The organism is Sphaerospermopsis aphanizomenoides BCCUSP55, assembly GCF_001586785.1.
Taxonomy (GTDB): Bacteria; Cyanobacteriota; Cyanobacteriia; order Cyanobacteriales; family Nostocaceae; genus Sphaerospermopsis_A; species Sphaerospermopsis_A aphanizomenoides_A.
In genome coordinates this window covers 1-47,419 of sequence record NZ_LUFH02000043.1, presented here as the reverse complement: position 1 = coordinate 47,419, position 47,419 = coordinate 1, and the positions used below count along the sequence as shown (strand labels likewise).

At 37.6% G+C, this 47,419-nt stretch carries 41 protein-coding genes, 3 pseudogenes and 2 riboswitches; of the genes and pseudogenes, 21 read left to right on the top strand and 23 right to left on the bottom strand.

Annotated features, from left to right (window positions below):
* Positions 1-16: 16 nt before the first annotated feature.
* On the bottom strand, positions 17-2,545 hold the full coding sequence (locus A0J48_RS12850; RefSeq protein WP_200323599.1) for a mannose-1-phosphate guanyltransferase: 2,529 nt from the start codon (positions 2,543-2,545) through the stop codon (positions 17-19).
* Between the two features lie 808 nt (positions 2,546-3,353).
* Between A0J48_RS12850 and A0J48_RS12845 the strand changes: the two genes are divergently transcribed.
* From A0J48_RS12845 to A0J48_RS12835, 3 genes and pseudogenes are all read left to right on the top strand, one after another.
* Positions 3,354-3,542 (top strand): hypothetical protein, encoded by a 189-nt coding sequence (locus A0J48_RS12845; protein ID WP_200323597.1) that lies wholly within the window; start codon positions 3,354-3,356, stop codon positions 3,540-3,542.
* 252 nt (positions 3,543-3,794) lie between these two features.
* Complete coding sequence (locus A0J48_RS12840; RefSeq protein WP_234300891.1) at positions 3,795-4,124, top strand: DMT family transporter; 330 nt, start codon at positions 3,795-3,797, stop codon at positions 4,122-4,124.
* Positions 4,125-4,557: 433 nt separating this feature from the next.
* Positions 4,558-5,870: pseudogene (locus A0J48_RS12835) on the top strand (RNA-guided endonuclease InsQ/TnpB family protein).
* Here the strand turns inward: A0J48_RS12835 and A0J48_RS12830 are convergent.
* The gene (locus A0J48_RS12830) at positions 5,842-7,779 is read right to left on the bottom strand and encodes an FAD-dependent oxidoreductase (protein WP_200323595.1); all 1,938 of its coding nucleotides are present in this window, start codon (positions 7,777-7,779) and stop codon (positions 5,842-5,844) included. The pseudogene A0J48_RS12835 and the gene A0J48_RS12830 overlap by 29 nt on opposite strands.
* A 318-nt stretch (positions 7,780-8,097) precedes the next feature.
* Between A0J48_RS12830 and A0J48_RS12825 the strand changes: the two genes are divergently transcribed.
* The 5 genes from A0J48_RS12825 (at position 8,098) to A0J48_RS12805 (ending at position 14,624) form a co-directional block, all read left to right on the top strand.
* Complete coding sequence (locus A0J48_RS12825; protein ID WP_200323593.1) at positions 8,098-8,871, top strand: ABC transporter permease; 774 nt, start codon at positions 8,098-8,100, stop codon at positions 8,869-8,871.
* Between the two features lie 108 nt (positions 8,872-8,979).
* The gene (locus A0J48_RS12820; protein WP_200323592.1) at positions 8,980-9,879 is read left to right on the top strand and encodes an ABC transporter ATP-binding protein; all 900 of its coding nucleotides are present in this window, start codon (positions 8,980-8,982) and stop codon (positions 9,877-9,879) included.
* A gap of 110 nt (positions 9,880-9,989) precedes the next feature.
* Positions 9,990-10,379 carry a DUF2358 domain-containing protein gene (locus A0J48_RS12815; protein ID WP_200323590.1) on the top strand — a complete coding sequence of 130 codons (390 nt, stop codon included), beginning with the start codon at positions 9,990-9,992 and terminating at the stop codon, positions 10,377-10,379.
* Between the two features lie 43 nt (positions 10,380-10,422).
* Positions 10,423-11,595, top strand: coding sequence for a TRC40/GET3/ArsA family transport-energizing ATPase (locus tag A0J48_RS12810; RefSeq protein ID WP_200323588.1), 1,173 nt, complete (start codon positions 10,423-10,425; stop codon positions 11,593-11,595).
* Between the two features lie 269 nt (positions 11,596-11,864).
* Positions 11,865-14,624, top strand: coding sequence for a GAF domain-containing protein (locus A0J48_RS12805; protein ID WP_234300890.1), 2,760 nt, complete (start codon positions 11,865-11,867; stop codon positions 14,622-14,624).
* A gap of 97 nt (positions 14,625-14,721) precedes the next feature.
* Here A0J48_RS12805 and dnaN read toward each other — a convergent pair whose 3' ends face one another.
* Together dnaN and A0J48_RS12795 are read right to left on the bottom strand one after the other, a co-directional pair.
* Positions 14,722-15,870, bottom strand: a complete 1,149-nt coding sequence (gene dnaN, locus A0J48_RS12800; protein ID WP_200323586.1) for a DNA polymerase III subunit beta — start codon at positions 15,868-15,870, stop codon at positions 14,722-14,724.
* A gap of 546 nt (positions 15,871-16,416) precedes the next feature.
* A complete protein-coding gene (locus tag A0J48_RS12795) occupies positions 16,417-19,446 on the bottom strand; it encodes an MFS transporter (protein WP_200323584.1) in 3,030 nt (1,009 codons plus the stop codon).
* Positions 19,447-19,958: 512 nt separating this feature from the next.
* On the opposite strand from A0J48_RS12795, the gene A0J48_RS12790 reads away from it, so the two are divergent.
* Complete coding sequence (locus A0J48_RS12790; RefSeq protein ID WP_200323582.1) at positions 19,959-20,162, top strand: chlorophyll a/b-binding protein; 204 nt, start codon at positions 19,959-19,961, stop codon at positions 20,160-20,162.
* 271 nt (positions 20,163-20,433) lie between these two features.
* Here the strand turns inward: A0J48_RS12790 and A0J48_RS12785 are convergent, their stop codons facing one another.
* From A0J48_RS12785 to A0J48_RS27435, 7 genes and pseudogenes are all read right to left on the bottom strand, one after another.
* Positions 20,434-21,771, bottom strand: coding sequence for an SLC13 family permease (locus A0J48_RS12785; RefSeq protein WP_200323580.1), 1,338 nt, complete (start codon positions 21,769-21,771; stop codon positions 20,434-20,436).
* 133 nt (positions 21,772-21,904) lie between these two features.
* The gene (locus A0J48_RS12780) at positions 21,905-22,540 is read right to left on the bottom strand and encodes a universal stress protein (RefSeq protein WP_200323578.1); all 636 of its coding nucleotides are present in this window, start codon (positions 22,538-22,540) and stop codon (positions 21,905-21,907) included.
* 256 nt (positions 22,541-22,796) lie between these two features.
* Positions 22,797-22,913: riboswitch (cyclic di-AMP (ydaO/yuaA leader) on the bottom strand.
* A 139-nt stretch (positions 22,914-23,052) separates the two neighbouring features.
* Positions 23,053-23,889 (bottom strand): ABC transporter ATP-binding protein, encoded by an 837-nt coding sequence (locus A0J48_RS12775; RefSeq protein ID WP_200323612.1) that lies wholly within the window; start codon positions 23,887-23,889, stop codon positions 23,053-23,055.
* Between the two features lie 41 nt (positions 23,890-23,930).
* Positions 23,931-25,373 (bottom strand): ABC transporter substrate-binding protein, encoded by a 1,443-nt coding sequence (locus tag A0J48_RS12770; protein ID WP_200323576.1) that lies wholly within the window; start codon positions 25,371-25,373, stop codon positions 23,931-23,933.
* A 200-nt stretch (positions 25,374-25,573) separates the two neighbouring features.
* The gene (gene ntrB, locus A0J48_RS12765; protein WP_200323574.1) at positions 25,574-26,425 is read right to left on the bottom strand and encodes a nitrate ABC transporter permease; all 852 of its coding nucleotides are present in this window, start codon (positions 26,423-26,425) and stop codon (positions 25,574-25,576) included.
* A 98-nt stretch (positions 26,426-26,523) separates the two neighbouring features.
* A riboswitch (cyclic di-AMP (ydaO/yuaA leader) is annotated at positions 26,524-26,720 on the bottom strand.
* A gap of 193 nt (positions 26,721-26,913) precedes the next feature.
* Positions 26,914-27,654, bottom strand: a complete 741-nt coding sequence (rnc, locus tag A0J48_RS26975) for a ribonuclease III (protein WP_234300894.1) — start codon at positions 27,652-27,654, stop codon at positions 26,914-26,916.
* 60 nt (positions 27,655-27,714) lie between these two features.
* A pseudogene (locus A0J48_RS27435) lies at positions 27,715-28,077 on the bottom strand (Swt1 family HEPN domain-containing protein); the annotation flags it as partial.
* A 457-nt stretch (positions 28,078-28,534) separates the two neighbouring features.
* On the opposite strand from A0J48_RS27435, the gene A0J48_RS12755 reads away from it, so the two are divergent.
* Positions 28,535-28,699 carry an element excision factor XisH family protein gene (locus tag A0J48_RS12755; protein ID WP_325078788.1) on the top strand — a complete coding sequence of 55 codons (165 nt, stop codon included), beginning with the start codon at positions 28,535-28,537 and terminating at the stop codon, positions 28,697-28,699.
* The gene (locus tag A0J48_RS12750) at positions 28,687-29,022 is read left to right on the top strand and encodes a XisI protein (protein WP_200323572.1); all 336 of its coding nucleotides are present in this window, start codon (positions 28,687-28,689) and stop codon (positions 29,020-29,022) included. The genes A0J48_RS12755 and A0J48_RS12750 overlap by 13 nt, the downstream gene beginning before the upstream one ends.
* A gap of 60 nt (positions 29,023-29,082) precedes the next feature.
* Here A0J48_RS12750 and A0J48_RS12745 read toward each other — a convergent pair whose 3' ends face one another.
* Together A0J48_RS12745 and A0J48_RS12740 are read right to left on the bottom strand one after the other, a co-directional pair.
* Positions 29,083-29,736: a Uma2 family endonuclease gene (locus A0J48_RS12745; RefSeq protein WP_200323571.1), complete on the bottom strand. Its 654-nt coding sequence runs from the start codon at positions 29,734-29,736 to the stop codon at positions 29,083-29,085.
* Positions 29,737-29,856: 120 nt separating this feature from the next.
* Positions 29,857-30,282 (bottom strand): hypothetical protein, encoded by a 426-nt coding sequence (locus A0J48_RS12740; RefSeq protein WP_200323570.1) that lies wholly within the window; start codon positions 30,280-30,282, stop codon positions 29,857-29,859.
* A 209-nt stretch (positions 30,283-30,491) separates the two neighbouring features.
* Here A0J48_RS12740 and bchD point away from each other — a divergent pair, with 209 nt between their 5' ends.
* A complete protein-coding gene (gene bchD / locus A0J48_RS12735) occupies positions 30,492-32,513 on the top strand; it encodes a magnesium chelatase ATPase subunit D (protein ID WP_200323569.1) in 2,022 nt (673 codons plus the stop codon).
* Positions 32,514-32,734: 221 nt separating this feature from the next.
* Here bchD and A0J48_RS12730 read toward each other — a convergent pair.
* Positions 32,735-33,127, bottom strand: a pseudogene (locus A0J48_RS12730) (Uma2 family endonuclease); the annotation flags it as partial.
* 34 nt (positions 33,128-33,161) lie between these two features.
* Between A0J48_RS12730 and A0J48_RS12725 the strand changes: the two are divergent.
* The 4 genes from A0J48_RS12725 to A0J48_RS12710 all read left to right on the top strand — a co-directional run bounded on the left by A0J48_RS12725 (position 33,162) and on the right by A0J48_RS12710 (position 34,646).
* The gene (locus A0J48_RS12725) at positions 33,162-33,476 is read left to right on the top strand and encodes a hypothetical protein (RefSeq protein ID WP_200323567.1); all 315 of its coding nucleotides are present in this window, start codon (positions 33,162-33,164) and stop codon (positions 33,474-33,476) included.
* 5 nt (positions 33,477-33,481) lie between these two features.
* Positions 33,482-33,904, top strand: coding sequence for an HNH endonuclease (locus tag A0J48_RS12720; protein ID WP_200323565.1), 423 nt, complete (start codon positions 33,482-33,484; stop codon positions 33,902-33,904).
* Between the two features lie 92 nt (positions 33,905-33,996).
* Positions 33,997-34,236 (top strand): hypothetical protein, encoded by a 240-nt coding sequence (locus A0J48_RS12715; protein WP_200323564.1) that lies wholly within the window; start codon positions 33,997-33,999, stop codon positions 34,234-34,236.
* Entirely contained in the window at positions 34,233-34,646 is a 414-nt protein-coding gene (locus tag A0J48_RS12710) for a putative toxin-antitoxin system toxin component, PIN family (protein ID WP_200323563.1), read from the top strand. The genes A0J48_RS12715 and A0J48_RS12710 overlap by 4 nt, the downstream gene beginning before the upstream one ends.
* A 29-nt stretch (positions 34,647-34,675) precedes the next feature.
* Here the strand turns inward: A0J48_RS12710 and A0J48_RS12705 are convergent, their stop codons facing one another.
* From A0J48_RS12705 to A0J48_RS26960, 5 genes are all read right to left on the bottom strand, one after another.
* Complete coding sequence (locus tag A0J48_RS12705; RefSeq protein ID WP_200323605.1) at positions 34,676-35,005, bottom strand: XisI protein; 330 nt, start codon at positions 35,003-35,005, stop codon at positions 34,676-34,678.
* 167 nt (positions 35,006-35,172) lie between these two features.
* Positions 35,173-35,340, bottom strand: coding sequence for a hypothetical protein (locus A0J48_RS12700; protein ID WP_234300889.1), 168 nt, complete (start codon positions 35,338-35,340; stop codon positions 35,173-35,175).
* Positions 35,341-35,352: 12 nt separating this feature from the next.
* Positions 35,353-35,574 (bottom strand): type II toxin-antitoxin system HicB family antitoxin, encoded by a 222-nt coding sequence (locus A0J48_RS26965; RefSeq protein ID WP_234300888.1) that lies wholly within the window; start codon positions 35,572-35,574, stop codon positions 35,353-35,355.
* Positions 35,575-35,615: 41 nt separating this feature from the next.
* Positions 35,616-35,828, bottom strand: a complete 213-nt coding sequence (locus tag A0J48_RS12695; protein WP_200323562.1) for a type II toxin-antitoxin system HicA family toxin — start codon at positions 35,826-35,828, stop codon at positions 35,616-35,618.
* A gap of 171 nt (positions 35,829-35,999) precedes the next feature.
* Positions 36,000-36,146: an element excision factor XisH family protein gene (locus A0J48_RS26960; protein WP_325078796.1), complete on the bottom strand. Its 147-nt coding sequence runs from the start codon at positions 36,144-36,146 to the stop codon at positions 36,000-36,002.
* 101 nt (positions 36,147-36,247) lie between these two features.
* On the opposite strand from A0J48_RS26960, the gene A0J48_RS12685 reads away from it, so the two are divergent.
* Positions 36,248-37,522, top strand: a complete 1,275-nt coding sequence (locus tag A0J48_RS12685) for a hypothetical protein (RefSeq protein WP_200323561.1) — start codon at positions 36,248-36,250, stop codon at positions 37,520-37,522.
* Positions 37,491-38,618 (top strand): DNA (cytosine-5-)-methyltransferase, encoded by a 1,128-nt coding sequence (gene dcm, locus A0J48_RS12680; protein ID WP_200323560.1) that lies wholly within the window; start codon positions 37,491-37,493, stop codon positions 38,616-38,618. The genes A0J48_RS12685 and dcm overlap by 32 nt, the downstream gene beginning before the upstream one ends.
* A gap of 67 nt (positions 38,619-38,685) precedes the next feature.
* On the opposite strand, the gene ahcY is transcribed toward dcm, so the two are convergent.
* Positions 38,686-39,960: an adenosylhomocysteinase gene (gene ahcY, locus A0J48_RS12675; protein ID WP_200323559.1), complete on the bottom strand. Its 1,275-nt coding sequence runs from the start codon at positions 39,958-39,960 to the stop codon at positions 38,686-38,688.
* 432 nt (positions 39,961-40,392) lie between these two features.
* On the opposite strand from ahcY, the gene A0J48_RS12670 reads away from it, so the two are divergent.
* Positions 40,393-41,979 carry a mechanosensitive ion channel family protein gene (locus A0J48_RS12670; protein ID WP_200323557.1) on the top strand — a complete coding sequence of 529 codons (1,587 nt, stop codon included), beginning with the start codon at positions 40,393-40,395 and terminating at the stop codon, positions 41,977-41,979.
* 4 nt (positions 41,980-41,983) lie between these two features.
* Here the strand turns inward: A0J48_RS12670 and A0J48_RS12665 are convergent, their stop codons facing one another.
* Positions 41,984-42,316, bottom strand: a complete 333-nt coding sequence (locus A0J48_RS12665) for a hypothetical protein (RefSeq protein WP_200323555.1) — start codon at positions 42,314-42,316, stop codon at positions 41,984-41,986.
* Positions 42,317-42,486: 170 nt separating this feature from the next.
* Entirely contained in the window at positions 42,487-43,401 is a 915-nt protein-coding gene (locus A0J48_RS12660; RefSeq protein ID WP_200323601.1) for a metal ABC transporter substrate-binding protein, read from the bottom strand.
* A 425-nt stretch (positions 43,402-43,826) separates the two neighbouring features.
* On the opposite strand from A0J48_RS12660, the gene A0J48_RS12655 reads away from it, so the two are divergent.
* Together A0J48_RS12655 and A0J48_RS12650 are read left to right on the top strand one after the other, a co-directional pair.
* Complete coding sequence (locus tag A0J48_RS12655) at positions 43,827-44,654, top strand: metal ABC transporter ATP-binding protein (RefSeq protein ID WP_200323553.1); 828 nt, start codon at positions 43,827-43,829, stop codon at positions 44,652-44,654.
* A 79-nt stretch (positions 44,655-44,733) separates the two neighbouring features.
* Positions 44,734-45,597: a metal ABC transporter permease gene (locus tag A0J48_RS12650; protein ID WP_200323551.1), complete on the top strand. Its 864-nt coding sequence runs from the start codon at positions 44,734-44,736 to the stop codon at positions 45,595-45,597.
* A gap of 120 nt (positions 45,598-45,717) precedes the next feature.
* Here the strand turns inward: A0J48_RS12650 and A0J48_RS12645 are convergent, their stop codons facing one another.
* Positions 45,718-47,361: an acetolactate synthase large subunit gene (locus tag A0J48_RS12645; protein WP_200323549.1), complete on the bottom strand. Its 1,644-nt coding sequence runs from the start codon at positions 47,359-47,361 to the stop codon at positions 45,718-45,720.
* Between the last annotated feature and the right edge of the window lie 58 nt (positions 47,362-47,419).

Sequence of the window (47,419 nt, the reverse complement as noted above, 5' to 3'; positions counted from 1 at the left end):
CCCCACACCCCACACCCTACACTTCTGCTGCGTAATGTTCCTGTTCTCGTTCTACAAAAGTCTGCACACGATTACGGTAGCTTCTTAAACTATCATCGACCCAATCACGATCGCTGCTGTTAGCAAATAAATGTACCATTGGTTCACTAGCATCTGGTAAAACTAACACCCAACTATCATCGTAGGGTTGACGAATTTTCACACCGTCGATTAATTCCAAGTTCTGCGCTGGATGGGTTTCCACCAAATAACGCATCAACGCTCCTTTTGCTGTCCAGGGACAACGGATGGTATAATCTTTGTGGATGACACGGGGTAACTCAGCGCGAACAGAGACAAGCGATCGCTCTTGAATAGTCAGCATTTCAATTAATTTAGCAATGCAGAACATGGAATCAAACCCCGGATGTAATTGCGGGAAAATAAAACCAGTTTCTCCACTACCACCCAAAACCACATTGGGATTTTTTTGACAAGCCTCCATTAAAGCAGTTGGGTTGGCTTTTGTCCGAATTACCTTACCATCATGACGACGTGCTACTTGTTCTGCTGCACTAGAAGCGTGAACTGGTACAACCACTGAACTGCGAGGATTAGATGTTAACATCATATCCACCATCAATGCCGTCAGCATTTCTCCCCGAATCGGATAACCAGACTCATCAACTAAAATCAGTTGTTCCCCATTAGCTGATACTTGCACCCCAAAATTAGCCTTTAGTGCTTCTACCACATGACCTAACTGAGTCAGCAGTCCTTCCCGACTAGTAGTAGTCATCGCGGTTTTATTGACACTCGCATTTAAAACCACCGCATCAGCCCCAAATTTATCTAACATCTGCGGTAACACTGCCCCAGACACCGCATAAACATAGTCAATGACAACTTTTGCTCGACTATTGCGAAGTGTAGAAACATTTAATAACTTTTCAAAGGCAGTGCAGTAACGATCTATTACTTGGCTGGGATATGCCACATCACCAATTTCGTGACTCTGCGCCCTCCGCATATCCTCTTTAAAATAAGCCCCCTCAATTTTCTTTTCCTGAGCCTTAGAAATATTAATTCCCTTGCCATCCATGAATTCAATCAGGATATAATCTGGACGGTCTGGGTGTACACGCACATGAATACCACCCACTACTCCCATTGTCGGGATAACTGTGCGAGTGATAGGAATAGCTGTAGAATCAAGATTTTGAATATCTACACCTACCGACATCAAACCAGCAATTAAAGAACGAGTCACCATCCGCGACACATTGCGTTGGTCACGGGAAACAGTCACCTGAGAACGGGGTTTTAAAGTCGAACCGTAAGCAGCGCCCAATTTCACGGCAAATTCTGGAGTGATGTCAATATTAGCTAAACCTTGCACACCACGTTGACCAAATAAGTTACGTTGGGCAGTATTACCCCAAATCAGGTTAATGTTTAAAACTGCGCCTGAGTCAATCTTTTTACTCGGCCAAACCCGCACTCCAGGGCTAATTTGTGCTTCTTCTCCCACCGTAGACAGCGAACCAATTACAGCAGCTTCTAATACATGAGCGCGACGGTCTACACGAGTACCACGGGAAATCACACAAGCGGATAACTGGGCTTCATCCCCAATAATCGCGCCATTCCAAACTATAGGACGCTTCAAATTAGCATCTGCACCAATGGTGACATTATCACCAATTACTGTGCCATCTTCAATTTGTACTCTTGCCCCAACCCGGCAATTATCACCAATTATGGCTGGACTTTGAATTTTGGCACTAGGATCAATATAAGTATTTTGACCCACCCAGATACCGGGAGAAGTTTCTTGATAAGCAAAATCCAGTTTTACCTTCCTAGCTAAAGCGTCATATTGTGCTTCCCGATATGCATCTAAATGACCCACATCACACCAGTAACCTTGGGCGATATAACCATAAATCTGTTCATTTTTTGCTAGTAGTAAAGGAAATAAATCTTTGGAAAAATCAGATTCTGTATGTTCTGGTAAATATTCCAAAACTTCTGGTTCTAAAATATAAGTCCCAGTATTGACAGTATCAGAAAAAATTTCACTGGTGGAAGGTTTTTCTAAAAAGCGGTTAATGCGTCCTTCTTCATCCGTAATTACCACCCCAAATTCAATTGGGTTAGGAACACGGGTTAAAATTAAAGTCGCTTTTGATTTTTTTTGTTTGTGAAATTCAATTGCGGCGGTAAGGTCAAAATCTGTGATGCTATCACCGCTAATCACTAAAAAAGTTTCATCCAAAAGTTCGGCAATATTTTTTACACAACCTGCTGTTCCCAGTGGCTGGTCTTCTTCAATAGCGTAAGTCATCTGTACGCCATAATCACTGCCATCTTGGAAGTAATCTCGGAGAACATCAGGTAAATAGTGTAACGTAGCAATAACTTCTGTAATTTGATGTCGTTTGAGAAGATTGATAATATGTTCAGCAATTGGTCGATTTAGTATAGGAACCATCGGCTTTGGTAAGTCACAAGTTAGGGGACGCAACCTTGTTCCCGAACCACCTGCCATTAGCACTGCACGCATAAAACCTCCTATTTACAGCCCTGGCTGCATTAAAATCTGTTATAAAACATGGTTCTTCTTTATTTAAGTTTCCTATGGATTTTGATATTTGAGGAACTTCCATAAGAGACATCTGATCAAAAATACAGGGAAAGAAAATAAAGTTTGCTGATAGCTAACTACTGATACTGACTTGTATTCAAACATATTAACGTAAGTTGCTCTTGAGGAAGCTTGGAGGCATTGGGCATGGGAAAAAATTAATTATTTTTCTGAACTGGGGAAGAAAAGTAGTTTTGATTACAAAAACTGGATCATTTATGCTTTGGAGTTCCCAAAAATATACTACCTTGGAAAACAACTTAGTATGAATATTAACAACAAAATTCAACATAAAACACTGAGGATATCGAAATCAAATCCCAACTTCTTAAAGTAGTCGGGGCTATGGTGATTACGTTTTTTTAAGTTGAGTCACTTATGAACCAATACTGTTCAGTTAAGAGTTTTAGTAGGTTGGGTCTAAAGAAAGCGCAACCCAACAAAAGTCCGTAAATGTTGGGTTTTCTAAGGTCAACCCAACCTACCTAACTTAATGTTTTTAGCTTAACCGACAAGTATTGACTGATGAACAGTATTTATAGTGAGTAGCAGCAATGTCTAAATATTGGGCGGAGTTTTACAACATAATTTAAACTAGAATCAGGCTACTCCAAAGCCGAAATCTGATCACCTAATTGATAAGTTATGTCTTTTGGGGATGGAATTTCTCTACTCTGTGGTAATTTTTAACTAAACTTATCTGAAGTTGCTAAGGGAGTTAATGACAATGAAATTAATTATTATTGGTTTGATAGTTGCTTATGTAGTTGGTGCTTGGAAGTTTTGGACTGGCTTTAATAAGACTCATTTTACACAAACCCTACCCAATCGTATTGGTTTTTCTTTATTATGGCCAGTCTTGTTTATTGCTAATCCATCCTATCGACGTAATTTTAGAAGGGCTTTAAAGGGTTAATATAGTTATCAGCAGTCAGCAGTCAGCAGTCAGCTTTTAAGAAACAAGGGTGTAGAGGACAGGAATTTTGGATTTTGGATTTTGGATTTTGGATTGTCTCTGGTTGACTCTAATCTAAAATCTAAAATTTTCTTATCCTATTCCCTCTTCCCTATTTCCTCCTATATAAGACTTTTTGCTTATGGAAAGTTTTGGGTTTGGTGGAGATAATTAAAAAACCCCAATCCTGAACTTTCAGCAGCAATTTAAGCTATGTTAATAAGTTGGCTGTACCTGATGATAGCAATTATTTTTGAAGTTTCTGGCACAACTTGTATGAAACTTTCTGAAGAATTTACTAAATTAATTCCTTCGATCTTAATTTTTGTTTTTTATGGACTTTGTTTAACTTTTTTGACGCTTTCTTTGAGAAAACTAGAAGTTAGTATTGTTTATGCTGTTTGGTCTGGGGTAGGTACTCTGATTATTACTAGTATTGGTATTGTCTGGTTTCGTGAGTCTTTCACACTCATAAAAGTTATGTCCATATTTTTAATAATTATGGGGGTAATTGGTTTAAATTTAGGTGAATATAGCAGGTGACAGTAAGAAGGGAATAGGGAATAGGGAATAGGGAATAGGGAATAGGGAATAGAGAATAAAGTTATTAATCTTACCAAAAAAAAACGGGTCAAAAGCCTCCCCTTTAAAGGGGAAAAACAAAAAACTTATTCCTTGTTCAATCCTCTTGATTGATAAAGAGGTAATACTTTTGACTTTTGACTTTTGACTTGTGAACTGCCTCCTGCCTCCTGCCTCCTGCCTTCTCTTATAAGAAAACAGATGAAAACCCTTGAGGCTTCGCCGTGAGCGTCAGCCGAACGGTTAAGTTTTGGAGCTTGGCGGAAAAACTTATACGTACTTTAGGCAAGGGATGAAAGCTAACCAAGGCGTTTACGCCTCAGTGATATATTCTTTCTGTTGACAGATTATGTAGATTTAACTAACATAATAATATGCTTGTTAGGTCGTTGCCATGATCATTTACGAGTTCAAAGTCAAAGCAAAAGACAAGCAATATCAAGCAATAGATGAGGCTATTCGTACCAGCCAATTCATCCAAAACAAGTGTTTGCGTTATTGGATGGATAATAAAGGTGTGGGACGATATGACCTAAATAAGTATTGTGCAGTATTAGCATCTGAATTTCCTTTTGCCGATGAACTCAATTCAATGGCTAGACAATCTGCTGCCGTTCGCGTAGCGTGCCGAAGGCATGCGTTCTTGGAGCGCAATAGCTCGGTTTTACGACAATTGCAAAAAGAAAGTTAAAGGTAAAAAGGGGTTTCCAAAGTTTAAGAAAAACTGCCGTTCTGTTGAATATAAAACAAGTGGATGGAAATTATCACCAAACCGGAAAGCAATTACTTTTTCTGATAAGAAAGGAATAGGTACTCTGAAATTAAAAGGTACTTATGACTTGAATTACTACGACATCAAACAAATTAAACGAGTGCGTTTAGTACGTCGTGCTGATGGCTATTATGCTCAATTTGCAATTGATGTGAATATCAGAATTGAAACACAGCCAACTCATCAAGTAGTAGGACTGGATTTGGGGTTAAATTATTTCATTGCTGATTCTAAAGGTAATGTAGAAGAATGTCCCAAGTTTTACCGTCAGGCAGAAAAACAATTAAACCGTGCTAATCGTAAAAAATCCCAGAAGTTTAGCCCAGAACGCAAAAAGGCAAAACAAAGACAATCTAACAACTATCACAAAGCTAGAAATAGGTATGCACGTAAACATTTAAGAGTAAGTAGGCAGCGAAAAGAATATTGCCAGAGATTAGCATATTCCGTCATCCAATCTCACGATTTGGTAGCCTATGAAGATTTAAACGTGAAAGGCATGGTAAGAAACCGACATCTAGCTAAATCAATTTCTGATGCTGGTTGGTCTACTTTTAGGCAATGGTTAGAATATTTTGGGCATAAATATGGAAAGGTAACTGTTGCAGTTCCTCCTCATAACACTTCTCAAAATTGTTCTAATTGTGGCCAGAAAGTACAAAAATCTCTATCAACTAGAACCCATGTTTGTACTCATTGTGGGTTCGTTGAAGATAGAGATATCAACGCCAGTATAAATATCCTAAAGCTGGGATTAACTACGGCGGGACACGCCGGAAGCTACGCTTGGGGAGATTTGCCCTCTTGGGCGATTGGTGTCAACCTGTCGTCTAATGGCGAGTCTGTGAACCAATAATCCCCATCTCTGGCGAGACGCTTGCGCGAACGCCTTTAGGCAGGGGAGTGTCAAATTTGCAATAATCCTTCTGGATTGACTGTTAAAAGTGGCCGTCGCTGCAAACCTTCGCGGTGTAAAATTTCATTGGCGGCCAGTAACCCACTACTAACAGCCCGTTCCATTAAACCACAGGGAAAAGGCATTTTGACCCAATCACCGGCAAACAATAAGTTAGTTACAGTTGTATGAGTTTCTGGACGTTCTACATAACTATTGGGTGGATATCCAGAAAAGTTATGTTGATTAACTAATTCTCGATGTAGTAATTGGGCTTGTTTTAATGCAGGAACAATATCATACAGTTCATTTTCAAAAGTTGTTAACAAAGCTTCTTGATTGGGAAATTCTTTTTCTTTGTAGCAATAGGCGTGTAATTCTACTACACTACCACCTGTGCGTTGCGCCCAATCAATGAATTGTTTTTGAATGCGATGATAAAGGGTAATGCTGTCAGTTAGTTTGTATCCAGATAAAGAAGTAAAATTACTATGTTCCCATGGAAAATCTTGATCAAACCAAAAACGACAAACAGCAAAAGGATCAGCAATGCTCAATTTTTGGATTTGCGATCGCACTTGTTTATCTACATCCCCAGTCATCCGTTTAAATAGTTGTTGTACTCCCGGTACATCAGTAGCTAAAACATAATAATCTGCGGTAATTGTCTCTGGTGATGATGACTCTTGATTAACTGCTAATAGTTGCAAATTATCATCTTGTCTTTGCACTACCTGAAACTTAGATAAATCTCTTTGTGCAGGCCCTTTAACAACTTTACCATCTGCGGTAAAAACTGCTCCATGACAGGGACAATGAAATTTACCATCTGCTGCTATTTGCACAGTACAACCTTGATGAGTGCAAGTGAGAGAAATTGCTTCCTGACTGCCATTTTCGAGAGCAAATACTTCATCCGCAGCCCCAAAATATTCTATTTTGCTATCATTGACAACTGAGTTGCGCTGCACCCAAAAAGGCACATTATGGTTATTGTCACCTAGATAATATTTAATTCCTGAAATCTTTCCTTCAGTTGCAATAATTTCGCTCACATTTGCATCTGTGATAATTTGACCTTGCTGCTGAATTGCTTGAGCAATGGGTTGTACTAAACTTGTACCCATATCGTCTTTTGTACCATTAAATGCCAATCCTTCAGGATTACCAAAAAAGTAAAAATGGAAGAATTGCATTAGTTCTCCCACACTCATTACATCGGGAGCATTTAAGCTGGATTTGGCGAAAGGTAGAAAATACAAATCATATAAACCTTGAGGAAATTCTGTAGAAACCCAATCAGCGACAGAGATGTTATCAAAACGTTGGTAATTCTTTTCTCTCTGGAAACCTGTAATTGCTTGGAAAACTTGTAAATGCTTAATTTTAGTCAGATTTATTCCCCATTTTAACCGATTGGGAGAAGCAATAGCCAAGTCTATAATATTCCAAGGAAATGCAGAACTGCTAGGACGAAATACCTCTGGTTGATATTGAGAATTATTGTAAACTACAGAATAAAATTCTAATGATTGAAAATTATCTTTTATTCCCAGTTCAGATACCACACTATTCAAGTTATAATACTGAGGGAAAAATCCATGAAAGCCATGTTCCATCCTAAAGTTTTCACCAGCAGCTTCTATTTGCCAACTAGCGATTTTACCACCCAGTTGCGGAGATTTTTCTAAAAGTGTAACTGTAAATCCCCGCTGCACCAATTGATATGCACAAGCTAAACCTGCTAAACCACCCCCAATAACAACAACGCTTTTATGGGTATTTAACATCTTTGGTAAACTGAGAGTATCTGGTTGAAAAACCGATGGTTTTGGTTTACTAAAACGGGAGTATCCTGTGGCTGTGACTATCGTACCCACACCAAATAACTTCAGCAGTGTACGACGAGAAATAGTAGATGATTTTGGTAAATTAAGTAGTTGGCTCATTGGTGACACAATTAAATTTTCACGATGCACAATGGCAAAAAATCAAGCATAAATATGCAAGATTTTCCTAGCCATCCTCAAAGGAAGTATTTTGCAGGAAGTGGATAAATTGTTAATTGTTGTTTGTCAACATAATATACACTCAAATTTTCTATTTACAGATTACCTTACAGAAAAAGCTGTAAGATTTTAGTTAAGGGATGAGAAGCTTCTTTAATAGTGTAGTATATTATTTAATAATTGACTACTCAGCACGGATAATCTTCTATAGTTAGTAGAATATCAACCTGAGATAAATTTGTACATCAACTCACCAAGATGAAATATTGGCGTGAAACTATTGCTGTAACTCAGCGGATCTTAATTGAACTGTTGCGCCGTAGACGCAGCTTAATTTTTTGGAGTATTTTCCCAATTTCTATCTTAATTCTCAACGGATTTATTTTGGCAGAACGGGCAAAACTTACAATGGCTGTGGCTTTTGAAAATGCAGCCCCTTCAACTTTAGTAGGTGCAGCACTATTTTTTAGTTGTTTGGGAGGAAGTGTTGCTACTGTAGTTGCAGAACGAGAACAGCAAACCCTAAAACGCTTGTTTATTTCTCCCTTGAGTGGCACATCTTATTTTTTGGGAATTTTTCTTGCTCATAGCTGTATTGGTATTGGACAAACGCTTTTGGTTTATACTATTGCGGCCTTGTGGGGTGCTACTTTTAAAGGTTCGATTTTATTAGGAATTATCATTATCTTATTAAGCATCATTGCCTATGTCGGCTTAGGTTTTATTTTAGGTACGCAATTAGCTAGACGCATTGAAGATGTGAATGCTTTAGTGGCAGCTTTTGGTGTGCCATTATTAATTTTAGGTGGGGCATTTTTACCAACATCATTATTTCCGAAAACTCTTTTAGATATTGCTCAATATAATCCAATTTACCACATGAATGAAGCTCTTTTAGGTGTTTGGGCTAAGGGAAATCAATTTAATGATATTATCTTACATCTTTGGTTTTTATTCTGGTTCGCAATGATAATGTTAGCCTGTGGATGGTTATCTTATCAAAGGATGTTGATGGTAGAAAGGAGGCTGTAAATCAGGGAGCATTCCCAATGTGTAAGTTAATTTTTTGGAAAGAAAGGAAATTGCTCCCAGCCTTGATATGAATCCTGAATACTGAATCATTACTTCATAACTTCAAATATGCTGATAATTAAAAATTTAAATAAATCCTACGGCGATAGAAAAGTTCTAGAAAATTTAACACTACATCTTCAAACAGGAGAAGTTTACGGTTTATTAGGTGCAAATGGAGCAGGAAAAACAACAACAATCAATATTATTTGTAATCTCCTGAATGCAGACAGTGGCTACATTACCATTAATCACCAACCTGTTTCAGAATCCACAAAAAAATTAATTGGTATTGCTCCTCAAGAAAATCTCCTATATAAAACTCTTTCTTGTGCAGAAAATCTCAAATTTTTTGCGGATATTTATGGTTTGGATCAAGAAACCAAAAAGCAACAAGTAGAAGCAACCCTCAAATCTGTTAACCTATTAAATAGAGCTACAAGTCCTGTAGAAACTCTCAGTGGAGGAATGCAAAGACGGCTAAATATTGCTGTTGCTTTGGTACATCAGCCACAATTAGTAATTCTTGATGAACCCACTACAGGATTAGATATTGAAGCTAGATATGAAATTTGGGAATTAATTCGCCAACTTAAAAATCAAGGCATGACTATCTTACTAACAACTCATTTATTAGATGAAGCTGAACGACTTTGTAACCGCATTGGCATTTTGAAAAGTGGTAAGATATTAGCAGAAGGTAGTTTATCGGAGTTAAAAACCTTAATTCCGGGTCAGGAAGTTTTAGTGTTACAAACTACACAAAAAGAACAAGCGATCGCTCTAGCGCAAGAACATGGCTTTATACCCAGACGTTATGGTAGCGATTTAGCTTTTTTACTACCAGAACCGCTAGAATTAAAAGCAATCATTGCTAAATTTGACAGCATCCCTATTGATTCCATTTCTCGGCAACCTGTATGCTTAGAACATATTTATTTAGAAGTAACTCAAGGTAAAGAGTTATAAATGCTGAGTGATGAGTGCTGAGTGCTGAGTTCCGAGTGCTGAGTAAAAACCCTTATTTTTTGCCAATTACTTATTACCTATTCCCTATTCCCTATTCCCTATTCCCTATTATGGATATTATCGAAACACTAAAAGCCGACTATCAAAGATTTCCAGTTGATCAAACTTACAGTATTTACGCACCAGATGTTTATTTTCAAGATGCTGTTTTTAAATTTCGTGGTTTAGAACTTTACAAATGGATGATTAAATTCATTCAAACTTTCTTCTTAAATCTGAAAATGGATTTACATAACATCCAACAAAAAGAAGACACAATTAAAAGCGAGTGGACACTTAGTTGGAATTCGCCATTACCCTGGAAACCACGCATCTCTATTTCTGGTTGGAGTGAACTACGTCTCAACGCTGAGGGTTTAATTATTTCCCATATTGATTATTGGCACTGTTCCCGATTAGATGTGGTGAAGCAACACCTATTTTCCTTAAACAACGGATAATGTAAATAAATGTAAACAAAATTCAGGCAGGACAAAATTATCCATGCGCGTAATTCTGATGACAGGAAAGGGAGGCGTAGGTAAAACCTCCGTCGCGGCTGCAACTGGACTGCGTTGTGCAGAACTCGGCTATAAAACACTGGTTTTAAGTACAGATCCTGCTCACTCCTTAGCAGACAGTTTTGATATAGAATTAGGACATGACGCTAAACAAGTCCGTCCCAATTTATGGGGTGCAGAACTCGATGCACTGCAAGAATTAGAAGGTAACTGGGGTGCTGTAAAGCGTTATATTACCCAAGTTTTACAAGCACGGGGTTTAGAGGGAATACAAGCGGAAGAATTAGCAATTTTACCAGGCATGGATGAAATTTTCGGCTTGGTAAGAATGAAACGTCACTATGATGAAGGGGAATTTGACGTTTTAATTATTGATTCCGCCCCAACTGGTACTGCTTTACGTTTGTTGAGTTTACCAGAAGTTGGTGGCTGGTATATGCGGCGTTTTTACAAGCCTTTTCAAAATATATCCGTAGCACTTAGACCTCTGGTTGAACCAATTTTTAAACCCATTGCTGGTTTTTCTTTACCAGATAAAGAAGTGATGGATGCTCCTTATGAATTTTATGAACAAATAGAAGCACTAGAAAAAGTATTGACTGACAATACTCAAACCTCAGTCCGTCTTGTCACCAACCCAGAAAAAATGGTGATTAAAGAATCTCTTCGCGCTCATGCTTATTTGAGCTTGTATAATGTAGCGACAGATTTAGTTGTAGCTAATCGTATTATTCCCAAAGAAGTTGACGACCCATTTTTCCAACGTTGGAAAGAAAATCAAGAACAATACCGCCAAGAAATTCATGAAAACTTCTTACCTTTACCTGTCAAGGAAGTACCCCTGTTTTCTGAAGAAATGTGTGGTTTAGCAGCATTAGAGAGACTTAAGGAAACTCTCTACAAAGATGAAGATCCGACTCAGGTTTATTATAAAGAAACCACCATCAGAGTTGTACAGGAAAACAACCAATACAGCTTGGAACTGTATTTACCTAATATTCCTAAAAGCCAAATTCAACTGAGTAAAACCGGAGACGAATTAAACATTACTATTGGTAATCATCGCCGTAACTTGGTTCTACCCCAGGCTTTAGCTGCACTGCAACCAGCAGGGGCAAAAATGGATGATGATTATCTGAAAATCCGTTTTTCCTGACAATGCGAAAGTTTAGTTGATAGTTGATAGTTGATAGTTGATAGTTGATATTTATTAACTTAACTATCACCTGTTAGCTGTCACCTATCACCTGTCACCTGTCACCTATTTCTTAATGAAAATTCTGCGGAAGTTAATCATAAAATTAATAATTGTTAAGTCTAGGCTCTACCCGTACTCTCACTGAAGACAAAATTTTAAACAAAATCTTTAAATATTATTAAGTTATAAAATAAACTAGAGTAATATATTGAATATGGTATAAAAAAATGGTTTACATCCCTCCACTAGACCTGCGGACAAGTATGGAACAAGAAACCCTACTCCGTCGGATTACCAATCGCATCCGTCAGTCTTTAGAGTTAGAAGAAATTATTACCGCAACTACAGCGGAAGTTCGTTCCTTACTGGGAACTGACCGAGTGATGATTTATAAATTTCATCCTGATGGTAGTGGTCAAGTGATTGCAGAATCTATTTATGAAAATCGTTTACCCTCGTTGTTAGGGTTGAATTTCCCTGCTGATGATATTCCCCTCCATGCGCGTGAATTGTTGATTAAATCACGGGTGCGTTCTGTAGTTAACGTTGACGCTGGAGAGATTGGCCAAAGTCCTGTGCGTGACCTGAAAGCGGGTGAAATTAGATCAGAGCAACTTCTGTACCGTCCTGTAGACCCATGCCATATAGAATATTTGACAGCGATGGGAGTAAAATCTTCTGTAGTTGCACCGATTATTCATGAAAATGAACTGTGGGGGTTATTAACATCTCATCATTCTCAAGCTCGTGAGGTGGCAGAATATGAATTAGATGCAATGCAGATGGTAGTAGAGCAGTTGTCTGTAGCGATCGCTCAAAGTAATCTCCTCACCCAAGCCCGTGCTAAAGCAGAACGAGAAGCCGTTGTTAACCGCATTGCCACTCTCCTGCATTCACTACCAACTATTGTTTTACAACCAGCTTTAGAAGCTACAGTTGCAGGATTTAATGGTGTTGGTGGTAGGTTATGTGTCAGACATAATGCCTTTGAATTTCAACATAGTAGCTTCAAACCTTTCAAAGAATGTTTAATTCCTGGTAGTAACTGTCTCCAGCTTTATGTTTGTGGACAGCAACCTATTATTCCTAACCAAAATATATATCCACTGCTAGAACAGTATAGTGTTTGGCAAGAATATTATAAATCTGGTGATTACGACATTTGGGCAATTCCTGATATTTACCAAGATTCTAATTTAAGAATTGTCCAAGCGGCTTTTAAACCTACAAAAATTCGCAGTATTTTAATGATTCCTCTCCACTATCGACAAGAATTAGTGGGCTATTTAAGTATTTTTCGGAATGAAATAGATACAGAAACTCTGTGGGCGGGTAAATTTGACCCAGATAACAGACAACTTTATCCGCGTATGTCCTTTGAATTATGGCGCGAATCTAAAAAAGGACAAGCTCAAAAATGGACGAATGAAGAAGTTGAACTAGCAAGAGAAATTAGTAACCATTTTGCCTCAGCAATTCAGCAATATGAACTTTACCAACAGGTACAAGGTTTTAATGAAAATTTAGAAAAACAAGTCCACAAGCGGACTTTAGAAATGCAAAGAACAGCAGAACAACAACAAGCTGTATTTGGAGTTATTAATAAAATTCGTCAGTCTCTTGATACTGATACTATTTTTCAAACAACAACAAAAGAAGTTTGTCAATTAATCAAATCTGATCGAGTTTCTGTTTATAAATTTGATGCAGATTGGGGTGGAGAATTTGTAGGTGATTTTGAAGCTACCAGTCCCAACTGGTTGAATGAATCCAAATTGGGAATTAATACAATTTGGAATGACACTTATTTACAAGATACAGCAGGGGGAAGATACCGCAATAATGAAACCTTTGCTGTAGATGATATCTATACAATGGGATTTACTCCCTGTCATGTCGATAATTTAGAACAATTTCAAATTCATGCTTTTGTGTTAGCTCCTATTTTTATTAGTAAACAACTTTGGGGGCTACTTTGTGCTTATCAACACTCTGGTCCGCGTCAATGGAAAGCATCGGAAGTTAATTTTATTAGTCAGATTGCAGGGCAACTTGGGGTAGCAATTCAACAGGCTGAACTACTTGTGACAACTCAGCAGCAAGCAGAACAATTAACTCAAGCTCTGCATGAATTACAAGCTACTCAAACCCAGCTTATTCAAACTGAAAAAATGTCTTCCTTGGGGCAACTTGTAGCCGGGGTAGCTCATGAAATTAATAATCCAGTTAACTTTATTTCTGGCAACCTCAGCCATATTAATGAATATAGTCAAAATTTACTAAATATGCTCAGTCTTTATCAGCAAGAACTCCCTACCCCTAGCGAAGAAATTTTAGATCAAGCAGAAGAATTTGACTTAGAATTTATTATAGAAGATTTACCAAAAAGTCTATCTTCTATGAAAATTGGGGTGGATAGAATCCGACAAATTGTCTTATCTTTGCGAAATTTCTCGCGTCTTGATGAGGCAGAGATGAAGGAAGTAAATATCCATGATGGTATTGATAGCACTTTATTGATTTTGCAGCATCGCTTAAAAGCTAGACCTGAATCTCCGGCTATTCAAGTGATTAAACAATATGGAGATTTGCCCTTAGTTGAATGTTATGCAGGGCAACTCAATCAGGTATTTATGAATGTTTTAAGTAATGCGATTGATGCCTTAGAAATTTACAGAACATATAAATCAGAAAATACCAAGTCAGGACAAATTACTGTTTGTACTTTCATTCAAGAAATCAGTGATCATGATAAAAGTGCAGTAATTCGGATTAGTGATAATGGCCCAGGAATGCCATCAGCTATCAAAGAGAGAATATTTGACCCATTCTACACTACTAAGCCAGTAGGCAAAGGTACTGGCTTGGGTTTATCAATTAGTTACCAAATTGTGGTAGAAAAGCATGGCGGAATTTTGAAATGTGATTCACAACCAGATGTAGGTACTCAATTCTGGATTGAAATTCCAATTAAACACATTGGTTAATAAGGAATAGGCAGAGTCACAATTAATTCTTTCTCCAGATAGCGTTTACGTAGGATACCGTAGGCATAGCTGGGTGTAAGCCATACTCCTTGATTTTCTAATTTCTCAATTGCACAGGCATAGCTAAATAGGTCATTTTTAACCCACCTAAAGGTGTAAAAATTACTGGAGTTAGGCTTTGATTTAAGTGCATTTGGATTTCTGTAGATGGTAATTCTTTCAAGCCTTCCATTAAATATTTGACGTTAAAAGCAATGTCTATATCTTCACCTGCAATTTGCGCTGGCATTGACTCTGTACCACTACCCACATCTTGCGCTTCACAAGATAAAGTAATTTCTTGATTCTCGTTATCAATGCTGATTTTGACAATATTATTTTTCTGATCAGCTAACACTGCAATTCGCTCTAAGGTATTGATAAATTGTTTCCGTTCTAAGACGACTTGGCGTTCAAATTGACGGGGTATTAATTGCCGATAAGCGGGATATTGTCCTTCTAAAGTCCGACTGGTTAAACGTTGATTTTGCCAAGCAAAGACAATTTGACCTTGATCCAAATATAAGGATACAGTTTCTTCTGAAGAACTATGGGCTAACATCCGCTGTAATTCCCGTAATGCTCTTGCTGGTACTGTTACCTCTAGTTGTTCACTTGTATCTAGGGGACGTTCGTTAGTTGTTTCTAGCACCGCTAAACGATGTCCATCTGTAGCCGCAAATTCTAAGGTGTCTTGTTTCACTGTTAAATGTACGCCTGTGAGGACTTGTTTGGTTTCATCAGCACTGGTAGCAAATAATGAACCTTTTAAGCCTTCAATTAATGCAGCGGTAGTAAGTTGAATTGCGTCCGAGGCTGCAATTACAGGTAATTCAGGAAATTCTTCTGCTCCCATAGCGCGGACTTGATACTTGCCGCTTTTGGGTTTGAGGGTGACAACTATACCTTCTCCGGTATTGTCTGCTGATTCGTCATCGAGGGTGATTTCGCCTTCTGGTAGACGGGAAGTGATATCTACGAGTAGTTTAGCAGGAAGAGCGATCGCACCTCCTTCAATTACCTCAGCACTAAAACTGGTACGGATACCCAAGCTGAGATCAAAAGCTGTTAAGCTGACTTGGTTGGTTTCTGGATCCGCTTGTAGCAGCACGTTAGCAAGTATGGGATGAGTAGGTCTTGATGGTACTGCACGACTGACGAGTGAAAGGTTTGTACTGAGGTCGCTTTGAGCGCAAACTAATTTCATAAATATGGATTCAACTGCTGAAGGATTATAGTAACAAATTTTGAACGGGGGATTAGTATCTGTGGAAAAGCTGTGGAAAAGCTAGGGCATTTTTCCACAAGGTAATTATACTTGATGTAATTTATTTAAAAAATCTTTAAGTTTTCCACAACTTTTTCCCCAAAAGGTAATAATTTTTCCACAATTGCAGTTAAATTTAATAATTTTTTATACTTTATTTAACATTTTAGCTTAATTTGGGTGTTGGTTGTGGAAAACACAACAGATTTCTATCAAGCCCCGAAACAAACCCCGAAACAAACGCGTAAGCATTCAGCCATCAGCCATCAGCCATCAGCAAGAACCTAAAAAACATCAATATTCACCTGTGATATCGTGTTCGGTTGAATATAGGACTCCTATTTGATTATTGAACAAAACTCCTTACACTGAAATCCCCTAAAAACCTTTTGCCTCTTGCCTGCCTACACAAATGATTATGGCTTACGCCACGCTTCGCTATCAGGAATCAAACTGGATGCCTATAGCTGAATACTTACGTCAAACTTACACCAAAACTACAGCGATCGCACCTCCTAAAGCCGCAGAAATGCCGGAAACAACCGCTGTTGCAAACAACCACCAAGAGGCATTAGCAGCGGCTTTGCGCGTTTCCTCTGCTTGACGCTGTGCCTGACGTTTTACCTGTTCTAGCCGATGTTGCGCTTCGTTCTGTAGGTGTTCAGCCTGTTGTAAAACAGTATTTCGGGCGCGTTCAATTTGGTCAATAATGCGGTTAGCATCGTCCTCAGACATATCCTCACGAGAACTTAAAATAGCTACTAAAGTTTCACGATTGAAATAGGAAAGGCGATCGCGCAATGCTTCAAACCCAGCTTGAGGATCTTCAAACAATTGGCGGAAATCATGTTTAATGCCATCATAATTAAGTTCCGGGCGTTCTAGAGAATTGAGATAATTACGAATACTGGCAAAAATACCCTCAATTGCATCTTGAATGTGTCGTTGAATACCCCGCACCTGTTCTACAAATTGGTCACGCACTGAGATCATATTATCAGCAATTCTGGCGGCTTCTTCATCAGTCATATCTTCCCGAATTTTCAACAACGCCATAATTGTTTCTCGGTCGAAATGGGAGAGGCGATCGCTCAAACTTTCCATCCCCACCCTTGGATCATGCAATAACAATTGCATATCTCGCTTAATTCCTTCCGGGTTCAATTCTGCTTTCCCAGTTAGTCGTAAATACTCCTGCAAATAGGTTTGAAAATTTTGCATTCTTTGTTGGGTTCTGGTTGCTAACCGACGCGGCGCACGAATAATATTTTTAATTGATGTCTGCATCGCATCAATGATTTGATTAATTTGTTCTTCACTTAAATCTTGACGTTGACTTAACAACTGCACCAAAGTATCTCTATCTACTTGTGATAAACGACGACGCAGGGCAACAACACCTTCTCTGGGATTTGCAAATAATCTAGTTAAATCTCGCTGTATACCTTCAGGATTCAATTCTTCGTTACCAGTATTTCGCAGATAATTGGCAATAGTGTTAGTTACAGAATCATATTGTTCTTTTACTTTTTGTGGTGTGTGGAGAATGCCATGCCATAATTCTTCCACTACATCAATAATTTGATTAACTTGTGCTTGAGTTAAATCTTGGCGTTGACTCAACAATTGTACCAAAGTATCTCGATCAAAGCGAGATAAACGCGCCTGAATAGCAATAATTCCGGCTTGGGGATCTGCTAAAAGTCGTTTCAGGTCAGCGCGAATAGCATCAGGATTTAATTCTTTATTACCTGTGTTACGCAGATAAGATTCAACATTCAGCCACAGGCTTTCCGCTTGATGTTGTACCTGTTGGGTTATACTGAGAGATTCTACCAAAACACGATCACGCTGCATTTCCAATTCATCTAAAATCGGGTCTAATTCCCACTCCTGAATGTCATTGCGTGCTAACAGAATTTCTCCCATTTGTTCCCGTTCAACTTGTGCTAATCGCCGCGATAAAGTTTGATAATCTGCCTCTGAATCAGCTAAAAACGGTTTAAAATTCTCCTCAATTCCTGCTGGTGTTAAATCTACTTTCGGAGTCACAAGTAAGTAACTTTCAACTCGTCTTTGCAAATCTTGGATAATTTCTCTTTCTTCCTGGGCGGCGACTGTGATTAAAACTTCATTTCTCACTGCTACCAATTGGTCAGTAATTTGCTGAATTTGGGCTTGAGTTAAAAATCCCTTAGCTTGGAGAATATTGACAAAATCTTGACGAGTAATTTTCTCTAATTCGCTGCGGATTGCACCAGGATCAGCAGCAGTATCATAGATTACATCTCGAAATTCTTGGGCAATATTTTCCTCATTTAGTTGCCAAGCATGGGTATGGATTAGATAATTTTCAATATCGGCACGAATCGGATTATAAGGTTGTTGAACAATTTGTTTTGTAACTTTTTCTCTAGCAGTATTGAGGGAATCCCAAATTTTTTCTACATCCAAATCAGATAAATCTGTTCTTCCTAAAATTACCCCTGTTAAAGTTGATATTGCCTGTTGAACAATACCAGGCTTTTGTTCTGGTTCTTTTGATGTATGAACTTCGGCAATTAATTGATCAAGTTTAGCATTAAGTTCATTTGTTTTAGTTTGTCCTGGGGATAAAGATTTGAGATAGTCTACCAACTCTCCCAAGCGGTCAGGTACTTGCTGACTAACTACTTGTTGCCAAACTCCATATAAAGAATCAGCTATGCGGCTCACTTCTCGCTTAGATAAATCTGTACGGTTACTAACCAAATCAATAAACCGCTGACGGTCAATATTGCGGAGGTCTGGACTGCTGGCGTAGGCTTTAAATTGCGGCTCATTTAATAACCTTTCAAACTCCGACCGAATCCTGGATATATCAATTTCCGGGGGACGTAGCTTTTCTATGTACTCTTCTATGTTTTGGCGAATACCTGTTGGTGCCATAGCACTACCTAATTCTCGCCGCACAGCCGACGCAGCCGCTTCCGCAGTCGCTACAACTTGCTGGTTGACAGCTTTCGCACCTAAAGCTGCTGTAGCCGTTCCCATAATCGCTTGAAAACTCGAAGTAGCAGTATTGACAACTGAACCGATTAAAGACCCGACTGTAGTTGTGCTAACCCACATTAGTAATAAAAAGTATGCACCCCAAATTACTAAACCCAAAATCGCGCCTAATCTGGGATCTAAAATTAATAGACTCAATTTTACAGCCAAGAAACAAGCTATGAATAAAGCAACTGTTACCGTGACTAATGTCCAAATTCCCAACCTCATGCCGATTTTGCGAATTGTACCCCCGAAACTTTCAACTTCCTGGGACTCTGATGGATGCCCTAAATAGGAAATACCAGCAGCAATAGAGAGATTTGTTAACACTAATTGAAAGGCAAAGGCGAGAATCACTCCAGAAATTAAAGCCACAAAAAAGCGTGGTCCGGAAGTAAGAACCGATGCCTGTGCTGGTGTGACATCAGCGGTATTTATAGGTATTTGTGCCATCCACCATAAATGTTTGTACAGTTCCTGCATGATTTATATTTCCTGCCTCTAAGTTTACCTTTAAAGTTAAATTTGCTCTCATTAAGGATTTAGTTGTATCTATTGGCAATTCTTAAGTTCAGCATCTTTCAGAATCCAGTAATTTAGCCATGATTAGCATCTCTCTCAGGTGGGATACCTTATGTAACGTTAGATAGAATTTTTATATATTGTGATTGTTAATTAGTGTTAAAGACAAGGCTTTTAGCACGAAATTATTGCTATTTAATAAATCATAAATTAGAAATATTTGCTGACATAAATCATGAAATAATTATCGAATTTCCACCTAGTTATTGTTTATTTTCTTGTCACCATCGCCAGGTGGATTTTTTCGCGCCAATAAATTTATAATTATCTTCCACAAGAGTGCCTCTAGTTTGTACCTATAGGCATAATACAGCCTTGTGTGTAAAAGGTAAATTTAAGTTAAGCATTAAATTGTTGTTTAGAACAAAAGATTCAAAATCTCAACCTTACTTAATTTTGGATTGGAGAAAAAAATGGAAACTCGCTCATCTACTGATATACCACCAGTTGCTAAAGCCTATAATGGTGTAGATCGTAATGCTTTTATTTTTGGCTGGAATCCCCAAGCTGAATTATGGAATGGACGCTTGGCCATGATTGGATTTGTTGCTTACTTGCTGTGGGATTTATTTGGCTATAGTGTTCTCCGCGATGTGCTGCACATTATGAGATATTAGATAAAAAACAGAAGTCAGAATGTAATTAAAACATAATTTCTGACTTCTAAATTCGGGAGTATCCCAATGAAAGCTAAAATAAACGCAGGAACACTAAAAACTCTTTTAAACCCTCTTAACTTTGTGTCCTTGGCTTTCTTTGCAGTTGATTCATATCAAACCTGGGAACAATTGCCTTTCTTTCAAAAAAATCAACTTACACATTTGGGATGCTCCCCTAGCTTCTGCTAGAAATATAGGGAATTTGTACCAAGAGTGGCAATTTCCACACTCAAAGTAAAAACCGAATCAAAACATATACAGCCGCAGTCACAAGTTGTAATAAAGTAACAGGAATTCCATAATGTAGAAAAGTTTTAAAAGAAATGCGTTTTCCATGCTGTTCAGCAATACCCGCCGCAACAATGTTAGAAGATGCTCCCACCAAAGTACCATTTCCTCCCAAAGTTGCACCAAACATCATGGCATAAAACAGTGGTAAAACTTCTGTAGGAAATTGTCCCGGAAAATCGGCTGCTAAAACTTCTGCTGGTGCTAATCCCACATTGACAACATACTGTTTCAACAAAGGAACCATCGCTACCACTAAGGGAATATTGGGAACAACACTAGATAATATCCCCACCATAAATAACAATAGTATAGAACCGAGTAAAATATTTTTACCTAAAATAACTCCTAAAACTCCTGATAAACCTTTAATAACTCCTGTTTTATCTAGTCCCCCAATTAACACAAAAATACTCATGAAAAATATTAATGTACTCCAATCTACATCTCGTAAAATATTATGAACTGTATCAATTCTACTTTTTTGAGCTAGTAATAAAGCCAAACCTGCACCCAACAAAGCCACTGCAGCAGGGGAAATAGGAATCGGCAGAGATTCACCAATTACGAAAAATATCAACACAAAAGCTACTATAACTCCACCCATTATTAAAACTCGTGGATGATTGATTTTGGGATGTGGTAATTCGGCTAAAGTCTCTAGCCTAGTATTCCAAATTCTTCTAAATAAAATTGGCAGTGTTACTACTACAGTAGCAATAGCAATTACTCCCCCTAAACTCAATTTTCCTAAATAATCTATAAAGCTAATATTTACAGCATCACCAACAATAAATGTGGCGGGATCTCCTACTAAAGTTAATAATCCGGCACTATTTGCTACAAACACCATTAAAATTAATAAAGGTACAAAATTCACTCCTATTTCTTGTGCCATGGGCGGTATTAAAGGTGCCAATAACATTACTGTAGTTGCGTTAGGTAAAACAGCACAAATTGGCGTAACTAATGCCACAATACCTAAGAGTAATTTTTTGCCACTACCTTGAGCAAGAATGACTATTTGTGTTGCTATATAACTAAAAATATTAGTAGGTTCAAATGCCCTAACTAACACCATTACCCCAAAAAATAAACCCAAAGTTCCATGACTTTTGCCAATATAACCAACAGCTTCTGGTAAAGTCATAATATTAGTAAAAACTAATAATAACGCCCCCAATAAAGCCGCAACAGTCAGATCAACCCATTCTGTCATGATGACAGCAATGACGGTAATAAATGTGATGATACTTAGGACTGCTTGCCAATTTTCCATACTATCCTCCCTAATAATGTTACTGATTGCATAGTAGCAAAAAAGTCACCTAGATTATAGGCGACTTAGGAATTTATGATTGTATTATTTGTGTATGGGCTTTAAAAATCTATGTCTGCAATTCTCCTAATGATTAATCAAGACAACTGGGAATACCCAACACAGCACAGGGAAAATCATTAGCTAAACTATCAATCAAAGGATGATGGCTAGATTGACAACCTAAAACCAAAACATCAGCAGCTTCTAATTCCACGACTTTTTTCAATTCGGCACATAAGTTACCAAACCGCAGATGAGATTTAAAATAACTCTGCCATTCTTCAGCTAAATTTTTGGCTTGCCAAAGAATTTTATCTGCTTTATCTTCTATTGAATTGGTAATTAACTGAGGTTTTGATTGAGTTAATACGGATGTTTTAGATTGAGTGACATCATAATTTCCATACCCTAAATTAAGCTGCTTTTGAGGCAAACTTAAGTTGTGATGAGAAGAACTAATAGAGTGTTCTTCTAATACATAAACAGCCTGGACATTGACTTGAATATTTGTAGCCAACTTGGTTTGATGAGCAATACAAAAAGCAATATCTAAGGCTGTATGGCTATTAGGTGAAGCATTATAGCCAACAATTAAATTGATGGAATTTGCTTGTGAATCTTTGTCACTCATGCAATTTTGAGGAGCAGGTAGTAATATCATCTGTTCCATGAGATCATAGCGACCAATTGCACTTTGCAATCTTGCTAACAATGGCTTAACTTTCACAGCTTTAACTTCTCTCCCTTGAAACGAATAATCAATGAGAAGCAGGGATACCAATTTTAGATTTTAGATTTTAGATTTTAAATTCATACAGCATATTGTAGATGAAGAAGGTACAAATTTTTATGACAAAGCTTTGCACCAAAAGGTTTTTACTGCTGATTGCTGAAAGCTGCTGTATTTTATTCAAAATCATGAACTAAAATCGCAAATTGATTAAGGAAACCCCAATAACAACTGGTATTACAGCCAAGGTTTTGGAGGTTCCTTCCATTGCCGACGGAGTTAGCTGACGGGCTAAGACTGGAAGGTGTCTCTCAATTAAGATTAGCCCCAAACATTGGTTCCTCCGCTTCAAATCCAGCTTTTTGGAATTTGAATTAGGCTACCCACAGAGGTTTGCGGAATTCAAAAGTGAACAGTCAAAATTGAAAATGTTCAAAATATTAACTTTTCACTTTTTGAATTGTAGCTTATATTTCCACGATTGTATACCCATCAAATAATAATTTATTTCACTCTTCGGAAGTAAAGTATCGGTCTAAAAAATTTAAGGCGTGATTGCGTAATTCAAAATATTCTTTAGAATTGCGGATCGCACTGCGATCACGTGGACGCTTAAACGGAACTTCGAGAATTTCTCCGATAGTAGCTGCTGGTCCATTGGTCATTAAGACAATGCGATCTGACATATAAATTGCTTCGTCTACATCATGAGTAATCATCATTACTGCTTGACGATGATTTTCCCAGATATCTAATACCTGACGCTGCAATTTACCACGAGTTAAGGCATCCAAAGCTCCAAATGGTTCATCCATTAATAACATTTTAGGACGTATTGCCAAAGCTCTAGCAATACCCACTCTTTGTTTCATACCTCCAGAAATTTCATCGGGATACTTATCAGCAGCAGATGTTAAGTTTACCATTGCCAAATGTTCATTGACAATGCTAATTTTTTCGGCGCGATTAGCATTTTTTAGCACTTCATCTACAGCTAAACGGATATTTTCGCGCACAGTTAACCAAGGTAAAAGCGAATAATTTTGAAATACCATCATTCTATCTGCACCTGGTTTGCGAATTTCTTTTCCATCTAAGCGGACTGAGCCTGATGTGCCTTTTTGAAACCCACCAATTATTTTTAGTAATGTTGATTTTCCACAACCAGAATGACCGATTACAGAAATATACTCATTTTCACCAATTGTCAGATTAACACCATCTAAGACTACAGCATTTCCTTTGTCTGGTGTTGGATATGACTTGACTAAATTTTCGATTTCTAAAAATCCGTGCTGGGGCTTGATTTGTTGATAAGTATTTTGTGATAAAGCTGTATATTCCATCATTATATCCTCCTAAATTTGTCAGCTTATTATTTGAATTTTTAAGACATGAAGAAGCGATTAGGAGCATTTGCTCTGATTTTAAAACTATTTAGATAACCGACAGGATCGCTAGGATCAAATCCTTTTTTATCTATGAATACTTCTGGCGGTTCAACTTTATAATCATCCTTGGGACATTGAATTCCCATTTCTGCGGCAATCTCTCGATATAAATCGGTTCTCCAACCTTGTTCGGCTACTTTATTAGCGTTTTTGGGAATTTCTTTGATTTGTCCCCAACGGGCGGCTTGAGTCATTAACCAAAGACTTCGAGAACGCCATAAAAATGTGGAATGTTCTCCTATTTCATGGGGAATACTATCAGGAATATCATAGAAAATTGTTGTATCTTCAGCGTTAATAGTGCGGTCTTGACCATCAAAACCACCATAGTTATAATTGCCAACAATTCCCGGTGCAGTAAACTTAGTCATAGGAACACCTGGTTTTTTGGGTTTTGCACCAGTAAAAGATCGTTCTGTTAGCAATTCAGCTACTTCTTGACGGTGTTCTGGTTTACTACAATATTGACAAGCTTCTATCATTGCCTTGACCAAAGAACGGTAAGTTTTGGGATAATTGACGATAAAAGATTCCATTACTCCTAGTAGTCGATCTGGGTGTCCCTGCCAAATTTCTTTACCTTGGGCAAAGGTAAAACCAATATCTTCATTTCCTTTAATTGCTCTGGTGTTCCAAGGTTCGGCTACCATGTATGCTTGCATAGCACCAATTCTCATGTTTGTTACCATCTGCGGTGGGGGAACAATGATGATCCGAAATTCTTTGAAGGGATCCACACCAGCTGCGGCAGAAAGATAACGGGCAAAGTATTCATAAATGGCAGAACTAAGGACTACTGCCCAAACTTTCTTTTCTGGGGGTTGTTTGTCAAAATAGCCCCGGAAGTCTCTGCCAAAGGCTTCTAATGCACCATCACCGTATTTTTGTTGATATTCGTACCAAGGACGGATGCCAAAGTCCCACATATCTTTGTTCATGGTCATGGCGTTACCGTGACGGTGTATGGTCATGGCTGCACACAAGGGGGCGTGACGTGCGCCTTCTGCACCAATTCTGGCGTTGGTGACAGCACCGGAGACGACGGGTGCAGCATCGAGACGACCAAATATTAAGCCGTCGCGGGAGTTTGCCCAACTAGCTTCGCGGTTAAGTTTGACGTTTAAGCCATATTTGCGGAAGAAACCTTTTTTCCAGGCGATCGCAAATGGCGCACAATCATTTACAGGTACATAACCAACAGTAATATCTGGTTTTTCTAAATCTTGGGGTCTAACTACTGGTGTGACGGCTAAAGCTGCTTCTGTCAGTCCTTTAGCAGACCTATCCCCAGATATCCCACATGATGACAACGCCATTCCCGCAGTTGTTACACTTATTTTTTTAATAAAGTCTCTGCGTGTCCAATTATTTTCATTCATAATTGTCTACAATTTTGGATTTTAGCTTTTTCGTGCTGATGAATGGAATGATTTTTGTCTCACGCAGAAACGCACAGACGCAGACAGAAATTAAAAGTGTGGCGTTGCATAATTACAGGTTGAAATTGTTAAATGTAACTGGGAAAACTTGTTTTCTGTGCGACTTTGCACCTTGGCGTGAGATAAAAATTGCAATTTTTTTACTTTACACTTCCCGGACGATGAGTAACAAATTGTTGAAGTTTACCGACTGCGTAATCTAAAACCAAGCCCGTTAAACCAATTACAAACACAGCCAAAAATACAGAACTGAGATTTAAACGACTCCATTCATCCCAAACAAAAAAGCCAATTCCTACACCACCTGTCAACATTTCTACAGCTACAATTACCAGCCAAGCAATACCTAAACTAATTCTTAATCCTGTAAAAATATAAGGCAAACTCGCAGGTAAAATAATTTTGGTAATCTGTCTCCATCGGGGCATTTCTAACACCTGTGCCACATCTATATAATCTTTCGGCACACTAGAAACACCCAAAGCAGTATTAATGATTGTCGGCCATAACGACGTAATGAAAATCACGAAAATAGCTGAAGGATCTGCCAAATTGAAAATAGCTAAAGAAATAGGCAACCAAGCTAAAGGTGAAACAGGTTTAAATATCTGAATGATAGGATTAAAAGCCAGCATTGCCGGTCTAGACATACCTATCAAAAAGCCCAAGGGAATTGCGACTAATGCACCTAATCCAAAACCTAATATTACCCGGCGTAAACTTGCTAATAGTAACCAACCAATTCCTAAATTACCAGGTCCTCTTTCATAAAAGGGATTGAAGATGTAGTCCAGATTGGCAATTAAGGCTTCTGGTGGTGTAGGCATTAATTCATGATTAGCAAGTGCTACTATCCACCACAGGAAAATTATTCCCAAAAAACCCACAATAGGTAATAAGAACTCATCTCGCAAAATGACAGGTTTTGCTTTTTTCCACGCAAATTGTCCAGCAACCGCAAAGATTGCAGCTAAATTTAGTTGCAAAATCATTTTGTAACCTCAACAGAGTTCAGCACAGATACACTGAAACTGAGTAGTACCAGCCTTGGACACTGATGAGATCAAAACATTGTTGAAATGCTGTCTCTTCAGTCTCCTCTCAATGCCTACGAAGTTAGCTGACGGACTAGGGTTGAGAGATACCCCTTTTTGCTCGATTTTGGCTTATTTTCTAACATTAAGTTAGGAATTTATTCACCTATCGAGATAAAAATACGCCCCAAAACTTGGTTCCTCCGTTCCAACGTTGTTGACTCTAATATGTTGGATTAGGCTGACTTACTCACAATTAATAGTAACAGCGAAAATATAACATTGATTAACAGTAATAACATCAGTATAGAGAATACAAATTAGTTACTTACCTACTTACATCAGGCGGTTCAATTGATTTTGCACTGTACAATAAACATATTTCGTAAGCGTAAATACAAAGACATTAAGAATAATCTTACGTCTTTGTTTGAAATTAACACTTATTAAGCCAATAAACCTTGTTTTTTCAATTTAGCTAACGCATCCTCAGCCGCAGCCTTTTCTGCTTCTTTTTTATTGCGTCCTTTACCTTCGCCGTATTCGTTACCTTCTACTAATACTTTAGCGATAAATTCTGGTGCATGAGATGGTCCGCCTACCTGTTCTGTTACATATTTAGGGGGATTTGTGCCAATTTCTCGTTGTACCCATTCCTGAAATCGGTTTTTGGAATCAACATTTGAACGAGGTTCTACAATGTGTTCTGAGACAGATTCAAATAATGGTTCAATAATAGCACGAAGTGGTTCAACATTGCAATTGTTATCTAAATAATAAGCACCAACTACAGCTTCAAATGTGCTACTGAGTAAGTTGGGATTTTGGAATCCTCCATCTCTAATTGTGCCTTTTCCTAATCGCATTCTGAAGTCTAAACCTACTTCTAAGGCAAATTTTGCTAGTTGTTTTTCTTCTACTAATGCGGAACGACGACGAGTTAATTCATCTTCTCCTTTTTCGGGATGACAACGATAAAGATATTGTCCACTGATGAAGTTGAGAATAGCATCACCGAGAAATTCTAAGCGTTCGTTATGTTCTCCTTCTCCTGGGTTTTCGTTGAGATATGAACGGTGGGTTAATGCTTGACGCAGGAGTTTTTCATTTGAGAATATCAGAAGTTTATGTACCTCAGATAATTTTTCTTTGATACGAGCTTCTTCCGCTTTTTCTGGAGAAAGCATTTTCAAAACTTCTTGTTTTTGCTTTTCAATAATATCTAGTTCAGATGCGGAAATTACTTTCATAATTCTTGTCATACTATCAAGAGCGCGATAAGTATCATCTGTGGAAAACCTTGATTGATGCGCCCATTTATTTCTCACGTCAATTAACTCACTGATCAAAGCACGTTCAGCGTTACTTAGTTTTTTCTTGAAAAAATTATCCCACTGCTTAATAATTAATTTTAGCAGAACTGAAACATCTTCTTGTAAAGTTTCTTCTAGATTTCTTCTGAGTGTTAGATCGTCAGATATACAAGATTTAGCTACTGATAACCAACGTTCACCATGTACTGTTCGCATTTCTTTTTCTACATAGGAATATAATCCTTGAGATAGTGTAGCTAAAGCTCTATTAATTCGCTCGTGATTACTAATAGCCATTGAACTCTGTGCTAAAATTATACAATATAGATAATTTTACTGTTTCTAACAATCTTCTGTCTACACAAAAAATGTAAAATTTATTACTATTTATATATAGGAATAATATTTGAATTTTGAACAAAACTCCGTACACCTAAATCTTCTAAAACCCTTTTGCCTCTTGCATGAGTGCCTCTTGCCTGCCTACACAAATGATTTCACGAATCAAATCAGATTCCTATACCATGACGGAAAAGATGCTTAATCCATAAGATTTATGATAGTATAATATGTATGCACTTATTTTATTAACAAACATTTATATTAGGAATAATTCTCAAATTAGACATATATAAATATAGTTATAGATAAAAAGACTAAATTATCAACTAATGTCAGCTAAAGATATTTTCCATGATGCTGTTAGACAAGGATTAGAAAAAGAGGGTTAGGTGATCACAGATGACCTTTTGCTTTGAAAAAACAACAACCTGAAAGATTTTTATATTTAGCAGTTCCCAAAACACCTTATGAGACATTTTTTCAATTGCCATTTGTAGCAGATGTGATTGACCATTTCCAACTGAGTATAATAGTTTACGATCCAAAGGATGAGGAGATGTTATTATGGAAAAAATAGAAAAATATCGGACATATATTCAAAATTTATTAACTGAATATGCTAAAGGAAGTCCATCAGATCAGGAAGTAGAAACACAACTGATTTTTGATAAAGAACGGGATCATTATCAGGTTGTTTATACAGGTTGGAAAAATAGCCAACCGATGTATGGTTGTGTTTTACATCTGGATGTTAAAAATGGCAAAATTTGGATTCAATATAATGGAACTGAGATAGATATAGCAGATGAATTAGTTAAATTAGGAGTACCGAAGTCAGATATTGTTTTAGCTTTTCATGAACCTTTGATGAGACCATATACAGGTTTTGCGGTTGGTTAGTTTTTTTAGTTGCAGATCCCCGACTTCTTGAAGAATTTGGGGATCTAATATTTCTAATTTTTAAAGTGTGTTGATATCAATTCCTTTAGCTTGCAATTTTGCTAATAAGTCTTGATAATTTTGGCGTTCTTGTTCTAACTGTTGATTTAATTCCAAAGATGTGAGAAACTTTCTACCATCAGGATAATAAATTTCTAAATTATCTGATGTTAACTCAAAACGTATTCCTAAACGTGGACTTATCCAACCATTAATTTCTTCAATTTCTTCTAACCATTCTTGTTGGCGAATAAGTCCGGTTAATTCCAGTGTTGTTGGTTCATAGATATAATATTCTTCTACTCCATAACGATGATAAAAAAGTAACTTTCTAGCCATTTCTTGGCTACGATTTCCTGGAGATAGAATTTCAAATACCACCTGGGGAGCAATATTATTTTCTTCCCATTGTTTATAAGAACCACGTCTACCTTTTGGTCTACCAAAAATAACCATGACATCAGGTGCTTGACGTGTTTTCACACTTCCCTCTACAGGATACCATAACAAATCACCTGCTATAAATACATCTTGTTTTGAAGCAAATAATATTTCTAAGTTTTCTTTAATTTTAACTATCCATTCATAGTGTTCTGTATTTTCTGCCATCGGTTTTCCATCACTATCAGGGTAGATAATTTCTGGTTGAGTTTCTGATGTAAGTTGTTGTACCATATCTATATCTCCATTTTACCAAAGGTAAATAATTGTTTTATTTGACAGTGGTACTCAATCAAGCCATTTCTAATTATAGATTATTTGCTATTTTTTTATTTAAAAACTCAGAACCTAGACTTATTTTTTCAAGGTTCTTCGTTGAATAGCTAATTTTAAAGCTTGACGAAAATCATCATGAGTAAAACAGTGTCTAACAATTCCAAAATTACAACTATCAGTCTTAAAACTGTCTAGTAAATCTTGACCATAAAATAGTCGATTCTGACAAGTGGCATAATCAAGTATAATTATCATAGGAACAAAATATAGAAAATCATGATTCTTTACATATTCAATTACATCTTTTGAGGTTATTTTTGAAGTATATAAACCACCCAGAATAATCAAAATAACATCCTCTGCCTCTCGGTTTAAAATTTCTAGCACATGATCATTAAACCCAACTTCTATCACGTCTAAAAATGGAGATTCACTAACAATATATTCTTTGAGAAGACCTCTAACAATCTGAGAAGAATTTATAATAACAACTTTTGTTCTCATAACACCTTACCTGGAAATAAATCAAATAACTAAAATATACAAAACATGATAATAAAAAAATCTTCTCTCTGCGACCTCTGCGCCTGGAGCGGTTCGTTATAAAAAATAAATATTCGTATCAAAACCCAAATTAAACACCTTTTGGATAACAGAGATTGAGTGAGACATAAAAATGCTATCCTAAAAACATAATAACTATTAAGGAAACAATGCCAGCGCCTACGATTACCCCAACAACAACAGCTTTTCCGCTGACTGCTGTAGTCGGTCAAGAAGCGATTAAAATAGCATTGCTGTTAGCAGCAGTAGATCCCGTTTTGGGGGGTGTGGTAATTGCAGGCCGTCGCGGTACGGCTAAATCTGTGATGGCGCGTGCAATTCACGCTTTATTACCACCTATTGAAGTTGTTAAAGGTTCTGTTAGCAACTGTGACCCCAACCACCCAGAAGAATGGGATGATAAGCTTTTAGCTGAACAAAGACAGGAGATAGAAACGGAAATTATCCCTGCACCTTTTTTGCAAATTCCCCTGGGTATTACGGAAGACCGACTTTTAGGTTCTGTGGATGTGGAACAGTCGGTGAAACAAGGTGATACGGTTTTTCAACCGGGTTTACTCGCTACAGCTAACCGAGGTGTGCTGTATGTGGATGAAATCAATTTATTAGATGACCAAATTAGTAACCAACTTTTATCGGTATTATCGGACGGACGCAACCAAATTGAACGGGAAGGGATAAGTTTTCAACATCCTTGCAAACCGTTGTTTATTGCAACTTACAACCCAGAAGAAGGGGCGTTAAGAGAACATTTACTGGATAGAATTGCGATCGCACTCTCAGCAGATGGAGTTCTGGGTTTAGATCAAAGAGTACAAGCAGTTGAACAAGCGATCGCCTATTCTAAATCTCCCACAGAATTTCTGCAACAATACAGCGAAGATATCGACTCACTCAAAACCCAAATACTCCTCGCACGGGAATGGTTAAAAGAAGTCACCATTACCCAAGAACAAATTACCTACCTCGTCAATGAAGCTATTCGCGGTGGTGTAGAAGGACATCGTGCAGAACTGTTTGCGGTGCGAGTTGCCAAAGCCGCAGCAGCTTTAGAAGGACGTAACACCGTCAACGCTGAAGACTTGCGTCGTGCGGTAGAATTAGTCATAGTTCCCAGAACTACGATTATTCAAACTCCACCACCAGATCAACCACCCCCACCTCCTCCCCCACCACCCCAAAGTCAAGACGACTCAGAAGAACAACAAGAAGAAGAACAGGAAGAACAAGAAGAACAACAGGAAGAACAGGAACAGCAAGAACCTCCTGATATTCCTGAAGAGTTTATCTTTGACCCAGAAGGGGTAATTCTTGACCCGGAAGTGCTTTATTTTACCCAAATGGCACAACGGCAAGGTAAATCTGGCAGTCGCAGTATTATCTTTTCCGACGACCGGGGACGTTACATTAAGCCGATGTTACCCAAAGGCAAAGTAAAACGCATTGCCGTAGATGCCACATTGCGAGCCGCAGCACCGTATCAAAAAGCACGTCGCGCTAGACAACCAGATAAAAAGGTAATTGTCGAACAAGGAGATATGCGTTCTAAGCGGTTGGTGAGAAAAGCCGGCGCTTTAGTGGTGTTTGTGGTTGATGCTTCTGGTTCAATGGCTTTAAACCGGATGCAATCTGCTAAAGGTGCGGTCATGCAGCTTTTAACTGAATCCTATCAAAACCGTGACCAAATCGCTTTGATTCCTTTCCGTGGTGAACAAGCAGAAGTTTTATTACCTCCTACCCGTTCCATCGCTCTAGCTAAAAACAGGTTAGAAAAATTACCTTGTGGTGGTGGTTCGCCTTTAGCACATGGCTTAACTCAAGCCGTGCGAGTGGGAGTAAATGCCCAAATGGGTGGAGATATTGGTCAGGTTGTTATAGTGGCAATTACTGATGGTCGTGGTAATATTCCTTTGGCTCGGTCTTTAGGTGAACCCCAAGAACTAGGAGAAAAACCAGATATCAAAGCGGAACTGCTAGATATTGCAGGGAGAATTAGAGCATCTGGGATGCAATTACTGGTGATTGATACGGAAAGTAAGTTTGTTTCCACTGGTTTTGCTAAGGAATTGGCGAAAACTGCTGGTGGTAAATATTACCAGTTACCAAAAGCCACAGATAAAGCGATCGCAGCTATGACAAAAGGAGCGATCGCAGATATAAAATCAAGGTAGCTGTTAGACCTGTTTGTAAATTATGTTTTAGCCTTTAACTAATCAGTTCAGCTAATTGATAGGCAATACTTGTCGGTTAAGGTTTGATTCCCCCAATTTGATTCCCCCAATCCCCCTTCAAAAGTGGTACTAAGAATGGCTTTATTTCTCTCTTTTTGAAGGGGATAATGGGGTATCTCCAAGGTCTGAATCTCTTAACCGAACAATATTGATATCATCTTTTATTCAGTTAAATTTGTAGGAAAAGCAACATCTTCATAAACATCAGTTAGACAACAAGAAAAATTCACACTGGTTAATTCTAATTGTTGATTTCCTCTATAACTATAAAGCTTCCATCTTCCTTGATTATTGCGCCGAAAACAATCAATTCGTTGGCGATTTTGACTAACTAAAACATATTCTTGTAAAGTGTCTAATTCTTGATAATCACTAAATTTATCACCTCTATCTAAGGCTTCTGTAGAAGGTGATAAAACTTCAATAATTAAACTCGGATATCGTTTAAAATATTCAAATTCTGTATCTCTTGAATCGCAAGTTACCATAATATCAGGATAATAGAAAATATCCAGAGATTCAATTCTAGCTTTCATGTCAGCGACGTAAAGCCTAAGTTTTTATAAAAATAAATTACTATAAAAATGTATGAATACCCAAATTAATGCTCCTCATGCTGTTGATTATGAACCTTTAGAATTACAAGGGGAATTAATTGCTATGCAAGAATTAACAATTGAGGAATTATTAACTATTGCTCAAAGTCAAGTTCCTGAAAGTCAACAAGAACTACATTTACAACTTTTAGAAAAAAATCAAAATAATCAATTAAGTGAATCTGATAGATTATTGTTGAAATCGTTGCGGGTGAGTGCTGATTATTTAATGTTAAAAAAAGCTTATGCCTATGCACTTTTAAAGTGGAAAGGTTTTTCTCTTCCAGATTTTGAGCAATTAGTATAATACCAGTGTCATCTATTTCTAAATCTCTTCGTCAACAAGTTATTAATGAGGCGGGTTATAGATGTGAATATTGTCGCACTTCTAGCCGTTTAATAGGTATGCCTTTAGTTATGGATCATATTTTGCCTAGTTCTTTAGAGGGAAATGATGAGCGAGAAAATTTAGCTGCTTGTTGTTATCGTTGTAATGAGTTTAAAGGAGCAAAAATAACTCCTAATGATCCTGTAACTAATGAATCTGTATCTTTGTTTAATCCTCGTCAACAAAGATGGTTAGATCATTTTCAATGGGCAAATGGTGGTACTCATATTATTGGGATAACTGCTATTGGCAGAGGTACGGTTTTAGCTTTAAGATTAAATAATGAAGATGTTGTCCAAGCTAGGGCAATTTGGATTGGTTTAAGTTGGCATCCTCCTAATGATTAATGATGAGTATTTTTGGGGTTTTTATCTCATGCAAAGGCGCAAAAGAAGAGAAGTGTTATAAAATATATACAGGATAAATAGCAGAATAAATCATGAATGCTTACAAGACTTATATCACGATTGAAGACCCGAAGCAGGTAGTTTTATCTGATTTACCTTTTCAAGTTGGACAGCGTGTGGAGATTATTGTTTTAGCTGAAGATAACCCGCAACTTGCAATTAGTAATAAATTGCGGAATTTATTTGATAAAACTCAGGCTATTTCTGGTGTGGAAGAGGTGACAGAGGAGGATATAGCCGCAGAAATTGAAGCTTATCGGCGTGGGGAATGAAAGTTATTATTGATACTAATGTTTTAGTTTCTGCTGTTCTCAAGGGGAGAGAACCAAGGGAAGTTATTCAATTTGTTGTGGATAGTCCTAATTGTGAGTGGGTTGTTTCTGAGGAGATTTTAGCAGAGTATCAGGATGTGTTAAGTCGGAAGAAGTTTAAATTGACAGATGAAGTCAGAAAAGAATGGTTAGAAGTTATAGATTTGGTGACTAAATTAGTTGATGTTCAGGTAACTATAGATTTTGCTAGAGATAGAAAGGATGAAAAGTTTTTAGCTTGTGCTGTCGCAGCAGAGGCGGATTTTTTAATTACTGGAGATGCTGATTTTAATGAAGCACAGAATTTAGTGAATACTACTATTGTTTCTGTGTCTATGTTTAAGCGGTTGGTTTGTGATTTTAGGGGATAATCAGGCGATTAGAAAGATACATAAAAAATTTAACCCTCTGCAAAACCAGTAAACTGCCTAATATGAGGCGCTCTAAAACCTAACACAATATCTGTTTTCGGTACTCCTAACTCTACTAATTGATTAGGAATTCCTTCTTCTGTAAAATCGCGCTGAATCCAAATTTTTCCATCTTTAATATCTACATGAATCATTGTACCATAGGTTCTATTTTCACCTTCCCAACCTATATGAACTACTAGATAGCGATTTCTTTGAATATCAAATATTAACTCGATTTCTGTTCCTTCAGAGCAATGACCTTCTGTATGTGTTGCTAACACTTGTTTTACTAATTCAGGGTAATCTAATTTTTCCATAACATTGGGAACTGGTTTAATTTCTGCAATTGCTTTACCTGCTTCAATGATAATAATAGTTTCTCCTGCTGCTACTTGGTGAAGATAGCTAGTGAGGTTTTTCTGGATTTCATCAATGGTTATGGTTAACATGAGATGATTCTGTAGGAATGTCAATGATAATTAATTTATGATTCATCAGATAATAATTGTTCCAATATTTCTTCTGTAAGTCCTTTAGCTTGAGCATTTTTACCAATTCTATCGAAAACAGTTAGTAAATCTTCCTTTGCTTCGTCTTTTGCATATTTAGAGATAATATCTTTTACTATCTCTTGATAATTTAATCTTTCCATAAGACTATAAAGTTATGAAGCTATTTGATAAATTACAGGTTTATATCTTGGTTCGGGAATGGGTTTACCTTCTATTTTAGCAGCTTCTAACCAAGCAGCTCTAGCTTTCAAACCTTCTTCATGTGCTTCTTCTTCAGTTAAACCAAATCCTGAACAATATTTTAAATCAGAAATATCATCACTATACACTTCATCTTCTTGATTGTAGAAAATATTAATGTGATAGTGTTTCATTATTCATTCTCCATAGTTAAGGAATATTTTTCAATTAATATTCAAAATTGCCGAATTTGATAAGGAATAGCTTTACTATTGCGATTTTGTAAGTTAATAAGTTCGGGGATAGTTGGATGTGTAAAAATGTGATGACTACCGTTGATACGTGATAGGAAAAAACCAAAGTCTTCAACTAATGTCACTAAATCATCCAATTGAAGATTTTTAGATCCTGAAAGAACTTTATCCAGTAATTTACGCTTTTTTGACATTACTTTATTTTATCATTGTTTTACATTAAATTCTATCCTAATCTCATTCATTATTCTTTACCTAGTAATAATTCTTAGGTTGGGTTAAGCAAAGCGCAACCCAACGCAATAACATTATCAAGATGTTGGGTTATGCCTACGGCACGCTACGCGAACGTTCCTCAACCCAACCTACATAACTTGACGAATAGCGAAATATAAGCGGCGTTCAGATTCTAAGTATGAGAGAATGTCGTAATATAAGATATATTGCCCTAAAGCGTTTTCTAGGTCTGTGACGGGAGAAGCACCTATAAAGCTTTTAATTTTAACTGCTATTTTTTTTAAAATTTAAGAATGAGAATTATGAAATAGTATTCAGAAAGGTAAAAATATGAATATTGATTATATAATTATGTAGCTAGTTTATTTGAATACCAATGCAAAATAATCAGGATGAATCTGTTAAGGTTGATGAAATAGCCAACCTTATAGCAAGAGTTAAACCTCTAGAAGTCTATCCTCACGAAGAAGCATTAGCAACAATTCTTATTCAGCAAGCTCTCGATAATGCAAAACTAACTTCTACTGCACCTGGACTATCACTAGCAGCTGCATTTGATTTAATTGTAGCTGCTGAATACTATGGAAAACTCGCTAATAAAGGATGGCTTTACTGTCCAAATGATAATTCTTCTCTTTTGATTTATCCATACACTAATGCTTGTCCAAGATGTATTTTGCAAGGAAGGTTTTCTTTTCATCATGCAAATAAACCCCCATCTGGAACAATTGGCAAATCAACAAGTCGCTTATTGTGTGTATTTTTAAAGCACTTATTTGAAATAAATTCCCAAGATTTAAAAATCTATCATGGTATTGAACCTATTGATGTCATAATTTATGATGAAAAAGAGAATATAGTTTTACTATCCGAAGTAAAGGCTGCTCCACTTACTACTTTACCTTTAGCAGTACCTGTTGAAATACAAACTGAATTGGGAGAGGAAGGTGAATTATTATCTCGTTCACATTCATCTACAGATAATTCTTTTCTTAGTTCATCTAATTTACATATTATTCTTCCTCAATTGGAAGATCAGGTATATAAATACGAACTTATAAATTTAGGAATTAGAGGAGATAATAATTCCTCAGTATGGATATATGAGCAAATGGGAGCAGCTTTTAATAAAGATAAGCAACTGTTTTATCGTTATTTCCAGTTTTGGAGTATTGCTTATTCTGCATATAATAAAGCTGCTAGGGGTAAGGGAAATTTACCAGAATCTGTTTATTGGTTAACCAATGCTTGTGGGCAACCTATTCCTAGACCTGTAAATTGGCCTCAAAGAAAAAGTGGTGAAGGGTATGAATCTATTTCTGATAGTAAATCTAGTGTGGGGATGGATAGAACTGATGATATTAAAAAAGGAATTTATCAAGTTTTAAAAATTGCTGCTTCGGAAAAGCCGAAGCATAGTAAAATAACAGTGAAAACTGCTCTGCTGTCTAATATTCATGCTGTACGGCACTATAATGATTATTTGCTTGAACTTCAAGATATTGTATGGACAATAGATGAAACAAGACAAGCAAAAACAGTCGCCGATTTACCACCAGAAAAAGAAATTTTTAATCTCTTTGATGGTATAATAACCTTTACAGAAAGTCATATAAGAGATGAATGGATTAACCAAAAGTTTAGATTTTAATATTTCCTTGGAGTTGATTTCAAATCACATTGCTAGACGAGTAGGAGTGGATGTCCAAAAAAGAATTAATGCTCTGAAAATAGGCCAAAAAATGCAAGATTTACCTGAAGAACTGTGGCACGAAAGTTTTAAATTCTATGTAAAACATGATCCTAACCGACAAGGTGGACCAAATTTAAGAATGATTCGTCTTGATCCTGAAAAACCTTCATTAACAGTTACAGGTTATATTTTTAATAAGTTTGTTCATCCCTATCAAGATAGATTTATTACTGTACGTGAAGCGGCTCGTTTACAAGGATTACCTGATGATTTAAAGTTGCAGGGAACTTTAACAAGTAGTCAGCTTCAAGTTGGTAATGCTGTTCCAGTTCCACTTGCTAAAGCTGTATTTCAACAATTAGTTAAACAAGCTAATTTATTAGGATTTGAAAATAGTTCTCTCAAAGCACTTAGTTTATTTAGTGGTGCGGGGGGTATGGATCTTGGTGCTGATATAGCAGGGATAAAAACTAAAGTAGCTGTTGATAATTGGGGTGATGCTTGTGCAACTTTAAAGGGTTATTTTGGCGATCGCATTCAAGTTATAGAACAAGATATTTCTCATATTACAGATCCGTTAAGTTTTTGGCAAAATGTTTCTGGTGAAATTAATAAACCTGATATTATATTTGGTGGTCCTCCTTGTCAGGCGTTTAGTCAAGCTGGTAAACAAAGAGGTTTGCAAGATCAAAGTGGTGGTATGATTTATGAGTTTTTAAGGTTTATTGAATGTTTACAACCTGCTTTTTTCGTGATGGAAAATGTTTCTAATTTGAAGGGTTTAGGAGGTGGAATACTGTACGAAGAAATTTGGGGAAATATGATTAATTTAGGTTATAATGTTTCATCTGGTGTTCTTTTAGCGGCTGATTTTGGGACCCCTCAATTAAGAAAGAGATTGTTTTTTATTGGTTGTAGAAAAGATATTGGTAGTATTGATTTACCGTTACCTACTCATAGTCCTAATTTTCAATTATTTGGATTATTACCTTATGTAACTGTAGGAGAGGCATTTGCTAATTTACCAACAGCAGAATTTAGTCGTTGTAGATAATATAAGTGAAACAAAAAAAGGGGATAAGCCCAAAAGCCTATCCCCAAAAAATCAACTAATTAATGACTTACGTTCCAGAAGTCCAAGAATTGATATATTCAATTTGATCTGCTGTCAAACTATCAATGAAAATGCCCATAGCTTGCAACTTCAAACGAGCAATTTCTTCATCAACTTCTCTAGGAATAGAGTGCAAACCAGGAGTTAACTTACCCTTATTCTTCACCAGGTATTCAACAGCTAATGCTTGGTTAGCAAAACTCATATCCATAACTGCGCTGGGGTGTCCTTCAGCAGCAGCCAAATTAATCAAACGTCCTTGTCCGAGTACGACTACGGATTTACCATTTGTCAATTTATACTCTTCAGTGAAAGGACGGACATCCTTGATTTCCTTAGCATTAGCGGCCAAGTATTTCAAATCAAGTTCCAAATCAAAGTGACCAGAGTTACAAACGATCGCACCGTCTTTCATCACATCGAAGTGTTCACCGCGAACGACGTGCTTGTTACCTGTGACAGTAATGAAGATATCACCGTGAGGCGCTGCTTCCGCCATTGGTAGCACGCGGAAACCATCCATAACGGCTTCAATAGCCTTGATGTGGTCAATTTCGGTAACGATGACGTTTGCACCCATCCCACGGGCGCGGAGGGCTGTTCCCTTACCACACCAGCCATAACCGACAACCACAACAGTTTTACCAGCTAACAAAATATTTGTAGCGCGGATAATCCCATCTAAGGTAGATTGACCAGTACCATAGCGGTTATCAAAGAAGTGCTTGGTGTCTGCGTCGTTGACGTTCATCGCGGGGAAGGTGAGAACGCCTTCTTTAAACATGGCGCGTAACCGCACGATACCAGTTGTGGTTTCTTCGGTGCTACCAATTAAATCTGCAATTTGGTGTTGACGATGTTGAACTAATTCTGCTACCACGTCGCTACCGTCATCAACAATGATGTTGGGGCGATGATCTAATGCGATTTGCACGTGGCGGTTATAAGTGGCGGCATCTTCGCCTTTTTGAGCAAATACGGAAATTCCATGATCGGCTACAAGACTTGCAGCTACGTCATCTTGAGTTGATAAGGGGTTACTAGCAATTAAAACTGCATCAGCACCACCAGCTTTAAGAGCGATCGCTAAATGTGCTGTTTCTGTGGTCACGTGGGCGCAAGCAGCAAGGCGTAAACCAGCGAAGGGCTTTTCTTTCTCAAAGCGATCGCGGATTTGCTTCAATACGGGCATTTCTCTTCCAGCCCATTCAATGCGTTGTCTTCCCAAGGGAGCGAGGGCGAGGTCTTTAACCTCGTGCTTTAAGGGAGCAGTTACGGTCATGAAAATTATCCTCTAAAAAATGAAACAGGTTTATAAACCTTTACGTACTTTAACAAGAATTTCTTACAAGTGGCAAATTTTCGCTGTAATTGCCGAATCTGGCAGTATGTAACAGAAAAAAGGCGCGAATTTACCCATCACAATTTTTATGCAAGTTGTCATTTTTTCCCAATCTCTGTTATTAGTATTGAGAACAACTTAACTGTTCATGACTATCAACGTAGTTTATCTATCTCAAGATAGAAATAAGAGGAATTAAAGGCGGATTTTACCAAAGATAGATAATATTGCCCATAAGTTGACAATTACTCGATGAGTACCCAGTGATCAAATTGAGTAACCATTTCTTCATCGTACAAGCTCCTGGATTTATTGATATGGTCAATCCAAAATCCAAAATCCAAAATCTAAAATCTAGAAGGAGGTGTTTTAGTGCGCTTTCAAATTTTGGCGATTGCAGGTTCAATGGTAATATCTATTGCACCTATATTTAAAACTCAAGCCCAGATTCCTTTTTTAGATCACTTACAAACTCCCAAAAGTTTGAGTAATGAAGCAGATACAAAAATGATATCTGGCTGGATTTATTTAGATGGTCGCCGTTTATTCTCGATAGCTGCATCAAAAAATAATTTTAGCCAGAGGTTACAAAACGTTCAGCAAAATCTCCAGGAAATTACCCAAAGTTACCTAGAATCATCAACCGCAGAAGTTAAAGTCACAATTCGTTCATTAAATGGATTACCAGTAATTTATGTCAACGACCAATACCTGATGACCATCACTTATGAAGATGCTGGACAGGTAAACCCGATGACATTGGCTAATCAAGTCAGCGATATTTTGCAAAATAATCTCAAAACAGCAAAACAAGAACGAAAAACCAGATTTTTAGTCCAACAAAGTGCGATCGCATCTGCCAGTATTCTCGCCATGATTTTGCTGAGTTGGAGTATGAAGCATTGGCAAAAGCGGTTAAAAGAAAAAGTTGCCCAATCACTACCATCTTTATCCACATCCCAAGCAATTACCACCCAACTCAATCAACAGCAACATCAACATCTGCAAGAAGTTCAAACAAGATTATTTCAATTAGGACAAGCAGGAATTTGGGGAAGTGGCAGTTTTATTATTCTAGGACTTTTTCCCTTTACGCGATCGCTACAACTAGCAATTCTCACTGTTGCCCAAATTCCTGTTAAATTAGCGATTGTGGCATTAGGAACTTATGTAGCTGTCCGCTTTAGTTATGCGGTAATTGACCATTTTACTTCTACTATTGTTAGTGGTGGGGCGCTACTCACTCCTGAATCTTCCGAACGCTTACAACTGCGAGTATCTACATTCTCTGGCGTAACAAAAAGTATTGCCACAATTATTTGGGTAGGAACTGGTATCTTACTGGCTTTAATATCCTTGGGAATAGATATTATTCCTCTTTTAGCAGGTGCTGGTTTAGTCGGTGTAGCGGTATCCTTAGCATCTCAAAACTTAATTAAAGATGCAATTAACGGCTTCTTAATTATTCTCGAAGACCAGTACGCCTTGGGTGATGTTATTAATGTGGGAACTGTAGGAGGTTTAGTAGAAAATCTCAATCTGCGGATGACTCAAATTAGAGATTCAGAAGGACGTTTAATTACAATTCCCAACAGTGAAATTAAAATTGTCGCTAATCTTTCCAGTCGTTGGTCACGGGCAGATTTAACGATTCCTGTTTCCTACCAAGCAGATGTAACCGAGGCTTTACAGTTAATTGAAAACGTGACTTTGGAAATGAATCAAGAACCACAATGGCAAAAACAAATTATCGAAAAACCTACTGTTTTGGGAGTTGAGAATTTTAGCGATCGCGGGATGATGATTCGGGTTTGGATTAAGACACAACCCCTCAAACAGTGGGAAGTAGCACGAGAATATCGTCGTCGGTTAAAAATTGCCTTAGATAAAGCAGGAATTTCCATTCCCGTACCTCAACAAACAATTTTGATTAATCATCATCAATTGTTGAATTCTTAGAGAATTACCACCAAATACGATTTCCGTCTTCATCGACTCGTGCTTGACGAATCACATCAGAAATTTCTTCTGCATCTTTAACATGGTGGAGGGCTTTTTTCTCTCCATCAGGAGTATCCACTATAAAGTAAGTGGGAACTGTAATATGTTCACCAGTAATATCAGGTACATCTACAGCAACTTGTTGCGCTTTTTCTTCTATTGTTTGTGGTTCGTCAGAGATTCTATCTCCTGGGTTCGCTGTTAAATTCCTTTCTTTAACATTTGGTCTTTCTTTAGAAGAATTATCAGGACTTACTGGTTGATGAATTTGGTTATCTTGATCATTATCAGTCATGGTTCAAAAATCCAATGGTTAGGTTCTATGAATTAGTCGTAGTTCTTGTATCTCTATATCAATCTAGACAATCGAAAATGTAACTAGTTCTTTCGCAAGAGAGAGTTTAAAAATGAAATGTAATCATTCAGCGTATGTTACCCTAGAAAGCTGATGGCTGATAATGAAATTTACTTCTTCAAGACAAACGGCGTATATTTACCACCCAAAGCTTCAACAATAGTGCGGGTGTTAGCTTCCATCATTTTGATATATGTATCACCATTGCTTCCCTTTGCACCAATAGAATCAGAATAAAGTTGATTTTTAGCCAGTTTTACCCCTGCATCTTCAGCAACAGTTGTAATTAAAGCCGGATTAATCGTAGTTTCCGCAAAAATAGCAGGTACACCCATTTTCTTAACTGCATCTACTAATTTACTTACCGTTTGGGCGCTTGGTTGTTCTTCAGTGCTAATCCCAATCAAAGTTCCCGCAATTTCCAGCCCATAAGTATTGCCATAATATTGAAAAGCATCATGGGTAGTAATCAGTTTTCGTTTTTCTGGTGGAATCGTTTGAATTTGTTGCTTAATCCAGCTATTCAATTGTTGTAATTCTTCAGTCAGTTCATCTGCTTGTTGAGTAAATTTTGCTTTGTCTTCTGGTGATAACTCAATCAATGCTTCTTTAATGGCCTGTACCATAGAGATAACATTTTCCACACTCCCCCAAACGTGAGGATCGGGGACAATTTCCCCTTTGCTTTTTTCTAACTTTAAAGGTTTGACAACTTCCCCCACTGCTAACTTCTTCGCTTTTCCACCAGCAGCATTCATTAACTTAATAATTCCCGGTTCCAAGTTATAACCGTTATATAAAATTAAATCTGCTGTTTCCAAAACTCGACTATCTCCAGGTACTGGTTCATAAACATGAGGATCTGCACCAGGCTTCAGGATACCAGTGACATTAACTTCATCTCCAGCCACCTCCTCGGCTAAATCAGCAATTATAGTGCTAGTTGCTACAACCTTTGGCTTACCATTTTTCGGTGCTTGAGACTCTGACGGAGTACAACCGAATAACACCAAAGGTAACAACATTCCCAGACAAAACTGATACCAGTTTAGATTTGGGATTTTAGATTTGGGATTGATACCGTTTCTTTGTGAGGCTGCGCCGAATTTTGTAACCTGGTCTTTTCCTCCTCTGTGTTCTCTGTGTCTCTGTGGTTCGTTCCTTTCTAAATTTGGCGCATCTTTATACAGAATTGGTATGAAAATCTCAGGAATTAGGCAAAATATCTCTGAAACCTTCTTACCGTTGTATCCTTTGCGGTTCATTCCTTCATAACTTGTGCGTAAGTCCTGAATCTCCTTCTTTGTCAGACTGATACACAACCGTAGACTGTTACCCTTAATTCCATGTATTAGTTTCATTTATCTCGCAGATTAATTCTAATTATAGATTTTTTCATATTTCTCTCATTTTTATAGTAAGCTCAAAGAATGATTATTTAACTACGGTTATGCAAAATATTTCTTTTTACCAAAAATTTAGCCCCTTACGGAGACAAGTAGAACAGACACCTACACAAGCCAGAAAATCTACTGATATGAATTCCACTACACCCATTAACATCTCCCATTTAGGAGTACACTACCGCACCCAGGAAGCATTGCGGGATGTTAACTGCATTATTAAACCAGGAAAACTGACAGGGATTTTTGGCCCCAATGGTGCTGGTAAAAGTACCCTAATGAAAGCCATCCTCGGATTAGTGCCTATCAGCAGAGGTCAAGTTTTATACAAAAACAAACCTTTAATGCAGCAACTAGACCAAGTAGCTTATGTACCCCAACGTAGTCAAATTGACTGGAACTATCCAGCCACAGTATGGGATGTAGTGATGATGGGGCGTGTAAAAAAAACAGGGTGGTTGCGTAGTTTTTCCACAGTTAGCCGCCAAGTAGCCAAAGAAGCCTTAGAAAGAGTAGGGATGAAAGAATTTTACAACCGTCCCATTGGTGAACTTTCTGGAGGACAACAACAACGAGTATTTTTAGCCCGTGCTTTAACCCAACAAGCAGAAATCTTGTGTTTTGACGAACCATTTGTAGGAATAGATCAAAAAACCCAAACCATAATTTTTGATATTTTCCACGAACTAACAACAGAGAACAAAATCGTCCTCGTAGTTAATCATGACTTAGGAGAATCCATTGCCCATTTTGATGATTTAATCTTACTAAATTGCGACTTAATCGCCACAGGTTCACGCCAACAAGTCCTCACAGAAGAAAACCTCAATCTTGCTTACAGCGGAAAAGTAATGTACTTCTCCGATGCAGCATAATAATTATCTTCCTCTCTTCCTTTCTTCTTCTTACTCTCCTCCTTCGTGTACTTCGTGCCTTCGTGGTTCATTTTCATTCATGCTTAACACACTAATAGAACCGTTGCAATATGGCTTCATGCAACGTTCCTTAATCATCGCTATTTTAGTAGGCTTATTGTGTGCGGTAGTTGGTAGCTACCTGATGGTACAACGCCTAGCATTACTAGGAGATGCTATTAGCCATTCCGTATTACCAGGATTAGCGATCGCCTTCATGATTGGTGCTAATATTTTTGTCGGGGCATTTATCGCCGGGATTTTAAGTACAATGGCTATAGCATTTATTAAAACCCGTTCCCCCATCAAAGAAGATGCAGCAATGGGAATAGTATTTTCAGCCTTTTTTGCCCTTGGTGTCACCCTGATTACTGTCATTCAAAAAAGTAATAAAATCGATCTCAATCACTTTCTGTTTGGTAACATTCTTGGTGTAACTGTTGATGAAGTGCGAGACACAACCATCATTGCCGCAATTGTATTAATAGTTGTTTTTTTACTATACAAAGAACTTTTATTTTACACCTTTGATCCATTAGGCGCACAAGCCGCAGGTTTACCAATCAATCGCCTCAACTTTGGGTTAATGTTGTTAATTGCATTAACAATAGTTGCCAGTATGAAAGCTGTAGGCGTAATTTTGGTCTTATCACTTTTAATTACCCCTGGTGCAACAGCTTATTTATTAGTCAAACGCTTGCATGAAGTAATGATTTTAGGTGCAGTAATTGGGGTGATTTCTAGTATTAGCGGAATGTATCTCAGTTATTTTTATAATTTACCTTCTGGTCCAGCAATTGTATTAGTAGTGTCTGGTTTATTTATATTAGCTTTGTTGTTTAGTCCTCGACATGGAATTTTTGCATCTCATCAAATCAAGAATAGGGAAAGGGTCAAAGGGTAATTGGTGATGCAATTTTGGATTTTGGATTTTGGATTTTGGATTATTTTGAGTAACTGCAATCTAAAATCTAAAATTTTCTTCCCCATTCCCTATTCCCTATTCCTTGTCCCCTATTCCCTTTTAAATGTCACAACTTAACTCACCTGCTTTTTGACTAAAGCGGCGGTTTTCTCGATAATCTACACGACAATCTATGACCGCAGGGACATCTTGAATTAGTGCTTCTTTGAGGACAGGAATTAAATCCGTTGCTGATTCAACTCGATAACCTTTTAATCCCATACTTTCCGCTAATTTGACAAAATCAGGATTACCGAAATGCACAAAAGATGAATTACCTTTACCAAATTGATTTTCTTGTTTCCACTCAATTAAACCATAGCCACCATCATTAAAAATTAAAGTGACAAAAGGTGTACCCACACGCAAAGCGGTTTCTAATTCTTGACAATTCATCATAAAGCCACCATCGCCGGTCGCTGCCACAACTTTACGATCTGGATTAACAAGTTTAGCAGCTAAAGCACCAGGAATCGCAATTCCCATTGCTGCAAAACCATTAGAAATAATGCAAGTATTAGGACTATGACAATGATAGTGTCTAGCAATCCACATTTTATGTGCGCCGACATCAGAAATGACAATATCATCTGGACCCATCACTTGCCGCAAATCATAAATCAATTTTTGTGGTTTAATCGGAAAGGCATCATCATTCGCATATTGTTCGTAATCAGCGCGAATATTAGAACGTAAACTAATCGCGTAAGGATTGGGTTTACCTTGTCTGTCTGCTAATTTTAAAATTTCATTAACGGAATCAGAAATATCTCCCACAACTTCCACTTTGGGAATGTAACTGCTATCAATTTCTGCTGAAGAGGCGGCAATATGCACAATAGGAATCTTACCATGAGGATTCCATTTTTTGGGAGAAAATTCGATTAAATCATAACCAATGGCAATGACTAAATCGGTATTATCAAAACCACAAGTAATAAAATCTCTTTGTTGTAATCCCACAGACCAAAGTGCTAAAGGATGAGTGTAGGGAATTACGCCCTTACCCATAAAAGTATTAGCAACAGGAATATTCATTTGGGTAGCAAATTGCGTCACTGCATCACTACCTTGGGCGCGAATTGCCCCGTTACCAACTAAAATGATAGGGTTAACTGCTTGAGAAATGGCAGCCGCAGCGGCGCGAATACTAGCAAATGAAGCATAGGTTTTTTCACTATTACCCTTATGTAAAGGTTTCCCTTCTACGGGCATAGCGGCAATATTTTCGGGTAAATCTATGTGAACTGCACCGGGTTTTTCAGTTTGCGATCGCTTGAAGGCTTTCCTAACTACTTCTGGTGTAATACTCGGTCTAACTATCTGTTTATTCCACTTTGTTACCGGGGCAAACATCGCCACCAAATCTAAATATTGATGGGATTCAATATGCATTCTATCTGTTCCCACCTGTCCAGTAATTGCTACTAAAGGCGCACCATCTAAGTTAGCATCAGCCACCCCAGTCATTAAATTAGTAGCACCAGGTCCAAGAGTAGAAAGACAAACTCCCGCTTTACCAGTTAACCTGCCATAAACATCCGCCATAAAAGCCGCACCCTGTTCATGACGAGTGGTAATAAATTGAATGGAGGATTTTTTTAAAGCTTCTAAAACGTGCAAATTTTCTTCACCAGGAAGTCCAAAAACATATTGCACTCCTTCATTTTCCAAACACTGTACCAATAATTCAGCCGTATTCATTTTATGTCCTCAAAAGTAAGAATAAGGGTGTAGGGGTGTAGGGGTGTAGGGGTGTAGG

What these genes read in the sequence shown, in the direction of transcription:
- A0J48_RS12840 (WP_234300891.1), top strand. Translation starts at nt 3,795, where the DNA reads ATGTTAATAAGTTGGCTGTACCTGATGATAGCAATTATTTTTGAAGTT.
- A0J48_RS12655 (WP_200323553.1), top strand. Translation starts at nt 43,827, where the DNA reads ATGCAAAATATTTCTTTTTACCAAAAATTTAGCCCCTTACGGAGACAA.
- A0J48_RS12705 (WP_200323605.1), bottom strand. Translation starts at nt 35,005, where the DNA reads ATGGAAAAATTAGATTACCCTGAATTAGTAAAACAAGTGTTAGCAACA.
- A0J48_RS12825 (WP_200323593.1), top strand. Translation starts at nt 8,098, where the DNA reads ATGAAATATTGGCGTGAAACTATTGCTGTAACTCAGCGGATCTTAATT.
- dcm (WP_200323560.1), top strand. Translation starts at nt 37,491, where the DNA reads ATGAATGGATTAACCAAAAGTTTAGATTTTAATATTTCCTTGGAGTTG.
- A0J48_RS12820 (WP_200323592.1), top strand. Translation starts at nt 8,980, where the DNA reads ATGCTGATAATTAAAAATTTAAATAAATCCTACGGCGATAGAAAAGTT.
- A0J48_RS12740 (WP_200323570.1), bottom strand. Translation starts at nt 30,282, where the DNA reads ATGAGAACAAAAGTTGTTATTATAAATTCTTCTCAGATTGTTAGAGGT.
- A0J48_RS12830 (WP_200323595.1), bottom strand. Translation starts at nt 7,779, where the DNA reads ATGAGCCAACTACTTAATTTACCAAAATCATCTACTATTTCTCGTCGT.
- A0J48_RS12665 (WP_200323555.1), bottom strand. Translation starts at nt 42,316, where the DNA reads ATGACTGATAATGATCAAGATAACCAAATTCATCAACCAGTAAGTCCT.
- A0J48_RS12850 (WP_200323599.1), bottom strand. Translation starts at nt 2,545, where the DNA reads ATGCGTGCAGTGCTAATGGCAGGTGGTTCGGGAACAAGGTTGCGTCCC.
- dnaN (WP_200323586.1), bottom strand. Translation starts at nt 15,870, where the DNA reads ATGAAATTAGTTTGCGCTCAAAGCGACCTCAGTACAAACCTTTCACTC.
- A0J48_RS12795 (WP_200323584.1), bottom strand. Translation starts at nt 19,446, where the DNA reads ATGCAGGAACTGTACAAACATTTATGGTGGATGGCACAAATACCTATA.
- A0J48_RS12725 (WP_200323567.1), top strand. Translation starts at nt 33,162, where the DNA reads ATGAATACCCAAATTAATGCTCCTCATGCTGTTGATTATGAACCTTTA.
- A0J48_RS12785 (WP_200323580.1), bottom strand. Translation starts at nt 21,771, where the DNA reads ATGGAAAATTGGCAAGCAGTCCTAAGTATCATCACATTTATTACCGTC.
- ahcY (WP_200323559.1), bottom strand. Translation starts at nt 39,960, where the DNA reads ATGACCGTAACTGCTCCCTTAAAGCACGAGGTTAAAGACCTCGCCCTC.
- A0J48_RS12805 (WP_234300890.1), top strand. Translation starts at nt 11,865, where the DNA reads ATGGTTTACATCCCTCCACTAGACCTGCGGACAAGTATGGAACAAGAA.
- A0J48_RS12685 (WP_200323561.1), top strand. Translation starts at nt 36,248, where the DNA reads ATGCAAAATAATCAGGATGAATCTGTTAAGGTTGATGAAATAGCCAAC.
- A0J48_RS12700 (WP_234300889.1), bottom strand. Translation starts at nt 35,340, where the DNA reads ATGGAAAGATTAAATTATCAAGAGATAGTAAAAGATATTATCTCTAAA.
- A0J48_RS12710 (WP_200323563.1), top strand. Translation starts at nt 34,233, where the DNA reads ATGAAAGTTATTATTGATACTAATGTTTTAGTTTCTGCTGTTCTCAAG.
- A0J48_RS12790 (WP_200323582.1), top strand. Translation starts at nt 19,959, where the DNA reads ATGGAAACTCGCTCATCTACTGATATACCACCAGTTGCTAAAGCCTAT.
- A0J48_RS12815 (WP_200323590.1), top strand. Translation starts at nt 9,990, where the DNA reads ATGGATATTATCGAAACACTAAAAGCCGACTATCAAAGATTTCCAGTT.
- A0J48_RS12745 (WP_200323571.1), bottom strand. Translation starts at nt 29,736, where the DNA reads ATGGTACAACAACTTACATCAGAAACTCAACCAGAAATTATCTACCCT.
- A0J48_RS12715 (WP_200323564.1), top strand. Translation starts at nt 33,997, where the DNA reads ATGAATGCTTACAAGACTTATATCACGATTGAAGACCCGAAGCAGGTA.
- rnc (WP_234300894.1), bottom strand. Translation starts at nt 27,654, where the DNA reads ATGCTTTCTCCAGAAAAAGCGGAAGAAGCTCGTATCAAAGAAAAATTA.
- A0J48_RS12660 (WP_200323601.1), bottom strand. Translation starts at nt 43,401, where the DNA reads ATGTTGTTACCTTTGGTGTTATTCGGTTGTACTCCGTCAGAGTCTCAA.
- A0J48_RS12650 (WP_200323551.1), top strand. Translation starts at nt 44,734, where the DNA reads ATGCTTAACACACTAATAGAACCGTTGCAATATGGCTTCATGCAACGT.
- A0J48_RS12810 (WP_200323588.1), top strand. Translation starts at nt 10,423, where the DNA reads ATGCGCGTAATTCTGATGACAGGAAAGGGAGGCGTAGGTAAAACCTCC.
- A0J48_RS12775 (WP_200323612.1), bottom strand. Translation starts at nt 23,889, where the DNA reads ATGGAATATACAGCTTTATCACAAAATACTTATCAACAAATCAAGCCC.
- A0J48_RS12645 (WP_200323549.1), bottom strand. Translation starts at nt 47,361, where the DNA reads ATGAATACGGCTGAATTATTGGTACAGTGTTTGGAAAATGAAGGAGTG.
- bchD (WP_200323569.1), top strand. Translation starts at nt 30,492, where the DNA reads ATGCCAGCGCCTACGATTACCCCAACAACAACAGCTTTTCCGCTGACT.
- A0J48_RS12770 (WP_200323576.1), bottom strand. Translation starts at nt 25,373, where the DNA reads ATGAATGAAAATAATTGGACACGCAGAGACTTTATTAAAAAAATAAGT.
- A0J48_RS12750 (WP_200323572.1), top strand. Translation starts at nt 28,687, where the DNA reads ATGGAAAAAATAGAAAAATATCGGACATATATTCAAAATTTATTAACT.
- A0J48_RS12845 (WP_200323597.1), top strand. Translation starts at nt 3,354, where the DNA reads ATGAAATTAATTATTATTGGTTTGATAGTTGCTTATGTAGTTGGTGCT.
- ntrB (WP_200323574.1), bottom strand. Translation starts at nt 26,425, where the DNA reads ATGATTTTGCAACTAAATTTAGCTGCAATCTTTGCGGTTGCTGGACAA.
- A0J48_RS26965 (WP_234300888.1), bottom strand. Translation starts at nt 35,574, where the DNA reads ATGAAACACTATCACATTAATATTTTCTACAATCAAGAAGATGAAGTG.
- A0J48_RS12695 (WP_200323562.1), bottom strand. Translation starts at nt 35,828, where the DNA reads ATGTCAAAAAAGCGTAAATTACTGGATAAAGTTCTTTCAGGATCTAAA.